This is a genomic window from Kitasatospora sp. NPDC038210 (assembly GCF_055600605.1).
The window spans coordinates 1-57,671 of sequence record NZ_JBVJYK010000027.1 but is presented as its reverse complement, the minus strand read 5'-3'; the positions used below and the strand labels follow the sequence as shown (position 1 = coordinate 57,671).

The 57,671-nt window shown below is 74.8% G+C and carries 38 protein-coding genes (1 of these 38 running past the window's edge); 32 read left to right on the top strand and 6 right to left on the bottom strand.

All coding sequences use genetic code 11. The features are described from left to right. From ACZ7KX_RS35440 to ACZ7KX_RS35360, 17 genes are all read left to right on the top strand, one after another. On the top strand, nt 1-1,396 hold the 3' portion of the coding sequence (locus tag ACZ7KX_RS35440; protein ID WP_470330104.1) for an ABC transporter ATP-binding protein. Its footprint begins 428 nt before the window's first position; only the last 1,396 of its 1,824 coding nucleotides appear in the window; its start codon lies beyond the left edge, outside the window; its stop codon occupies nt 1,394-1,396. Beyond that, on the top strand, nt 1,380-2,936 hold the full coding sequence (locus ACZ7KX_RS35435) for a class I adenylate-forming enzyme family protein (RefSeq protein ID WP_470330103.1): 1,557 nt from the start codon (nt 1,380-1,382) through the stop codon (nt 2,934-2,936). Before ACZ7KX_RS35440 ends, ACZ7KX_RS35435 begins: the two co-directional genes overlap by 17 nt. Then, nucleotides 2,933-6,685 carry a condensation domain-containing protein gene (locus ACZ7KX_RS35430; RefSeq protein WP_470330102.1) on the top strand — a complete coding sequence of 1,251 codons (3,753 nt, stop codon included), beginning with the start codon at nt 2,933-2,935 and terminating at the stop codon, nt 6,683-6,685. Before ACZ7KX_RS35435 ends, ACZ7KX_RS35430 begins: the two co-directional genes overlap by 4 nt. Further along, the gene (locus tag ACZ7KX_RS35425; protein WP_470330101.1) at nt 6,682-9,183 is read left to right on the top strand and encodes a lantibiotic dehydratase; all 2,502 of its coding nucleotides are present in this window, start codon (nt 6,682-6,684) and stop codon (nt 9,181-9,183) included. The genes ACZ7KX_RS35430 and ACZ7KX_RS35425 overlap by 4 nt, the downstream gene beginning before the upstream one ends. A 15-nt stretch (nt 9,184-9,198) precedes the next feature. Further along, nucleotides 9,199-12,666 carry an amino acid adenylation domain-containing protein gene (locus tag ACZ7KX_RS35420; protein ID WP_470330100.1) on the top strand — a complete coding sequence of 1,156 codons (3,468 nt, stop codon included), beginning with the start codon at nt 9,199-9,201 and terminating at the stop codon, nt 12,664-12,666. Between the two features lie 4 nt (nt 12,667-12,670). Next, nucleotides 12,671-15,250: a condensation domain-containing protein gene (locus ACZ7KX_RS35415; protein ID WP_470330099.1), complete on the top strand. Its 2,580-nt coding sequence runs from the start codon at nt 12,671-12,673 to the stop codon at nt 15,248-15,250. A 28-nt stretch (nt 15,251-15,278) separates the two neighbouring features. Continuing rightward, complete coding sequence (gene uvrA, locus ACZ7KX_RS35410; RefSeq protein WP_470330098.1) at nt 15,279-18,077, top strand: excinuclease ABC subunit UvrA; 2,799 nt, start codon at nt 15,279-15,281, stop codon at nt 18,075-18,077. Then, on the top strand, nt 18,058-19,599 hold the full coding sequence (locus ACZ7KX_RS35405) for an amino acid adenylation domain-containing protein (RefSeq protein ID WP_470330097.1): 1,542 nt from the start codon (nt 18,058-18,060) through the stop codon (nt 19,597-19,599). The genes uvrA and ACZ7KX_RS35405 overlap by 20 nt, the downstream gene beginning before the upstream one ends. A 140-nt stretch (nt 19,600-19,739) precedes the next feature. After that, complete coding sequence (locus tag ACZ7KX_RS35400; RefSeq protein WP_350523429.1) at nt 19,740-20,900, top strand: hypothetical protein; 1,161 nt, start codon at nt 19,740-19,742, stop codon at nt 20,898-20,900. 42 nt (nt 20,901-20,942) lie between these two features. Beyond that, nucleotides 20,943-22,232, top strand: coding sequence for a nucleotide sugar dehydrogenase (locus tag ACZ7KX_RS35395; RefSeq protein ID WP_470330096.1), 1,290 nt, complete (start codon nt 20,943-20,945; stop codon nt 22,230-22,232). Further along, the gene (locus ACZ7KX_RS35390; protein WP_350523427.1) at nt 22,225-23,205 is read left to right on the top strand and encodes an NAD-dependent epimerase/dehydratase family protein; all 981 of its coding nucleotides are present in this window, start codon (nt 22,225-22,227) and stop codon (nt 23,203-23,205) included. Before ACZ7KX_RS35395 ends, ACZ7KX_RS35390 begins: the two co-directional genes overlap by 8 nt. Then, nucleotides 23,202-24,281, top strand: coding sequence for a glycosyltransferase family 4 protein (locus tag ACZ7KX_RS35385; protein ID WP_396552275.1), 1,080 nt, complete (start codon nt 23,202-23,204; stop codon nt 24,279-24,281). Before ACZ7KX_RS35390 ends, ACZ7KX_RS35385 begins: the two co-directional genes overlap by 4 nt. A 167-nt stretch (nt 24,282-24,448) precedes the next feature. Further along, nucleotides 24,449-25,612 (top strand): DegT/DnrJ/EryC1/StrS family aminotransferase, encoded by a 1,164-nt coding sequence (locus ACZ7KX_RS35380; RefSeq protein ID WP_470330095.1) that lies wholly within the window; start codon nt 24,449-24,451, stop codon nt 25,610-25,612. Continuing rightward, nucleotides 25,609-27,495 carry a beta-galactosidase trimerization domain-containing protein gene (locus ACZ7KX_RS35375; RefSeq protein ID WP_470330094.1) on the top strand — a complete coding sequence of 629 codons (1,887 nt, stop codon included), beginning with the start codon at nt 25,609-25,611 and terminating at the stop codon, nt 27,493-27,495. Before ACZ7KX_RS35380 ends, ACZ7KX_RS35375 begins: the two co-directional genes overlap by 4 nt. Further along, complete coding sequence (locus ACZ7KX_RS35370) at nt 27,492-28,370, top strand: amidohydrolase family protein (RefSeq protein ID WP_350523423.1); 879 nt, start codon at nt 27,492-27,494, stop codon at nt 28,368-28,370. Before ACZ7KX_RS35375 ends, ACZ7KX_RS35370 begins: the two co-directional genes overlap by 4 nt. Continuing rightward, nucleotides 28,367-29,410, top strand: a complete 1,044-nt coding sequence (locus tag ACZ7KX_RS35365) for an alcohol dehydrogenase family protein (protein ID WP_350523422.1) — start codon at nt 28,367-28,369, stop codon at nt 29,408-29,410. Before ACZ7KX_RS35370 ends, ACZ7KX_RS35365 begins: the two co-directional genes overlap by 4 nt. Next, on the top strand, nt 29,407-32,571 hold the full coding sequence (locus ACZ7KX_RS35360; protein ID WP_470330093.1) for an amino acid adenylation domain-containing protein: 3,165 nt from the start codon (nt 29,407-29,409) through the stop codon (nt 32,569-32,571). Before ACZ7KX_RS35365 ends, ACZ7KX_RS35360 begins: the two co-directional genes overlap by 4 nt. Nucleotides 32,572-32,588: 17 nt before the next feature. On the opposite strand, the gene ACZ7KX_RS35355 is transcribed toward ACZ7KX_RS35360, so the two are convergent. Then, nucleotides 32,589-33,374 carry a thioesterase II family protein gene (locus tag ACZ7KX_RS35355; RefSeq protein WP_470330092.1) on the bottom strand — a complete coding sequence of 262 codons (786 nt, stop codon included), beginning with the start codon at nt 33,372-33,374 and terminating at the stop codon, nt 32,589-32,591. 140 nt (nt 33,375-33,514) lie between these two features. On the opposite strand from ACZ7KX_RS35355, the gene ACZ7KX_RS35350 reads away from it, so the two are divergent. Then, nucleotides 33,515-34,375: an iron-containing redox enzyme family protein gene (locus ACZ7KX_RS35350; RefSeq protein ID WP_350523419.1), complete on the top strand. Its 861-nt coding sequence runs from the start codon at nt 33,515-33,517 to the stop codon at nt 34,373-34,375. Further along, entirely contained in the window at nt 34,372-34,773 is a 402-nt protein-coding gene (locus ACZ7KX_RS35345; protein WP_470330091.1) for a Rieske (2Fe-2S) protein, read from the top strand. Before ACZ7KX_RS35350 ends, ACZ7KX_RS35345 begins: the two co-directional genes overlap by 4 nt. Nucleotides 34,774-34,831: 58 nt before the next feature. Here the strand turns inward: ACZ7KX_RS35345 and ACZ7KX_RS35340 are convergent, their stop codons facing one another. Then, on the bottom strand, nt 34,832-35,806 hold the full coding sequence (locus ACZ7KX_RS35340) for a hypothetical protein (RefSeq protein ID WP_470330132.1): 975 nt from the start codon (nt 35,804-35,806) through the stop codon (nt 34,832-34,834). A 112-nt stretch (nt 35,807-35,918) separates the two neighbouring features. On the opposite strand from ACZ7KX_RS35340, the gene ACZ7KX_RS35335 reads away from it, so the two are divergent. The 8 genes from ACZ7KX_RS35335 (at nt 35,919) to ACZ7KX_RS35300 (ending at nt 47,226) form a co-directional block, all read left to right on the top strand. Further along, nucleotides 35,919-36,632 carry a sugar phosphate nucleotidyltransferase gene (locus tag ACZ7KX_RS35335; protein ID WP_350526549.1) on the top strand — a complete coding sequence of 238 codons (714 nt, stop codon included), beginning with the start codon at nt 35,919-35,921 and terminating at the stop codon, nt 36,630-36,632. Between the two features lie 315 nt (nt 36,633-36,947). Then, nucleotides 36,948-37,793: a hypothetical protein gene (locus ACZ7KX_RS35330; RefSeq protein ID WP_470330090.1), complete on the top strand. Its 846-nt coding sequence runs from the start codon at nt 36,948-36,950 to the stop codon at nt 37,791-37,793. 105 nt (nt 37,794-37,898) lie between these two features. After that, complete coding sequence (locus tag ACZ7KX_RS35325; protein ID WP_470330089.1) at nt 37,899-38,882, top strand: ATP-binding cassette domain-containing protein; 984 nt, start codon at nt 37,899-37,901, stop codon at nt 38,880-38,882. Nucleotides 38,883-39,040: 158 nt separating this feature from the next. Continuing rightward, nucleotides 39,041-40,111 (top strand): cysteine synthase family protein, encoded by a 1,071-nt coding sequence (locus ACZ7KX_RS35320; RefSeq protein ID WP_470330088.1) that lies wholly within the window; start codon nt 39,041-39,043, stop codon nt 40,109-40,111. Next, the gene (argH, locus tag ACZ7KX_RS35315; protein WP_470330087.1) at nt 40,108-41,643 is read left to right on the top strand and encodes an argininosuccinate lyase; all 1,536 of its coding nucleotides are present in this window, start codon (nt 40,108-40,110) and stop codon (nt 41,641-41,643) included. The genes ACZ7KX_RS35320 and argH overlap by 4 nt, the downstream gene beginning before the upstream one ends. After that, a complete protein-coding gene (locus ACZ7KX_RS35310) occupies nt 41,640-42,932 on the top strand; it encodes an ATP-grasp domain-containing protein (RefSeq protein ID WP_470330086.1) in 1,293 nt (430 codons plus the stop codon). Before argH ends, ACZ7KX_RS35310 begins: the two co-directional genes overlap by 4 nt. Next, nucleotides 42,929-46,264: a non-ribosomal peptide synthetase family protein gene (locus ACZ7KX_RS35305; protein ID WP_470330085.1), complete on the top strand. Its 3,336-nt coding sequence runs from the start codon at nt 42,929-42,931 to the stop codon at nt 46,262-46,264. Before ACZ7KX_RS35310 ends, ACZ7KX_RS35305 begins: the two co-directional genes overlap by 4 nt. Beyond that, nucleotides 46,261-47,226: a GHMP family kinase ATP-binding protein gene (locus ACZ7KX_RS35300; protein WP_470330084.1), complete on the top strand. Its 966-nt coding sequence runs from the start codon at nt 46,261-46,263 to the stop codon at nt 47,224-47,226. The genes ACZ7KX_RS35305 and ACZ7KX_RS35300 overlap by 4 nt, the downstream gene beginning before the upstream one ends. Before the next feature lie 84 nt (nt 47,227-47,310). Here ACZ7KX_RS35300 and ACZ7KX_RS35295 read toward each other — a convergent pair whose 3' ends face one another. The 4 genes from ACZ7KX_RS35295 to ACZ7KX_RS35280 form a co-directional block, all read right to left on the bottom strand. Then, on the bottom strand, nt 47,311-48,258 hold the full coding sequence (locus ACZ7KX_RS35295; protein ID WP_470330083.1) for a TauD/TfdA family dioxygenase: 948 nt from the start codon (nt 48,256-48,258) through the stop codon (nt 47,311-47,313). 79 nt (nt 48,259-48,337) lie between these two features. Then, nucleotides 48,338-49,165: an ABC transporter permease gene (locus tag ACZ7KX_RS35290; RefSeq protein WP_470330082.1), complete on the bottom strand. Its 828-nt coding sequence runs from the start codon at nt 49,163-49,165 to the stop codon at nt 48,338-48,340. Further along, nucleotides 49,162-50,418, bottom strand: coding sequence for a methylaspartate mutase (locus tag ACZ7KX_RS35285; RefSeq protein WP_470330081.1), 1,257 nt, complete (start codon nt 50,416-50,418; stop codon nt 49,162-49,164). The genes ACZ7KX_RS35290 and ACZ7KX_RS35285 overlap by 4 nt, the downstream gene beginning before the upstream one ends. Beyond that, entirely contained in the window at nt 50,415-50,819 is a 405-nt protein-coding gene (locus tag ACZ7KX_RS35280) for a cobalamin B12-binding domain-containing protein (protein WP_470330080.1), read from the bottom strand. The genes ACZ7KX_RS35285 and ACZ7KX_RS35280 overlap by 4 nt, the downstream gene beginning before the upstream one ends. A 435-nt stretch (nt 50,820-51,254) precedes the next feature. Here ACZ7KX_RS35280 and ACZ7KX_RS35275 point away from each other — a divergent pair, with 435 nt between their 5' ends. From ACZ7KX_RS35275 to ACZ7KX_RS35255, 5 genes are all read left to right on the top strand, one after another. Continuing rightward, nucleotides 51,255-53,054 (top strand): fatty acyl-AMP ligase, encoded by a 1,800-nt coding sequence (locus ACZ7KX_RS35275; protein WP_470330079.1) that lies wholly within the window; start codon nt 51,255-51,257, stop codon nt 53,052-53,054. Continuing rightward, a complete protein-coding gene (locus tag ACZ7KX_RS35270; protein WP_470330078.1) occupies nt 53,051-54,943 on the top strand; it encodes an acyl-CoA dehydrogenase family protein in 1,893 nt (630 codons plus the stop codon). Before ACZ7KX_RS35275 ends, ACZ7KX_RS35270 begins: the two co-directional genes overlap by 4 nt. After that, complete coding sequence (locus ACZ7KX_RS35265; RefSeq protein WP_470330077.1) at nt 54,940-55,821, top strand: hypothetical protein; 882 nt, start codon at nt 54,940-54,942, stop codon at nt 55,819-55,821. Before ACZ7KX_RS35270 ends, ACZ7KX_RS35265 begins: the two co-directional genes overlap by 4 nt. Nucleotides 55,822-55,879: 58 nt before the next feature. Then, on the top strand, nt 55,880-56,152 hold the full coding sequence (locus ACZ7KX_RS35260; RefSeq protein WP_470330076.1) for an acyl carrier protein: 273 nt from the start codon (nt 55,880-55,882) through the stop codon (nt 56,150-56,152). Between the two features lie 95 nt (nt 56,153-56,247). Beyond that, nucleotides 56,248-57,671, top strand: a 1,424-nt coding sequence (locus tag ACZ7KX_RS35255) for a condensation domain-containing protein (protein ID WP_470330075.1), incomplete at its 3' end; no start/stop codon positions are given.

Below are 57,671 nucleotides of genomic sequence, written 5' to 3'. Positions count from 1 at the left end.
GGCGTTCGCCACCCTCGCCACGCTCACCCTCGGGCTGGTCGGCCAGGTCCTGATGATCGGGCTGCTGCTGGTCGCCATGTTCGTCATCAACGTCCCGCTGGCCCTGGTCACCGCGGTGACCGCCGCCCTGATCGTGCTGGTCAGCCTGGGCTTCCGGTGGGTGTCGCGGCGCGCGTCCCAGCAGCAGCAGCGTTCCCTGGCGCAGATCAACGCCTACGTGCAGGAGACCCTGCGCGGCATCGCGGTGGCCCGCAACTTCCAGCGGGAGGAGTCCACCCACGCCGGGCTGGTCGAGGTCAACCAGCGCTGGTTCCGGGCCACCGTCAAGCTGAACCGGCTGTTCAGCGGGATCTTCCCGCTGCTGCTGACGCTCACCGGCCTCGGCACCGTCGGCGTGGTGGTGCTCGGCGGGAACCTGCTGACCGACGGCTCCGTCACGGCGGGCGAGTGGTCGCTGTTCCTGGAAGCCCTGATGCTGTTCTGGTTCCCGCTGACCAGCATCGCCTCCTTCTGGAACCAGTTCCAGCAGGGCCTGGCCGCCTCCGAGCGGATCTTCGCCCTGGTGGACCTGGAGCCCGCCGTGCAGCAGAGCGACGCGCGCCCGGTGCCCCGGCTGGACGGCACCGTCGAGTTCCGCGGGGTCGACTTCGGCTACCGCGCCGACAAGCCGGTCCTGACCGGGCTCGACCTGAAGATCGACAGCGGTGAGACGGTCGCCCTGGTCGGGCACACCGGCGCCGGCAAGTCCAGCATCATCCGGCTGATCACCCGGGCCTACGAGTTCGGCGGCGGTGAACTGCTCGTCGACGGCCAGGACATCCGCACCCTGGACCTGGACGCCTACAAGGGTCACCTCGGCATCGTCCCGCAGGCGCCGTTCCTCTTCACCGGCACCGTCGGGGAGAACATCGGCTTCGGCCGGGCCGGCGCGACCCCGGAGGAGATCCTGGCCGCCGCCCGCTCGGTGGCCGGCGGCGACTGGCTCGACGTCCTCCCCGAGGGCATCGACACCCCGGTCAACGAAGGCGGCGGCACCCTCTCCGCGGGCCAGCGGCAGCTGATCGTGCTGGCCCGGGTGATGCTCGGCAACCCGTCGCTGCTGATCCTGGACGAGGCCACGGCGAGCGTGGACCCGCTGACCGAGGCCCAGGTGCAGGAGGGGCTGGACGCGGTCTCCGCCGGCCGGACCACCGTCGTGGTCGCGCACCGCCTGCCCACCGTCCGCAAGGCCGACCGCATCCTCGTCGTCGACGGCGGCCGGATCGTCGAACAGGGCACCCACGACGCCCTGCTGGCGGCCGGCGGCCGGTACGCGGAGCTGTACGACCACTACTTCCGCCACCAGGCGCTCGACTTCCAGGCCGCCGAGGAGGACGCCGATGCTGTCCGCCGCTGACACCCCGCGCACCCTGGGCGGCCTGCTGGCCGCCGCCGCGGACCGGTGGCCCGGCCGCACCGCCGTCGAACTGCAGGGCACCGCGCTCGACTTCGCCACCCTGCACCGGCAGACGGAGCGGGCCGCCGCCCGGCTCGCCGCGGCCGGGGCGGGCACCGGCCGCACCGCCGTCCTGCTGTTCGACAACACCCCGGACTGCGTCATCGCCTTCCTGGCCGCCGCGCGCACCGGTGTCCGGCTGGTGCCCGCCGAGCCCGGCGCCGCGCCGGCCCAGCTCGCCGCTCTGGCGTCCGGCGCCGCCGACGCCGTGCTGATCGGCCGGGCCGAGCGGCTCGCCGCGGTGGCCGCCGCCGACGGCTGGGCGGGCCCGGTCGTGGAGACCGACGGACTGCTGCACGCCGACGCGACGGACCGGCCGGCCCCGGCCGAGCCGGACGGGGACGCCCCGTTCCTGCACCAGTTCAGCTCCGGCTCCACCGGCGAGCCCAAGGCGGCTGTGCACACCCAGCACAACCTGGTGCAGGGCGGCCTGATCTACCGGGCCTCCTTCGGCTACGGCCCCGAGGACACCGTGCTGACGGCCGTCCCGCTGCTGCACTCCTTCGGGATGGTCGCCGGCCTGGTCACCTCGCTGCTGACCGGCGCCCGGCTGGTGCTGCTCGGCCGGTTCACCCCCGGCCGGCTCCTCGGCGAACTGCAGCGCACCGGCGCCACCGTGCTCGTCGCCACCCCGCTGGCCTGCGACCTGCTGGCCCGCTCGGCCGGCGCGAGCGCCCCCGGCGGCCCGCTGCCGCTGCGGCTGTGCCTGTCCTCCGGGGCGGCCCTGCACCCGGACACCGCGGACCGCTTCGCCGAGCGCTTCGGCGTCCGGGTCAGCGAGGTCTACGGCTGCACGGAGGCCGGGATCATCGCCTGCCGGCGGCCCGAGCCCGACACGGCGCCCGGCCCGGACGCGGCGCCGGCCGACGCCGACGGGGTCGGCCGGCCGGTTCCCGGCGTGGAACTGCGGCTGGTCGACGACGCCGACCGGGACGTCGCCCCCGGCGCGGAAGGACTGCTGCTGGTCCGCACCCCCGCCATGTTCCTGGGCTACCTGGACCGGCCGGAGACCACCGCCGAGGTCCTGCGGGGCGGCTGGTACCGCACGGGCGACCTGGCCCGGCTCGACGCCGCCGGCCGACTGCACCTGATCGGCCGCAAGGACACCTTCGTCAACGTGGGCGGCAAGAAGGTCAACCCGGTCGAGGTCGAACGGGTCCTGCTCGGCCACCCGCTGCTCGCCGAGGCCGCCGTGTGGGGCGAGACCCTGGCGGACGGCGGCCAGCGGGTCCGCGCCACCGTCGTGGCGACCGGACCGCTCACCGCGGCCGAGCTCAGCGCCTGGTGCCGGGAACGGCTCCAGCCGCACCAGGTGCCCGGCGGCGTCGAGTTCGCCGCCGCGCTCCCGAAGACCTCGTCCGGCAAGATCCGGCGCGCCGAGGTGGCCGCGGCCGCCGGCGCCCCGGGCCGGACCACCGACCAGGGGGGAACCCGCTCATGACCTCGACCCTCGTCGGGCTGCTGCGCGGCCGGGCCGAAGCGGCCCCGGAGCGCACCGCCTACCGCTTCCTCGGCGACGGCGACGCCGCCGAGACCATCAGCTACGCCGAACTGGACCGGGACGCCCGCACGGTGGCCGGCCTCCTGCGGGAGCAGGGCGCCGCCGCCACCGACCGCGCCCTGCTGCTCTACCCGCCCGGCCTGGACTACATCAGGGCCTTCTTCGGCGCCCTCTACGCCGGGGTCGTGCCCGTGCCCGTCTACCCGCCGCGCTCCCTGCGCAACGCCTCCCGGCTCGGCTCCATCGCCGCCGACGCCCGGGCCGGCTTCGCCCTCACCGTCTCCCCGGTGCTCGACCTGCTCGGCCGGGACGGCGCCGGGCTCGGCCTGGACGGACTGCGCACGGCGGCCACCGACGGGCTCGACACCGCCCTCGCCGGGCAGTGGAGCGGGCACCTCCCCGACGCCGACAGCCCCGCCTTCCTGCAGTACACCTCGGGATCGACGGCGGCGCCCAAGGGCGTGATGCTCAGCCACGGCAACCTGCTGCACAACCTCGGCATGATCAGCGAGGCGTTCGACTGCCACCAGGACACCAGCGCCGTCGTCTGGCTCCCGCCGTACCACGACATGGGCCTGATCGGCGGCATCCTCACCCCGCTGTACGCCGGCTTCCCGGTCACCCTGATGTCCCCCATGAGCTTCCTGCGCCGCCCGATGCAGTGGCTGCGGGCCATCTCCGCCGAGGGCGCCGAACTCAGCGGCGGCCCCAACTTCGCGTACGAGATGTGCGCCCGGCTGGCCACCGACGCGGACCGCGCCGAGCTCGACCTCAGCAACTGGCGGGTCGCCTTCAACGGCGCCGAGCCGATCCGCGCCTCCACCCTGGACGCCTTCGAGGCGGCCTTCGGGGACTGCGGCTTCCGCCGCAGCGCCTTCCTGCCCTGCTACGGCATGGCCGAGGCGACCCTGTTCGTCACCGGAACCGCGGCGGCCGCCGAGCCGACCGTGCTGGAGGTGGACGCCGCCGGCCTGGAGGCCGGCCGGGCCGACGCGCCCGGCCCGGACGGCGTGGCCCGCGCCCTGGTCGGCACCGGCCGGCCCGCCGCCGACCAGCAGCTGCTCATCGTCGACCCCGCCTCCCGGGAACCGCTGCCCGAGCGCCGGGTCGGCGAGATCTGGGTGCACGGGCCGAGCGTCGCCCGGGGCTACTGGGACAACCCGGACACCACCGCCGAGGTCTTCGCCGCCCGCCCCGCCGGCCAGGACGACGCGGACCCGCGCACCTGGCTGCGCACCGGCGACCTCGGCTTCCTCGCCGACGACGAGCTGTACGTGACGGGCCGCCACAAGGACCTGATCATCGTCCGCGGCCGCAACTTCTACCCCACCGACGTCGAACTCGCCGCCGAGGGCGCCCACCCCGCCTTCCGCTCCGGCTGCGGCGCCGCCGTCGCCGCCGAGCACGACGGCGAGCAGGTGCTCGTCGTCCTCCAGGAGGTCGAGGGCCGCGCGCTGGCCACGATCGACGTCGCCGAGGCCACCGCGGCCGTGCGCGCGGCGGTGATGGACCGGTGCGACGTCGCCGTCCACGAGGTGCTGCTGCTCAAGCCCGGCACCGTGCCCAAGACCACCAGCGGCAAGATCCAGCGCTCGCTGAGCCGCCTGCGGTACGCCGCCGGGGAGTTCGAGGCGCTCGGCGACGGCCCGGCCGAGGTGGCCGCGGAGACCGTGCCCGGCCCGGCCGAGGTGGCCGCCCTGGCCCCGGCCGAGCGCACGGCGCTGGTCCACCGGGTGCTGCGGCAGCGGATCGCCGACGCGCTGGGCGGCGCCGCCGACCAGGTCGCCACCACCGGCGTGCCGCTGACCAGCCTGGGCATCGACTCGCTGGCCGCCGTACTGCTCGCCAACCGGATCCGCGAGGACCTCGGCGTCGAGCTGCCGCTCAGCCTGATGCTCGGCGGCGCCGACCTCGACGCCCTCGCCGCGGCGGCCACCCTCGTCGCCGACCCGCAGCACGGCCCCGCCGACGACGCACCGGCCGCCGGCGGCAGCCCGGCCGACGAGCCCGGCATGACCCTCGGCCAGCGCTCGATCTGGCACGTGCAGCAGCAGGACCCGGGCTCCACCGCCTACAACATCCCGGTCGCCCTCGACCTGGCCGGCCCGCTGGACACCGACGCGCTGCGCACCGCCCTGCGGCAGGTCGCCGACCGGCACGAGATGCTGCGCACCCGCTACCGGGTGACCGGCGGCGAGACCGTCCCCGTCCCGACCGGGAACGAGATCGAGCTGCGGGTGACCGACGCCGCCGGGGACGACCCGGACCGGCTCGCCGAGCGGCTCTCCGCCCTCGCCCACCGCCCGTTCGACCTGGCACACGACCCGGTGCTCCGGGCCGACCTGCTGGTCCGCGCCGAGGACTCCCACGTCCTGCTGCTGACCGTCCACCACATCGCCGCCGACCTGTGGTCGATGGTGAACCTGACCGCCGAACTCGGCCGCCGCTACACGGCCCTGGCCGCCGGCACCGCGCCGGAGCAGACCGCCCCGGCCGGCCGCTACGCCGACCAGGTCCGCCGCGAGCGCCGGCTGCTGGCCGGGCCCGCGGGCGAGGCCCTCAAGGCGTACTGGCGCGAGGAGCTCGCCGGACCGCTGCCGCTGCTCGACCTCCCGCTGGACGCACCGCACCCGGCGGCGCCCAGCTACCGCGGCGCGCGGATCCCGTTCCGGCTCGACGCGGACCGCACCGCCCGCGTCCGCGCGCTCGCCCAGCAGACCGGCACCACGCTCTACACGGTGCTGCTGTCCGCCTTCCAGATCGCCCTGCACCACGCGAGCGGCCGGCCGGAGCTGGTGATCGGCACCGCCGCCGCGAACCGGGGCGCCCGGGACGCCGAGGACGTCGTCGGCTACTTCACCAACATGGTCGCCGTCCGCGGCAGGTTCGAGGACGGCGTGACGCCCCGGGCCTTCACCGAGCGGCTGCACCGCACGGTGCTGTCCGCCCTGGACCACCAGGCGTACCCGATGTCCCTCGTCCTGGAGACTGTGCAGCCGCGCCGCGAGCCCGGCCGCAACCCGCTCTTCCAGGCGGTCTTCGTCCTGCAGCGGCCGCACGCCCACGCCGAGACCGCCGGGTTCGTCCTCGGCACCGCCGACGGGGCCGCCGCCACCTGGGGGCAGCTGCGCCTCACCCCGTACCCGCTGCCGCACCGCACCGCCCAGTACGAGCTGATGCTCACCGTCGTGGACGCCGGGCCGGAGCTGCACGCGGCCCTGGAGTACAGCACCGACATCTTCACCGCAGCCACCGCGGAGCAGCTGGCGGCGCACTACCGGACCGTCCTGGACGACCTCCTGGACCGCCCCGACACCCCCGTCGCCGAGCTCTGCCCGGCCGACCTGCTGACCCGGCGCGCGGCCCGCGACGCCGCAACCGAGGAGGAAGCCCTGACCGGCTACGTGGCACCCCGCACCGACACCGAGCGCGCCCTGGCGAAGATCTGGTCCGACGTGCTCGGGGTCGAACCCATCGGCGTGGAGGACGACTTCTACGACCTGGGCGGGCACTCGCTGCTCGCGGTCCAGCTCATCTCCGGCGTCCGGGACGCCCTCGGCGTCGACGTCCCGGTGCGCAGCGTCATGCAGACCCGCACCGTCGCCCAGGGCGCGGCGATCATCGACGCGCTGCTGTGGGCCAAGGAGGGCGCCTCCGCCGACGGTTCCCGAGAGGACGGCGAGCTGTGACCGACCCCGGCGGCCACCTGCTGCCCCTGCCGTCCGGCGACTGGCGGGTGTGGCGGACCATGGGCCTGCGCGGCACCGGCTTCCCGGCCGGCCAGGTGCTCGACCTGGCCGCGCCCGGCGCGGCGGACGCCGCCGACCGGCTGCTGCAGGTCCGCGACCGGGCCGCGGACGCCCGGGCCGGGGCGCTCGACGCGCTCCGCGCCGCCCTCGACGACCTGCGCGCCGCCGGCCAGTGGGACGACACCGCCCTGCGCCGCCCGCTGCTGAAGGCGATCAGCCGCCTCAACAAGGGCGGCCTGCCGGGGCCCGAGTTCGCCGCACTGCCCGAGGTGTCCGCGCTCGTCGAGGCCGAGGAACTGGTCGCCGGCGCGGAGCGCGACCTGGACAAGGTCTTCGCCGAGGACCTCGCCCAGCTCTCCGCCGTCCTCGACCGGACCGCCGCCGACCCGCGCTTCCGCGAGGCCGTGATCTGGCAGAACCGCAAGGCCTACGCCGACGGCGTGCGCAAGGTCGGCGGCGACGGCCGGCGCAACTCCCGCCGCCGCGAGCACGAGGCACTGGTCGCGGGCTACCTCCAGCGCTACACCGTCAAGAACGACTCCATCGGGTTCTTCGGCCCGGTCGGCTGGGCCGAGGCCGTCCCCGCCGGGCCGGCGCTGGCCGTCACCCCCGGCGAGGGCCTGGTCGCCCGCCGCGAGGTGTACTTCGAGCAGTGGTGCCTGGACGCCCTGGTGCGCTCCCTCGGCACCGGCCCCGAGCTGCGCCGCTGGTTCCCGCCCCGCCGGCTGCCCTCCGCCGCCCTGGAGGGCGCCACCCTGCGGCTGCCCGGCCGCACCGTCGACCTGCCGCAGGGCAAGGCCGCCGTGCTGCGCTCCGTCCTCGCGCTGTGCGACGGCGCCCGCACCGGCGTCGAGGTGTCCGCCGCCCTGGGCCTCGGCGAGGCGGAGGGGCTCGCCCTGCTGGAGTCGCTGCGCGCCACCGGGCTCATCGCCTGGGACCTCGAACTCCCGGTGCAGCCGCGCCCGGAGCTGGTGCTGCGCGAGCAGCTGGAGCGGATCGGCGACCCCGCGCTGCGCGCGGACGCCCTGGAGCGGCTCGGCCGGCTCACCGCGGCCCGCGACCGGGTCGCGGCCGCGGCCGGCCAGCCCGACGAGCTCGACCGGGCCCTGGCCGACCTGGAGACCGTCTTCACCGAGCTGACCGGCACCGCCGCCACCCGGGCGCACGGGGAGACGTACGGCGCCCGCACCCTCGTCTACGAGGACTGCCGGCGCGACGGCCGGGTCGAGGTCGGCCCCGAACTGCTCGCCGAACTGGGCGGCCCGCTCTCCCTGATGCTGGACTCCGCCCGCTGGCTGACCACGCGGGTGGCACAGTCCTACCGGGAGGAGTTCCGGCGGTCCTACGACCGGCTGGTCGCCGAGCGCCCGGACGCCGAACCCCGGCTGACCGACATCTGGACCCGCGTCCAGACCGCCCTCCTGGGGCCGGACCAGCGGATCATCGACCAGGCCGTCACCGAGCTGCAGGAACGCTGGAACGACGTGCTCGGCCCGCTGGAGGGGCGCCGCGTCGAGTTCACCACGGAGCAGCTGCGCCCGCGCGTGGACCGGGCCTTCGCGGCCGAGGCCCCCGGCTGGCCGGGCGCCCGCTACCAGGCGCCCGACGTGATGATCGCGGCCACCGGCCCGGAGGCGGTCGCCGCCGGCGACTACCAGCTGGTCATGGGCGAGCTGCACGTCGGCGTGAACACCCTGCGCAACCTGCTCTTCGTCGACCAGCACCCCGACCCGGAGGCGCTGGAGCGGGCGACCCTCGCCGACATGACGGTGCCCCGGGTCCAGCCGATCCTGCCCAAGGAGTGGTTCTACTCCACCCGCACCACCACCCGCCTGTTCACCGACCGGGACTACCGCCTGCTGCTGGGCGACGAGGGCTCCTGGCTGACCGGCCACCCGCGCGCGCTGAACGCCTCCGAGGTCCGGATCGGACTGCGCGACGGCCGGGTGGTGGCCCGGACCGGCGTGGACGGCACGGAGCTCGACCTGGTCGAACTCCTCGCCGAGGCCATCGGGTTCAAGGTGACCAGCCGGTTCCAGCCGATGCCCGCCCGCCGGCACACCCCCCGGGTGACCGTCGACCGGCTGGTGGTCAGCCGCGAGTCCTGGCGCTTCAACCCCGCCGAACTCGCCTTCGCCCGGGAGAAGGACGAGGCGGCCCGGTTCACCGCCGCCCGCGCCTGGGCCCGCGAGCACGGCATCCCCCGGTTCGTCTTCGTCAAGGCCGCCCACGAGAGCAAGCCGTTCTACGTCGACCTGGACAGCCCGCTGTTCGTCAACGCCTTCGCGCACGTCGTCCGCGGCGCCCCCGAGCAGCCGGACGGCCGGCTGACCATCTCGGTCGGCGAGATGCTCCCGACCAGCGAGCAGACGTGGCTGAAGGATCGTCAGGGAAGCAGCTACACCAGCGAGTTCCGCGTCATCGCGGTGGACAAGTAAGGAGTGCGACGCACCATGTCGCTGATCGATCTGCTGGCCCGCCTGCGCGAGCAGGACATCCACCTGCGGGTGGAGGACGGAAAACTGCGGTACAGCGCCCCCGCCGAGGGACTCCCCGACGGGCTGCGCGCCGAGATCACCGCGCACAAGGGTGAGCTGATCGCCTTCCTGGCCGCGGGGACCGCCACCGACGGGCCGCGGCCGGTGCCGCGCCGCGCCGACGGCACCCACCCGGCCTCGCCGGTCCAGGAGCGGCTGTGGCTGCTCGACCGGATGGAGCCCGGCAACCCCTCGTACCACATGCCGGCGGCGGTCCGGCTGACCGGCACGCTCGACGCCGGGCTGCTGGAGCAGGCCGTCAACCGGATCGTGGCCCGGCACGAGGTGCTGCGCACCTCCTTCGAGGACCACGGCGGCCGTCCCCGCCAGCGGGTCGACGCCGAGCGGCACGTCCCGCTGGTCCGGCACGACCTGCGTGACCTGCCCGAGCCGGAGCGCACCGCCGAGGTCGCCCGCCGCTCGGAGGCCGAGGCGGCCGCCCCGTTCGACCTCGCCGCGGACCCGCTGATGCGCACCACCCTGCTGCGGACCGGCGACGACGAGCACGTCCTGCTGCTCACCCTGCACCACATCGTCGCCGACGGCTGGTCGGTGTCCGTCCTCGCCGACGAACTCGCCGCCCACTACCGGGCACTGACCGAGGGCCACCCCGCGGACCTGCCGGCCCTGCCGGTCCAGTACGGCGACTACGCCGCCTGGCACGCCGAGTGGCTGGAGAGCGACGCCTGCGCCGCCCAGCTGGACCGCTGGCGGACCCGCCTCGGCGGCGAACTGCCCGACCTCAACCTGCCGTTGGACGTGCCCCGGCCCGCCGTGCGGACCTTCCGGGCCGGCCGCGCCGAGCGCACCGTCCCGGCCGCGACGGCCGACGCGCTGAACCGTGTCGCCCAGCAGTCCGGGGCCACCCGCTTCACCGTCATGCTGGCCGCCTTCAAGGTGCTGCTGCACCGCCTCAGTGGCCAGGACGACCTGATCGTGGGCATCCCCGAGGCCGGCCGCACCCGCTCCGAGATCGAGCCCCTGGTCGGCTTCTTCGTCAACACCCTGGCGCTGCGCACCGACCTCTCCGGCGCCCCCACCTTCCGCGACCTGCTCGCCCAGGTGCGGGACACCGCGTACGACGCCTACGCCGACCGCGACCTGCCGTTCGAGCGGATCCTGATCGACCTCCAGCCCAAGCGGCGGCTCGACCGCACCCCGGTCTTCCAGGTCTTCTTCAACATGGTCCCGTTCGCCGAGCAGCGCCTGGAGCTGCCCGGCCTGAGCGCGAGCTTCCTGCACGTCCCGGACGCCGGCGCCAAGTTCGACCTGACGCTGTACGCGGGCCTCGACGGCCGCGACCTCACGCTCGTCCACAACGCCGACCTCTTCACCGAGGAGCGGGCCGGGCAGCTGCTGGACCAGTACGTCGCCCTCGTCGAGCAGATCGCGGCCGACCCGGACCGTCCCGTCCCGTCGTACAGCCTGGTCACCGACCGGTCCCGCGAGGTACTGCCGGACCCGGCCCGGCCGCTCGCGGCCGGCTGGTCGGGCGGCATCGCCGAGGCGTTCGCCGAGCAGGCGCGCACCGCGCCGGACCGGATCGCCGTCGAGGAGCCGGCCGGACACTGGACGTACGGACAGCTGGCCGAGCGCGCCCACCGGCTGGCCCACCGGCTGCGCGCCGACGGGGTCGCCCCCGGCGACGTCGTCGCCCTGTACGGGCCGCGCGGAGCCGCACTGGCCTGCGCCATGCTCGGCACCCTCGCCGCCGGGGCCGCCTTCCTGGTCCTGGACACCGCCGAGCCCGCCACCCGGCTCGCCGAGCAGACGGCCCTCGCCGCCCCGCGCGGCTTCGTACGCACGGACGGCGCCGAGGCCCCGGCCGAACTCCTCGACCGGGCCCGGGAGACCGCCGTCTCCACGCCGGTGCTGCCCTGCTGGGACGAGCTCGCCGAGCTGCCCGCCGACCCGCCGCCGCTCGACCTCGGCCCCGGCTCGCCCGCCTACCTGGCCTTCACCTCCGGCTCCACCGGCCGCCCCAAGGCGGTGCTCGGCACCCACGGGCCGCTGGCGCACTTCACCACCTGGTACCGGGACGAGTACGCGCTCACCGCCGAGGACCGCTTCGCCCTGCTGTCGGCCCCCGGTCACGACCCGATGCTGCGGGACGTCCTCGTCCCGCTCGCGCTCGGTGCCACCGTCTGCGTGCCCGACCACGCCGCGCTGCCCGGCCGGTTCGCCGACTGGGCCGCCGCGCAGCGGATCACCGTGGCCAACCTGACCCCGGCGACCCTGGAGTACCTTCTCGGCGGCCGGGCCGCCGAGCGCACCGCCCCGGCCCTGCGCCACCTGTTCTTCGGCGGCGACCGGCTGCGCGGACACCACGTCACCCTGGCCCGGTCCCTCAACCCGGACGTGGTGTGCGTCAACTTCTACGGCGCGACCGAGACGCCGCAGGCGATGAGCGCCCACCGGGTGCCGGCCGGCGAGCCCGCGGCCGAGATCCCGCTCGGCCCCGGCACCCCCGGCTCCCAGCTGGTCCTGCTCAACGCGGCCGGCGTCCCGGCCGGCGTGGGCGAGCTCGCCGAGATCCACGTCCGCTCGCCCCACCTGTCCGCGGGCTACCCGGCGGACCCGGAGCTGACCGCGGCCCGCTTCCTCACCAGCCCGGTCACCGGCGACCCGGCGGACCGCTGGTTCCGAACCGGCGACCTCGGCCGCTACCTGCCCGACGGCACCGTCCGGTTCTGCGGCCGCGCCGACCGCCAGATCCAGATCCGCGGCTTCCGGGTGGAGCCCGCCGAGGTGGAGGCCCGGCTGCGCGAGCACCCCGGCGTCGCGGACTGCGTGGTCGGCGTGCCGCGGGCGGAGGACACCGACGGCGCGGACCCGCGCCTGGTCGCCCACTGGACGCCGGCCGGCGCCACGGCGCCGACCGTCCGGGAACTGCGCGAGCACATGGGCGCCGTCCTGCCCGACCACCTGGTGCCCGCCGCCTTCGTGCGGCTCGACGCCCTCCCGCTGCTGCCCACCGGCAAGGTCGACGTGTCGGCGCTGCCCGCGGCGCCCGCCGCCGAGCGGGACGCGGACGAGCCGTACGCGGCCCCCGCCACCGAGGTGGAGAAGGCCCTCGCCGCCATCTGGGAGGACGTCCTCGGGGTGGAGCGGGTCGGTCTGAACGACGACTTCTTCGCGCTCGGCGGCCACTCGCTGCTGGCCACCGTGGTCACCCACCGGGTGCGCGAGGCGCTCGGCGCGGAGATCGCCGTCCGGGCCCTGTTCGAGGACCGCACCGTCGCCGGGCTGGCCAAGCTCGTCGAGCAGCAGGGCGACGCGGAGAGCGCCGGGGCGCCCGGCCCCATCCGGTCGGTGGCCCGCACCGACGCCGGCCTGGACGACCTGCTGGCCCGGCTGGGGGCCCTGACGGACGGGGAGGGCTGACCGGATGCGCTGGACCGAGAAGCTCGCCGCCCTCGCCCCGGCGGACCGCAACCGGCTGGGCCGGCTGGTGGAGCAGGAGGGGAGCGTCATGAACCTCTTCCCGCTCTCCTACACCCAGGAATGGGTGTGGTGGAACAGCCGGCTGCAGCCCGCCTCGCCGATGTACAACGTCGCCGCCACGCTCCGGCTCGACGGCCCGCTCGACAGCGCCCTGCTGGACCGGGTGCTGCGCGAGATCGTCACCCGGCACGAGATCCTGCGCACCGGCTTCCACGTCCTCGGCCGCACCGCCGTCCAGGCCGCCGAGGAGCCCCCGGCCGGCCCGCTGATCACCGAGCACGACCTGCGCGGGGTGCCGCAGGAGCGGCGGGAGGCCGAGACCCTCGCGCTGGTCGGGCAGGAGCGGGCCCGGCCGTTCGTCCTCGCCGAGGGCCGGCTGCTGCGGGCGCTGCTGCTGCGCACCTCCGACGACACCGCGCTGCTCGCCCTGACGACCCATCAGATCGCTTTCGACGACTGGTCGATCGGCGTCCTGGTGCGCGAGGTGGGGGAGCTGTACGCGGCCTTCCGGGACGATAAGCCCTCCCCGCTCGCGCCGCTGCCGGTGCAGTACTCCGACTTCTCGCTGTGGCAGCGGCAGTGGATGGACGAGGCCCGGATGGAGACCGAGTTCGGCTACTGGGAGTCCCGGCTGGGCGGCCTGCCCGCCCTGCTGGACCTCCCGGCCGACCTGCCCCGGCCCGCCGTCCGCTCCTTCCGCGGGCGGGTCCTCGACCTCCCCCTGGACGAGGCCGTCACCGAACGGCTGCGCGCGCTGTGCCGCGCGGCCGGCGCGACCACGTACATGGCCCTCACCGCGGTCTTCCACCTGCTGCTGCGCCGGGCCACCGGGCAGCCCGCGTTCGCCACCAGCACGCTCACCGCCTACCGGACCCGTCCGGAGGTGGAGCACGTGATCGGCGACTTCGGCAACATGATCGCCGTCGTCGCCGCACCGGACGGGCCGGGCACCACCTTCGCCGACCTGCTGGCGGCCACCCGCGGTGCGGTCCTGGAGGCCCAGGAGCACGCGGACATGCCCGCGCACCGGATCACCGGCCGGCTGCGGCCCCGGCGCGAGGAGAGCCACAACCCCCTCACCCAGGCGATGTTCCTGAGCGTGCACGCGATGAACTCCGTCGCCGGCGCGGACCTCGGGGACCTCCGGGTGGGCTTCGCCCGGATCGGCGAACCCACCGCGTCCAGCGCCTTCGACGTCGAGGTCCGGCTGGTGGAGAAGCCGGACACCCTCACCGTGCAGTTCGTGCTCGCCGAGGACCTGTTCACCGCGGCCGGCGCCGCCCGGCTGGTGGCCCAGTACGAGGACCTGCTCGCCGCCGTCCTGGACGACCCGCAGGCCGCGACCGACGCGCCGGCCGCGCCCGCCCCCGTCCTCACCGCGGCCCCGGTCGCCGACGGCGGCGCGGCCGAGGGCGTGGCCGAGGCGGTCCGCCGCACCGCCGGACTGCGGCCGCAGGACCCGGCGCTGGAGACCCCCGGCGGCCCGGTCGGCTACCGGGAGCTGTGGCAGCTGGTCGCCGAGGTGCCCCAGGGCTCCCCAGCGGACGGCCCGCTGCCGCTCGCCGACGTCGCGCCCACCCCGGCGTCCGCCGCCCGGCTGCTCGCCGCTCTCCGCGACGGCCGGGGCGTCGACACCGGCGCCGGCGTGCTGCTGGAGCCCGCCGTGCTGGCCGCGCTGGCCCGGCTGTGGGCCGACCGGTGCCAGGCCGGGCCGGGCGCCCGCTGGCTGGCCGCAGCCCCCGCGGGCACCGCGACCGCCCTGCTGGAGCTGCTGGTGCCGCTCTGCGCCGGGGCGACGGTGGTCCCGTCGGACACCCCGGAGGGCCTCCCGGCGCAGGGCGGCGTGGACATCGCCGTCCTGCCGGCCGAAGCCCTGCACCGGGTGGCCCCCGGGGCCGCGGCCGGGCTGCGCACCCTGGTCCTCACCGGCCGGCACGGCCGGCTCCCGGAGGCCCCGGCCGGCGCCGCGGGGCCGGCGGTGCTGCGCGCGGTCGGCCCGGCGTGCCTGGAGCTGTGGCCGGTCCCGGCCGGAGCCGACCGCGGTCGCGGACCCGCCCTGGCCGCCCCGGCCGCCGACGCGGCGGACCCGCTGCACCGGTGGCCCGCGGACGCCGCCGGGCGCCGGGTGCTGCCCGGTGCCGTCGGCGAACTGCGGCTCGGCGGACCGGCGGTGCCCGGCGGCGAGCTCGCCACCGGACTGCTGGCCCGCGAGGCCGCGGACGGCGGCCTGGAACTCCTCGGCGCCGCCGCCGACCAGCGGGTCGACCCGACCGGCTACACCGTCCGGCCCGCCGAGAGCGCCTGGGTGCTCAGCTCGCTGCCCGAAGTCGCCGACGCCCTCGTCGAGTTCGACGCCGACGGCGTGCTGATCGCCCGGATCGCCCTGCGGCCGGCGGGCGGCCCCGGCCCGGCCCCCGACGCGGCGGCGCTCGCCAAGCGCCTGCGCACCCTCCTGCCCGGATACCTGCGCCCCGCCCGGCTGGTCGTCGACCCGCCGGCCGACGGGCCGCACCCGCACCACTGAACGAGTCAAGGAAGAACCGGAGAACGCATTGAGCAAGGCCGACCACAGCGGCGGGACGACCCCCGCCGCACCCGATCCGCGCGACTGGATCGTGCTCCGGGGAGTCCGGGAGCACAATCTGCGGATCGAGGAGCTGGCGGTGCCGCGGCACGGGGTGACGGTTTTCACCGGCGTCTCGGGCAGCGGCAAGTCCTCGCTGGCCTTCGACACGATCTATGCCGAGGGCTACCGGCAGTACCTGGACAGCCTGTCCGCCTACGTCCGCCGCAAGCTGCCCAAGGTCCCCAAGCCGGCGGTGGAGTGGATCAGCGGCCTCAGTCCCACCGTGGCCATCGAGCAGCGGACCATCAGCCGCAACCCCCGCTCCAACGTCGGCACCATCACCGAGATCTCGGACCGGCTGCGGCTGCTGTTCGCGCGGGCCGGCCGGCACGAGTGCCGCGGCTGCGGGCAGCACATCCACCCGCGCGACGTCGGCGAGCACCTCGGGGCGCTCGCGCAGGCCGCCGCCACCGGGCCGCTGGAGCTCTACCGGCCCGCCGTCGGGGACGAGCCCGGCGGGCGCGTCCTGCTGCTGCCGGCCGCCCCCGGCGAGGAGGACCTGGCCCGGGCCCGGCAGGCCGTCGAGGCGGCGCACCGCGACGGCGGCCCGCTGGTCGCCCGCCGCGACGGCAGCACCGTCCGCCACCTGACGGCCGGCTGGATCTGCCCCGACTGCGGCACCGAGGCCCGCGCCACCTCCTCGCACTGGTTCACGCCCAACTCCCCGGCCGGGATGTGCGAGGAGTGCCAGGGCCTCGGCTTCACCTACCAGGTGGACCCGGCGCTGCTCGTCGGCGACCCGGAGGCCTCCGTCCGCTCCGGCGCGCTGACCTTCTTCGGGGACCGCACCCGCAGCAAGAAGACCTGGTGGCCGCTGCGCGAACTGCCCGCGGTGCTCGAACTCGCCGGTGCCGGACTGGACACGCCCTGGCGCCTGCTCCCCGAGGGCGTGCGGGAGCTGGTCCTCACCGGCACCACCGCGCGGCCGCTGCCGGAGCCGCTCGCCCGGGAGCTGGAGCGCAAGCCCTTCGACGGGCTGGCCCAGCACCTGGAGCGGCTGTTCCGCGAGGCGGACTCGCCCGAGCGCAAGTCCTTCTACCAGGTGTTCATGGCGGCCCGCGGCTGCACCGACTGCGGCGGCACCCGCCACCACGCCGAGGCGCTCGCGGTGCGCCTGGCCGACCTCAACATCGCCGAGGTGAACGCGCTGCCGGTGGCCCGGCTGGCCGAATGGCTGGAGGCCGTCCGCGCCGAGCTCGCCACGACCTTCCTCGCCGAGCTCGCCGAGGAGCTGCTGGTCCAGATCGGCACCCGGCTGACGTTCATGCTCGACGTCGGCCTGGGCTACCTCTCGCTGGACCGCTCCGCGCCCACCCTGTCGGCGGGGGAGGGCCAGCGGCTCCGGCTGGCCCGGCAGCTCGGCTGCGGGCTGGTCGGCGTCACCTACGTGCTCGACGAGCCGTCCATCGGCCTGCACGCCAAGGACAACTCCCGGCTGATTGCCCTGCTGCGGCAGCTGGCCGACGCGGGCAACACCGTGCTGGTCGTCGAGCACGACCAGGAGACCATGGAGACCGCCGACCACCTGGTCGACCTGGGCCCGGGCGCGGGCACCCGGGGCGGCCTGGTGATCGCGGCCGGCCCCACGGCGGAGGTCGTCGCCCACCCGGACTCGCGAACCGCCGCCTACCTGCGCGGCGAGCTGGTCGTCGGTTCGCCCCGGGCCGGCCGGCGCCGCCCCGGGGACGACTGGCTGACCGTCCGCGGCGCCCGGCTGCACAACCTGCGCGGGGTGGACGCCGCCATTCCGGTGGGCCTGCTGACCTGCGTGACCGGGGTGAGCGGCAGCGGCAAGAGCTCGCTGATCACCCGGACCCTGCAGCCCGCCCTGGAACAGGCCCTGACCCACCGGCGGGCCCCCACCGGGCCGTTCACCGAGCTGGCCGGCTGGGAGCGGTTCAGCCGGGTGGTCACCGTCACCCAGGAGTCCATCGGTGCCTCCTCCCGGTCCACGCCGGCCACCTACGTGGGCATCTTCGACGAGATCCGCAAGCTCTTCGCGAAGACCGAGGAGGCGGTCCGCCGCCGCTGGTCCACGGCGATGTTCAGCTTCAACACCGAGAAGGGCGGGCGCTGCGACCGCTGCGCGGGCAAGGGCACCATCCGGATCGAGATGCTCTTCCTGGCGGACTTCTCGGTGCGCTGCCCCTCCTGCGACGGGCGTCGCTACCACCCGCGGGTGCTCGAAGTCGCCTACCGGGGGCGGGACATCGCGCAGACCCTGGACCTGGAGGTCGCCGAGGCGCTGGAGGCGTTCGGGGACATCCCGGCCGTCGCCAACCCGCTGCGGATGCTCTGCCAGGTGGGCCTCGGCTACCTCAGGCTCGGCCAGGACACCACCACCCTCAGCGGCGGCGAGGCCCAACGCCTGAAGCTGTCGCGCGAGTTGATGCGCCGCGACGACGGCCGGACGCTCTACCTGATCGACGAGCCGACCACCGGACTGCACTTCTCCGACGTGGAGGTGCTGCTCGGGGTCGTCCACGACCTGGTGGACCTGGGCAACACCGCGGTGGTCATCGAGCACAGCGTCGAGTTCGCGGCGGCCTGCGACTGGATCGTCGACCTGGGCCCGGGCGGCGGCGAGAACGGCGGCGAACTGGTCGCCGCCGGGCCGCCGGAGCAGGTGGCCGCCCACCCGAAGAGCGCGCTGGCGCCCTATCTGGCCCGCCAGCTTCACGTCATGTCGAGCAGAGGAGGACACAGTGCCGGCACCGAGCGCTGAACCGGTCATCGACGTCGTCGCCGCGTTCGAGCGGTGGGTGGTCCGCGAGCCGGGGCGGCCCGCCGTCACCGGCGAGGGGCGGACCTGGACGTACGGCGAACTGGGGGCCGCGGCCGACCGGGTCGCCGGGCAGCTGCGGGCCCTCGGCATCGGGGCGGAGAGCCGGGTCGCCGTGCTCGCCGGCCGCACGCCCGAGATGCTCGCCGGCCTGGTGGGCGTGCTCAAGGCGGGCGCCGCCTACGTCCCGCTGGACCCGGCCTACCCGCAGGACCGGATCGGCTACATGCTCGACGACTCGGGCGCCGCTGCGGTGCTGGCCGAGCGCCGGCACGCCGGCACGTTGGCGTACGGCGGCCCCGAACTCGTCCTGGAGGAGCTGGTGCGGGGCGGCCCGGACGGACCGGACGCCCCGCCGGTCGACGCCCCGCCGCTGATCGGCGACCAACTCGCCTACGTGATCTACACCTCGGGCTCCACCGGCCGCCCCAAGGGCGTGCTGGTGCCCCGGGCGGCGATGAGCGAGTTCGTCGCCGCCGCGGTGGCCCTGCTGGGGCCGGTCGCCGAGGTCACCATGGTGGCGACCTGCCCCACGTCCTTCGACTTCTCGGTGTGCGACATCTTCGCCCCGCTCCACGCGGGCGGCCACGTGATGCTGGCCCAGGACGTGTTCTCGCTGGTCGAGCCGGACGGCTGGGTGGCCGGGGACGCGGTCTGCGCGGTGCCGTCCGCGCTCGCCCAGATGGTCGCCCTGGGCGGCCCGCCACCGCGCGTCAAGGCCGTCCTCACCGGCGGCGAGGCGATGCCCAGGGCCCTGCTCGCCGAGCTGCGGGCGCGCGGGGTGACCCAGGTGTTCAACATCTACGGGCCCACCGAGGCCACCGTGTCGGCCGCCGCCACCCTGCTGGACTGGGACGACGAACTGGTCTCCATCGGCACGCCGTTGCCGGCCGTGCACGCCTACGTGCTGGACGAGGACCTGCGGCCGGTGCCCGACGGGACCTCCGGCGAGCTGTTCGTCGGCGGCGCCCAGGTCACCCGCGGCTACCAGGGCCGTCCCGGGCTGACGGCCGAACGGTTCCTTCCGGACCCGTTCTCCGGCGAGCCGGGCGCCCGGATGTACCGAACCGGGGACAGCGTGCGCCGGCGTCCGGAGAGCGGCCTGCTGGACTACTTCGGGCGGCTCGACGCGCAGGTCAAGGTGCGTGGCTTCCGGGTCGAACTCGGTGAGATCGAAGAGGCGTTGACATCGTGCCCCGGTGTCGTACAGGCTGCGGTAGTACTCCGTGACGATCTTCCCGGCGGCCCCCGCCTGGTGGCGTACACGGCCCCGGCGGACGCCTCCGCGCCGACCGGGGAGCAGCTGCGGGACCACCTCAGGCACAGCCTGCCGGAGCACATGGTGCCCGGTCAGTTCGTCACCCTGGACGCACTGCCGCTCACCCCCATCGGCAAGCTCGACCGCAAGGCGCTTCCCGCGCCGGCCCTGCGCCGCTCCCGGGCCGAGGTGCTGCCCGGCCGGTGACCGCGCGGAGCGGAAATTCCGCGGAACATCCGGAATTCCAATTCCCATCTTTCTTGCACGAGCCGGACACGATAAGCTCGCCGCATACTGACCAGGGCTTCTGGGAATTCATTTCAGAGCCTTTTGGAGGTTGAATACCTGTGCGCCTTCTCGCGATCGAACGGGACCAGTTCGAGGACCGTCTGAGGGAGATTTTCGGGCCGCGGATCACCCCGGTCGAGGAATCCTTCGACATCATCCAGAAGTACAAGGACGGATCGTTCGCCATGGGCCACATCGGCCTCATGCTCTACGCGAACGGATACAATCTCCGCGGCGCCAGCAGCAAGTACCCGAACGGGCTCGTCTACCACGACGGGACCAACATCTTCGGGGTCGGGTACTTCAGCAAGGAGGGGCACGTCGCCAAGCACCTCCACATCGTCGCCCCGAAGGGCCCGACCCGGATCGAGGCGGTCCGGGAGTTCATCGCCACCGTCCGCGCGGCCGGCCTGGCCCGGGAGTCGGTGTACGTCCGGCACCTGTCGGCCGAGGACCGCGACGCCTTCCTGGGCGCCGGGTTCACCGGGATCGACACCGACCCCTGGCACCTCGGGGCCCCGGAGGAGGACGAGACCTACCCGAACCGGGTCTACTACCTGGACGAGGTCTTCGACCAGGCCGAGGACGGGACGCTCCAGGTCGCCAAGCTGGCCGGCGAGGAGCGGCGGAAGTACAAGAACAAGAACAAGATGGCCTACCGGCGCTTCGAGAACTTCCTGGAGCGCAACCCGCACCTCTCCTTCCAGATCGAGCCCTACCACTACTCCGGGCCCGAGAAGGAGAGCGCCCGCGGCGTCGTCGAGAGCTATTTCCAGGCGCGCCGCGAACAGGGCACCGTCGTCGGTTCCACCCCCGAGGACTACCTCGCCATCGTCCGCGTGAAGCCGGGCGGCGACAACGAGCGGGACTACTTCTCGTACCTCGGCAACATCGTCACCGAGGACGGCGAGAAATTCCCCGCGATGTTCTTCGCGGGGGAGCGGATCGGCGAGCAGCGGGCCGCCCTCTACTGCACCATGACCATGCGTTTCCGGGAGCGGCTGACCGGGCTCTTCAAGGACAGCACCGGATTCACCGCCATTCCCCAGTACGTCTGGCTGACCGTGTTCCGGCTCATGTGGGCGCAGGGCATCCGCGAGGTGGACGCCGGCGGTTCCGAGGTCAAGGGCCTCGACGACCAGAAGCGCCAGCTGGGCGGAAAGCCGGAGAAGACCTTCTGGGTCGTCGGGGCCGCCGCCGGCGACCCGTCGGCCGCGTGATGTGACCCGTTCCAACTCGAAGGGGAAGTGATGGAGTCAACCATGTCCAACGCCGACTACGACGTCTGCGTCGTCGGTCTGGGATACGTCGGTGTCACGCTCACCGCGGCCCTCCTGAAGACCGGCAAGAGCGTCCTGGGCTACGAGTACAACAAGAAGGTCGCCGAGGACCTCGACGCGGGCGTGCTCCAGCTCGCGGAGCCCGGCGTCGAGGAGGTCTTCCGGGACGCCGTCGGCACCCGGCTGAAGGTCACCTCCGAACTGGGGGCCGGCGCCCTCCCGCCGGTGGTCATCATCTGCGTGGGCACCCCGATCGAGGTCGACGGCACCGAGCCCAACCTGCGCCACCTGCAGGCGGCGGTGGAGACCATCGCCGACGGGATCGACGAGAACACCCTGGTGATCGTCCGCAGCACCGTGCCGGTCGGCACCACCCGCAACCTGGTGCTGCCCGTGCTGCAGCGCAAGGTGGCGCAGCCGCTGGTCGCCTTCTGCCCCGAACGGACCATCCAGGGCAAGGCGTTGGACGAGCTGCTGTCGCTGCCGCAGATCGTCGGCGGCATCAACGACGAGGCCGTGCGCCGCGCCACCGAGCTGTTCGCCTCGCAGACGCCCACCGTGGTGCCGGTCTCCTCGGTCGAGGCCGCCGAGATGATCAAGCTGATCTGCAACTGCCACACCGACCTGATCTACGGGTACGGCAACGAGGTGGCGCTGATGGCCGAGAAGCTCGGCCTGGACGCGATGGAGCTGATCAAGAGCGCCAACTTCGGCTACCCGCGGCCCGACCTGAGCCTGCCCGGCTTCGTCGGTGGCAGCTGCCTCACCAAGGACCCGTACCTGCTGATGCACGCGCTCAAGCCGCACGGCCACACCCCCGGCATGATCGCCGCGGCCCGGCAGCTCAACGAGTCCCTGCCGCGCCGGATCGGCGAGCGCGTGCTGGCCGCGCTGTGGGAGCAGGGCTGCGACCCGGCCACCGCCCGGGTGCTGGTCTCCGGCTTCGCCTACAAGGGCCAGCCCGAGACCGACGACCTGCGCGGCTCCGCCTACGAGGGCCTGCTCGACGTGCTGCGCGGCCGCGTCGGCGAGATCGTCGGGCACGATTTCGCCGTCCCGGACGAGCGCATCGCCGCACTCGGCGTGCGTCCGGTGGACCTCGCCGAGGGCTTCGAGGGCACCCACGCCGTCGTCATCCTGAACAACCACCTCTCCTACCGCGACCAGGACATCGACGCGCTGGTGGCCACCATGGCGCCGCCCGCGGTGGTCTACGACACCTGGCGCATCCTCCCCGCCACGTCCAACGTTATGAGGCTCGGCCATGCGTAAGAAGATCCTGATCACGGGCGGTGCCGGATTCATCGGCATGCACCTGGCCCGCCGGCTGGCCGACGAGCACGACGTCACCGTCGTCGACGACTTCAGCCGCGGCCGCCAGGACGACGAGCTCGACGAACTCCGCTCCAAGGTCACGGTGTTCACCCACGACCTGACCCTCCCGCTGCCCGCGGACCTGCCCCGCGACTTCGACGAGGTGTACCACCTCGCCGCCGTCGTCGGCGTCGTCTACTCCAACCAGGAGCCGCAGCGCGTGCTGCGCACCAACCTGCTCTCCACCATCCACGTGCTGGACTGGTTCAAGGAGCTGGACGGTGCCACCCTCTGCTTCGCCTCCTCCAGCGAGGCGTACGCGGGCAGCGTCACCGCCGGCGTGGCACCGGTGCCGACCCCCGAGGACGTGCAGCTCGTCGTCTCGGACCCGACGGTGGCCCGCTCCTCGTACGGCTTCAGCAAGATCGCCGGCGAGCTGCTGTGCCGCAACTACGCCCAGGCGTACGGCTTCCCGCTGCGCATGGTGCGCTTCCACAACGTGTACGGGCCGCGCATGGGGTACGAGCACGTCATCCCGCAGTTCATCGAGCGGCTGCTCGGCGGCGCCGACCCGTTCGAGATCTACGGCGCCGACCAGTTCCGGGCGTTCTGCTACGTCGAGGACGCCGTCGAGGCCATCGCCGCGCTGACCGCCCTGCCCACCGGGGACACCCTCCTGGTCAACGTCGGCAACGACCGCGAGGAGATCCGCATCGACGACCTCGCCAAGGTGGTCTTCGACGTCGTCGACCGGCACCCGGCCCTCGACGTCCACCCCGCCCCGCCGCTCTCGCCGGAGCGCCGCGTCCCGGACATCTCGCTGCTGCGCTCGCTCACCGGCTACGAGCCGAAGACCGACCTGCGCGAGGGCGTCCGCCGCACCTACGAGTGGTACGCCCGCGACCGGGCCGCTCGGAAGCAGCAGTCATGACCCACGTGCGCATCGTCCACCGCGGTTACTTCCCGGCCCGCGCCGGCGCCGAGGCGATGGCCCAGAACCTCGCCGAGTCGCTGGCCCGGCGCGGCCACCGGGTCGGGCTGTACTGCAGCAGCATGGACGAGGAGTCGGCCCGGTGGATGACCGGCGCCGGAGTCGAGGTCGGTGTGCTGCCGGCCTCGGCCCCGCCCGCCGAGCGGCCCGACGTGGTGCACGCCTTCGACAGCGTCTGGCCGGACTACCCGCAGGCCGCGCTGCGCCTCGCCCGCGACTGGGACGTCCCGTTCGTGTTCACCCCGGCCTCGGCCGCCGGCGTGTGGCAGGACCGGGAGGCCGTCCTGGACGTCGCCCGGCAGGCGGACGCCGTCTTCGTGCTCACCGAGGCGGAGCGCCGGCTGTTCGTCGAGGCCGGCGTCGACCCGACGGCCCTGCACCTCAACGGCCAGGGCCCGCAGTTGAGCGCCGCCGAGCCCGACGGCGCGGCCTTCCGGGCCCGCCACGGCATCGACGGGCCGATGGTCCTCTTCCTCGGCCGCAAGATGCGCAGCAAGGGCTACCACCTGCTGCTCCAGGCCGCCCGCAAGGTGTGGGCGGACCACCCCGGGGCCCGGTTCGTCTTCGCCGGCCCCGACTGGGACGAGGACTGCGCGGAGGTCTTCGCCGCCCACCGCGACCCGCGGATCCTCGACCTCGGCATGGTCGAGGAGGACGAGAAGGCCGACGCCCTCGCCGCCTGCGACGTGTTCTGCCTGCCGTCCACCGTGGACGTCTTCCCGCTGGTCTTCGTCGAGGCCTGGGTCAACGGGAAGCCGGTCGTCTCCGTCACCTTCGACGGCGGCGAGGAGGTCGTCCGGCACGGCGTGGACGGACTGCTGTGCGAGCCCGACCCGGACGCCGTCGCGGCGGCCGTGGTCCGACTGCTCGCCGACCCCGCCGAGGCGGCGGCCCTCGGGGCGGCCGGCCGGACCCGCACCGAGCGCGAACTCAGCTGGGACGCGGTGACCGACCGGTACCAGGCCGTCTACGACCGGCTCACCGCACGCACCGCCGGCCCGGCCGGCACCCCTTAGGCCGTCCCCTCCGGATCCCGCCGGAACGGCGGGGGCCCCGGGGGACGACCCGCGCGTGCTGCCGAGCGGCCCACCGCCGGCACCACCGCACCGTGCCCGATGCACACGCACGCGGCACCCGAACGAACACCGCGCACCACCGGCGCGCGGGGGGATGGTGGATAGAGATGTCCGACTGGAAGGTAAACCTGTACCGGCCCCGGCTCGGCGACGCCGAGTTCGACGCCGTGGCCGCGGTGATGCGCTCCGGCTGGCTGTCCAACGGGCCCGTGACCCGTGAGTTCGAGGAGGCCTTCGCCCGGACGGCGGGCATCGAGGACGCGGTCGCGGTCAGCAACGGCACGGCCGCCCTGCACCTGGCCTTCCTCGCCCTGGACCTGGGCCCCGGCGACGAGGTCGTCCTCCCGTCGCTGAGCTTCGTCTCCGCGGCCGCCGTGGTCACCCTGTGCGGTGCCACCCCGGTCTTCGCCGACATCACCGGCCCGGACGACCTGTGCGTCGACCCCGCCGACGTCGCCGCCCGCATCACCCCCCGGACCAAGGCGATCGTCGCCATGCACTACGGCGGACACGCGGCCGACCTGCCCGCGCTCGCCGCCCTGGCCCGCAAGCACGGCGTGGCCCTCGTCGAGGACTCCGCGCACGCCCCCGCGACCCGCTCCGCGCACGGCGTGCTGGGCACCGTCGGCGACATCGGCTGCTACAGCTTCTTCGCCACCAAGAACCTCGCCACCGGCGAGGGCGGCATGGTGGTCGCCCGCGACCCCGAGGTGCGCGAACGGATCCGCCGGCTGCGCTCGCACGCGCTCACCGTCAGCGCCCAGGACCGCCACCGCGGCGGCCCCTCGCTGTACGACGTCGACTCCTTCGGCCTCAACTACCGCCCCACCGAGCTCGGCAGCGCGATCGGACTCGTCCAGCTGGCCGACCTGCCGCAGCGCCAGGTCCGCCGCCAGGAGATCGTCACCCGCTACCTCAAGGGCCTCGCCGGCACCGAGGGCCTCGGCCTGCCCTTCCACGACCGGCCCGCCGAGCTGGCCGCGCACCACCTCTTCGCGGTGCTGCTGCCGGACGGCGACGCCCGCGGCGCGATCCAGGACGCGCTGCGCGGGGCCGGCGTCCAGAGCGGGGTGCACTACCCGCCCACCCACCTCTTCACCGCCTACCGGGAGCGCTTCGGCCACCGCGAGGGCGACCTCCCGGTCACCGAGGAGGTGATGGACCGTCAACTGTCGCTGCCGCTGCACGTCGACATGACCGACGACGACACCGACCTGGTGGTCCAGGCCCTCCGGGACGCCCTCGCCGACGCCCCCGGGGCCGGCGCGTGACCCCGAACCCCGCCCACCGCTACACCCTCGTCGACGGGGGGTTCCGGCGGGACGGCGCGCCGTACTTCAGCGTCGGCTTCAACTACCACCCCTCGCCCGCCGGTTGCGACTACTGGCGGGACTGGGACCCGGAGCGCCTCGACGCCGACTTCGCCCGGATGGCCGAACTCGGCTTCAACACCGTCCGCTTCTTCGTGTTCTGGGCCGACTTCGAGCCGGAGCCCGGCGTCTACGACCCGGTGGCCACCGAGCGGCTGCGCACCTTCGGCTCCCTCGCCGCCCGGCACGGCCTGCAGTGCCTGCCCTCGCTGCTCACCATCTGGATGAACGGGCAGCGCTTCGACCCGCCCTGGCGGGCCGGCCGGGACCTCTGGCACGACCCGGAGATGACCGCGCGCCAGCTCGGCTTCGTCCGGCACGTCGTGACGGCCCTGGGCGGGTCCGCCGACGTCCTCGCGTACGACCTCGGCGACGAGGTCATCCACGTCGACCAGGCCGCCTCCGGCGCGCTCGGCCCCGAGGGGGTCCGCCGCTGGTGGGGCCTGCTCGCCGACGCCGTCCGCGAGGCCCACCCCGGCGCGCTGGTCCTGCAGGCCAACGAGGCGTCCGCGGTCACCGGCACCCACGCCTTCCGGCCCGAACACGCCGAGCCGCTCGACCTGGTGGGCCTGCACGGCTTCCCGGTGTGGAGCCCGTTCCACGTGGAGTCCGTCGCCGCCCCCAAGGCCGGCGCCCTGGTGCCCTACCTGGTCCGCCGCGGCCGGGAGCACCGGCCGGTGCTGGTCGACGAACTCGGCAGCTACGGCTGCGACGAGGAGACCGCCCGGGACTACCTGCGGGTCGCCGCCCACGCCGCGCTGGCCGCCGGGGCCTGCGGGGTCATCGTCTGGTGCTGGCAGGACTTCACCACCGAGGCCAAGCCGTACGCGCTGCGCCCCAACGAGCGGTTCGTCGGCCTGCTGCGCGCCGACGGCACGCCCAAGCCGGCCATGGCGGCCTTCCGGGAGTTCGCCGGCCGGGCGACCGGCGAACTGGCCGGCTTCCGGCCGCTGCCGGCGCCCGTCGGCGTCCACCTGCCCGAGCACCGGGAGGAGGGCGACGCCGGCTACCTCGCCTCCGGCGGCTCCGACGCGGCGGCCGGCTTCTACGCCGCCCAGCTGCTGCAACGCGCCCACCTGCCCTACGAGTTCACCGCAGGCCCGCCGGTCGCGCCCGGCACCCCCGGTGGCCACCGGCTGCTGATCTGCCCCTCCGTCCGCCACATCACCCTCGACGGCCAGCGGGCGCTGGCCGACTACGTCGAGGCGGGCGGCGTCCTGCTCTACACCGGCGGCGACCTGCTGCACGGCTTCGGCGGGGAGGAGCTGTTCGGCATCCGCATCACCGACTTCACCCTGCGGGCCGAGGACGCCGACTCCTTCACCTGGCAGGGCACCCGCTACCCGCTGGTGCGGGAGGCCGGCCAGCTCCCGGTGCTCGCCGCGACGACCGCCACCGTGCTCGCCGCCTTCCCCGACGGCTCGCCCGCGCTCACCCGCCACCGCTACGGCCGGGGCGTCGCGTACCACCTCAACGCCCCGTTCGAGCAGCAGCTCAACGCCCCGCACCGGCTGGACGAGGCGCCCTGGCACCGGCTCTACGCCGACGTCGCCGCAGCCGAGGGCCTCACCGACGAGCTCGTCACCGGGCCCACCGTCGACAGCCCCGAGGTCGAGGTCGGCGTCCTGGGCCGCGGGGACGAGCGGTGCGCGCTGGTGATCAACCACGCCCCCCGCCCGGTCCGCACCACCCTGCACCACGACGGCCGGGCCGAACTGCTGGACCTCGGCCCCAAGGCCGTGCACCTGGCCACCTGGACGGAAGGACGGAGGGCCGGCGCGTGATCATCGACGCCCATGTCCACGCCGGCGAGTACTACCGGCACTACACCGCCTCCTTCGCCGAGGAGATGATGGCCACCACCGGCATGCCGCCGGAGGCCCTGACCGCGCCCGAGACCGCGCTGCTCGCCCACATGGACGAGGCCGGTGTGGACCGGGCCTTCCTCCTCGCCTTCGACGTCCGTCGGATCGAGGGGTTCAAGGTCCCCAACGAGTTCGTCGCCGACATCTGCGCCCGCCACCCCGACCGGTTCACCGGCTTCGCCTCGGTCGACGCCGGCACGCCCGGCGCCGCCGCCGAACTCCGGCACGCCGTCACCGAGCTGGGGCTGTCCGGGCTCAAGACCGCCCCCTGCTACCTGCGGATGTCACCCGCGGACCCGCTCTGGAACGACGTCTACGAGGTCGCCCAGGAACTGGACGTCCCGGTCCTCGTGCACACCGGCTACACCCCGGCGAAGAAGGCCGACCCGCGGTACTTCTCCCCGCGGCTGCTCGACCGGGTCGCCACCGACTTCCCGGGCCTGCGGCTGATCCTCGCCCACCTCGGCACCCCCTGGACCGACACCGCGCTGGACCTGATGTCCCGCCACCCCCGGGTGTACGCGGACCTGTCCATCTTCAGCTGGTACCGGCCCGCCGCCACGGTCGCCGCCGCCCTGGCCAAGGCCCGCGCCCTCGGCGTCCTGGACCGCCTGCTGTGGGGGACCGACCACCCCTTCTGCACCATGACCGACTCGGTGTCCCGGATGCGCGAACTCGCCACCGACGACTCGCTGTGGCCCGACGGCACCGCACTCACCCCGGCCGAACACGCCTCCCTGATGGGCGGCGCGGCGGCCGGGCTCCTCGCCGAGACCAAGAGGGGGCTCCTGTGAAGACCCTGCAATGGCACGCCCCCTACGACGTACGGGTCGTCGACGCCCCCGTCCCCACCCTGACCGCCCCGGGCGACGCCCTCGTCCGGGTGGTCCGGTCCGCCGTCTGCGGCACCGACCTGCACCCCTACCGCGGCGAGATCCCCGGCTTCACCCCCGGCACCGTCACCGGCCACGAGTTCACCGGCGTGGTCGAGGAGACCGGCCCCGCGGTGCGCGGCTTCCGCCCGGGCGACCGCGTGGTGGCCTCCGACGTGATCGCCTGCGGCGGCTGCTGGTACTGCCTGCGCGGCTGGCACTACCAGTGCGCCGAGGTCGGCCTGTTCGGCTACGACACCGTGGTCGGCAGCACCGCGGTGGCCGGCGGCCACGCCGAGTACGTCCGGGTCCCGTTCGCCGACACCGTGCTGTCCGCGATCCCCGACGAGGTCTCCGACGAACAGGCCCTGTTCGTCGGGGACATCCTGGCCACCGGCTACGCCGCCGCCGACCGCGCCGGGATCCGGCCCGGCGACGTGGTCGCCGTGGTCGGCTGCGGCCCGGTCGGTTTGATGGCCCTCAAGGCCGCCCAACTGATGGGCGCGGCACAGGTCCTGGCGATCGACCCGGCCGAGAGCCGGCGGGCGGCCGCCGCGGCCCAGGGCGCGGTGCCGCTGGACACCGGCGACGACCTCGCCGAGCGGGTCCGCGCGCTGACCGAGGGGCGCGGAGCCGACGTCGCCCTGGAGGCCGTCGGCGTGGACGCCTCCCTGCGCAGCGCGCTGGAGATCGTCCGGCCGCTGGGCACCGTGTGCGCCGTGGGCGCGCACGCCTCGGAGGCCATGCCGATGCCCACCGGCCTCGCCTTCGGCAAGGAACTCACCCTCCGGTTCGCCGTCGGGGACCCGATCAGCTCCCGCGACGGGCTGATGCGGCTGATCCGCACCGGACGCATCGACCCGACGTTCCTGATCTCCCACCGGCTCCCGCTCGCCGAGGCCGTGGAGGGCTTCAAGCTGTTCGACGCCGGCCACGCCACGAAGGTGGTCCTCGTCCCGTGAACCCCCTCCACCTCCCCGCGGACGGGCCGGCGACCCTCCCCGCCCTGCTGGCGGAACGGGTCCGCCGCACGCCCGACGCCCCCGCCCTCGACTGTGGCGGCGCCCGGCTCAGCTACCGCGAACTGGACCGGCGGGCCGGGCTGCTGGCCCGCCGGCTGCGCGGCGCGGGCGTCGGTCCGGACGTCCCGGTCGGCATCCACCTGCACCGCTCGGTGGAGCTCGCCGTCGCCCTGCTCGCCGTCCTGAAGGCCGGCGGCGCGTGCGTGCCGCTGGACCCGGGGTACCCGGCCGAGCGGCTCGCCTTCGTCCTCGGCGACGTCGGCGCCCCGGTCCTGCTCACCACCGCGGGCCTCGCCGACCGGCTCCCCGGGCACACCGCCCGCGTCCTGCTGGTCGACGGGCCCGCCGAGGACCCGGCCGACGAGGCCGGCCGGGGCCCGGCCGAGTCCGGACTCCACCCCGAGCACCTGGGCTGGATCGCGTACACCTCCGGCTCCACCGGCCGCCCCAAGGGCGTCCCGCTGGGCCAGGCCGCGCTGGCCGCGCTGGCCCTCGGCATCGCCGACCGGCTGGAGCTGACCCCGGCCGACCGGGTCCTGCAGTTCGCCTCCATCGGCTTCTCGGTGGCCGCCGAGGAGGTCCTGTCCACCTGGGCCGCCGGCGCCTGCCTGGTCATGGACCCGGCCGAGGAACTCGCCGACAGCGCCCGGCTGCTCGCCCTGATCGAGCGCGAACGCGTCTCGGTGCTCCAGCTGACGCCGTCCTACTGGTACGAGTGGCTGCGCGAGCTCGACCGCGGGCAGGGGCCGGTCGCCCCGCCCTCGCTGCGGCTGCTCGTCGTCGGCAGCGAACCCGTCGCCGTCGACCGGGTCGCCGACTGGTGCGCCACCGGGGTCCGTCTGGTCCAGGAGTACGGCGCCACCGAGGCCACCGTCTCCCAGCTGCTGCACGAGACCGCGGCCGGCCCGCAGGAGATCCGCGGCTGGGACCGGCTGCCCGTCGGCACCCCGCTGCCCGGGGTCCACGCCCACGTCCTCGACGACCGGATGCGGCCGGTGCCCGACGGCGACCCGGGGGAGCTGTACCTCGGCGGCCCCGGGGTGTCCCGGGGCTACCTCGGCCTGCCCGCCCTGACCGCCGACCGGTTCCTGCCCGACCCCTTCACCGACCGGCCCGGCGGCCGGATGTACCGCACCCGCGACCTGGCCCGCCGACTGCCCGGCGGCGCCCTGGAGTTCCTCGGCCGGATCGACTACCAGCTCAACATCCGCGGCATCCGGATCGAGCCCGGCGAGGTCGAGAACGCCATCGGCCAGTTCCCCGGCGTCCTGGAGAGCGCCGTGCTCGCCCGGCCCGACGACACCGGCGCCGAGCAGCTCGTCGCCTGCGTGGTGTGGGCGGGGGCCCCGCAGGTCCGGGCCCTGCGCGCCCGGCTGCGCGAGGTGCTGCCGCCGGCCCTGGTGCCGGCCCGGTTCGCCGCCCTGGACGGACTGCCGCTGAACGCCAACGGCAAGGTGGACCGGCGCGCGCTGCGCACCCTGGAGCTCGACCTCGCCACCGGCCGGTCGGACGCCGGCGCGACCGCGCCGCGGACCCCGCTGGAGGCCGAGCTCACCGAGGTCTGGGAGGAGGTCCTGGGCACGGCGCCGATCGCCGTCGACGACGACTTCTTCGAACTCGGCGGCGACTCGCTGACCGCCGTGCGGCTGGCCGCGGCCTGCCGCGCCCGGCTCGGCGCGGACGTCCGCCAGCGCACCCTGTTCCAGGCGCCCACGGTGGCCGCGCTCGCGGCGGAACTCGAACGCGCCGTCCCGCCGGCCGGGACGGCAGCCGCACCGGGGGCGGCCGGCGCAGAACCGGCCGGGCCCGCCCCGACCTCCTACGCCCAGCAGCAGATGTGGCTGCTGCACAAGCTCGCCCCCGGCTCACCCCGGTTCAACGAGCCGGTGGTGCTGCGGATCGCCGGACCGCTGGACCGGGCGGCGCTGCACACGGCGCTCGGCGGCCTGGTCGCCCGGCACGGCGCCCTGCGCACCGTGTTCGCCACCGAGGACGGCCTGCCCGTGCAGATCCTGCGGGAGCCGTACCGGCCGGACCTCCCGCTGCTGGACCTGACCGGCCGCGGCGAGGAGGCGGTGGCCGGGGCCGTGGCCGGGCTGGTCCGCGAGCCGTTCGACCTGACCCGGGGCCCGCTGCTGCGGGCCACCCTGGTCCGGCGCGCGGCCGAGGACCACCTGCTGGTCCTGGTCCTGCACCACATCGTCTTCGACGGCCGCTCGATGGAGGTCCTGTTCGACGAGCTCGGCCCGCTGCACGCGGCCGCGGCGGCCGGCACCGACGCCGACCTGCCGGCCACCGCCCCGGAGTACCGGGACTGGGCCCGCGAGCAGCGCCGGCAGGCCGCCGAGCAGGGCTACGATGCGCAGCTGGCGTACTGGCGCAAGCAGCTCGCCGGCGCCCCGGAGACCACCCGGCTGCCGGTGGCCGCGGACGCGTCGGCGCCCGCCCCCGGCCGCGGCGCGGTGCACACCTTCGCGGTGCCCGCACCGCTCACCGCCCGGCTGCGGGAGCTCGCCGGCGCCGAGCGGGCCACCCTGTTCATGGTCCTGCTGAGCGCCTTCCAGGAGCAGGTCCACCGCGCCTCGGGCGCCCGCGACCTGGTCGTCGGCACCCTCACCTCGGGCCGGGACCGGCCCGAACTGGACGGCGTCGTCGGGATGTTCGTCAACACCCTGTGCCTGCGGACCGAGCTGGAGCCGCAGCGCTCCTTCCGCGACCTGCTCGCCCGGGTGCGCCGGACCGTGGGCGAGGCGCTGGCCCACCAGGACGTGCCCTTCGAGCGGGTCGTGGAGGAGCTGCGGCCCGCCCGCGGCCGCGGGCACAGCCTGTTCTTCCAGCTGATGTTCACCTTCGGCAGCACCCCCGCCCGGGGGCCCGAACTGCCGGGGACGGTCACCACGGTGGTGCCCTGCGACACCGGCACCGCGAAGTTCGACCTCAGCCTCGCGCTGGACGAGGACGGTGCGGGCGGCCTCACCGGCCGGCTGGAGCACGACCTCCACCGGCTCGGCCCGGACGCCGCCCGGGACTTCGCGCACGGCTACCTCGCCCTGCTGGAGCGGGTCGTGGCCGACCCCGGCCACCGGGTGGGTGCCGGATGAGCCGCACCGCGCCGCCGTCAGGCCTGCGCGCCGTCCGCGCCGGGCAGCCGGCGGGCCACCTCGGCCAGCAGCGCCCGCTCGTGCTCGCGCAGGTAGAAGTGGCCGCCGGGGTACGTCAGCACCTCGTGCCCGGCGTTCGTGACCTCGGCCCAGCTGTCCAGCTCGGCCACCGGGCAGGCCGGGTCCTGCTGCCCGCCGAACACGGTGACCGGCACGTCCAGCAGCTCGGTGGGCGCGGCCGGCTGGTAGCGGTCCAGCATCGTGTAGTCGGCGCGCAGCGACGGCATCAGCAGGTCCCGCATGTCCGGGTGCTCGTAGACGTCGGCGTCGCTGCCGGACAGCGCCCGGACCACGGCGATCAGCGAGGCGTCGTCCAGGCCGGGCCGGCGCCGGCCGCCGTAGCCCACGTGCGGTGCGCCGCGGCCCGACACCAGCAGCCGCGCCACCCGCTGCCCGCCGTCCCGCTGCAGGTTGCGGGCGACCTCGTAGGCGACCGCCGAGCCCATGCTGTGCCCGAACAGCACCAGCGGCAGGCCGGTGTGGGCCTTGAGGGCCCGTGTCGCGGCGTCGGCCAGCTCCGGCAGGGACTCGAAGCAGGGCTCGGCTATCCGGTTCTGCCGCCCCGGGTACTGCACGGCCAGCACCTCGACGCCGTCCGGCAGTTGCCGCGGCCAGTCCAGGTAGCTGGTCGCGGAGCCGCCCGCGTGCGGGAAGCACACCAGCCGCACCCGGGCGCCCTCGACCGGATAGCGCCGCAGCCAGGGATCGGAGTTGTCCACCTTCGGACGCCGTGCCACGACCATGACCGCCCCGTTCCGGCCCGCGTCCCGCAGCCCCCGGTGGGCGGGAGGACGGCCGGCCACTTGATCAACGGCGTCACCCTACCAACCGGCGACGTCCCGCCGACCGGTGACCTTCGCCCCGAGCCGACCTGGAGCACCGCATGACCACGGCCCCGACCGACAACCCGACACCCTGCACGGTGATCGACCAGAAGCGCCTGTACGACCTCTACACGAGCGTCCCGACGGCGGCCGAGTACCAGGAGATGGTCGGGATGGAGGAGCGCTGGATCGGGGCGATCGCCGAGGGCCACCGCCGCACCGCCCCCGGGTTCGCCTCGCACACCGAACTCCTGCGGGAGCTGTCCGGCTTCCTGGCCCGGGAGGGCGCGGTGGCCTCCGACAGCCACCGCTTCCTCGCCGAGGAGGCGACGATCGACCAGTTCCGGGTGGTGGTCTCGGAGTTCGCGATGGACGGGCTCACCGAGTCGCTCAACCTGCTGCCGGTGGTCCCGCGGCTGCCCTACAAGGCCGGCATGGCCGTCTTCCGCGTGATGGTGGACGAACTCGGCTGCGGCAACGACGACCAGGCGCACTCGGAGCTGTACCGCGAGCTGCTGCGCGAACTGGACCTGCCCACCGAGGTGGAGGCGTACCGGGCCGGCTCCAGCCCGCAGAGCCACGCCTACGTCAACATGTTCCACTGGCTGGCCTCGCGGGCGGACACCCCGGAGTACTTCCTCGGCGGCTACGCCTACTTCGAGGCCAGCGTGCTGTACGGCTTCCGCAGCTTCGCGCAGGCCGCCCGGCGGCTCGGCCTGAAGTCGGGGAAGTACTACACCGAGCACCTCTACATCGACACCTACCACAGCAAGCAGATGCGGGTGGCGATCCGGGAGACGCAGACGGCGCAGGGCCTGGACCTCGCCAAGGTGTGGGCCGGCGTCGAGCTGACCAGCGCCGTCGTCGGCGACGCGACCGAGACGGCGATCGCCCTGGCCCGGGAGGCGGGACGCGCATGACCGTGACCGTCACCGACGACACCCCGGACACCCCGGACACGCCGATCACCGCGGACGCGGTGGCGGACCTGCCGGACCGGGAGGCCGCGCAGGACCCCCGGGTCCAGCAGGTCAGCGAGCGGCTGATCCTCGTCGAGGCGGGCGGCCGGCGGCTGATCACCGACGCCGCCTGCCCGCACCGCAAGGGCCTGATGCGCTACGGCCACCTGGACGCCGACCGGATGCTGATCCGCTGCCCGCTCCACCACTCCGCCTTCGACCTCCGGGACGGCGGGCGCCGGGTCGCCGGCCCGGCCTGCGCCGCGCTGCGGATCCTCGCGGAACTGCCCGAGGGCGCACCGGTGCCCCCGGAGTCCGAGCTGCGCCGCCTGGAGGGCCGGCTCGATGCGGCGGACTGACCCCGGCCGCGCGGCGGCGGACCGGCCACCGGCCGGTCCGCCGGGCCGGGCGGCCGGCTCAGCCCGCGGCGACCGCGGCGGCGGGGCGGCCGTCCTGCCCGGCCAGTTCCGCGACCAGGGCGGCCCGCAGCTCCTCGTAGGTCGGTGCCAGCGCGCGCAGGCCCGCGATCACGGCGGCGTCGTCCTGGACGACCAGCGGGTACTGGAGCCCGCCGAGGATCCGGGCCTGCCGGCCCAGCACCTCGGCCGCGGTGCGGAAGCCGATCCCCGCCAGGGCGGTGGAGGCGTCCGACAGCCGACGGGCGCCGGCCCGGACCGAGAACTTCTCCATCACCTGGCGGATGTCCGGGTCCAGGCCCTCGGCCACCTGCTCGGCCAGCCGCTCCAGTCCGGCGGCGGTGCCGAGCGAACCCGGCGGCATGTCGGCGGCGCCGGTGCTGCGGCCCCGCAGCAGCTCCACGGCGTGCGGCAGCGAGGCCCGCAGGGCCTCGGCCACGGTGGTCTCCCGGACCCGGGTGAAGCCGGTGCGCAGCACGAACGGCCGCTCCACGTAGTCGATCTTCTCCGCCTGCCAGGCGGCCAGGAAGGCCGGCACCGGCAGGGTCGCCCAGGGGTGGCCGTGCGGGTCGTGGAAGACCACGGTGTCCCCGTCGACCGCCATCACCAGCACGTAGTGGTCGGCGCCGATCGCCTCGCCGGAGCCGGGCTGCTGGAGCAGCAGGCCCATGTCCAGCGGACCGGCCAGCGCCGGGCCCTCGGCGACGGCCGCGCGCAGCCGCGCCTCGGCCTCCTCGGGGTCGTCGCCGTCACTGCGCCGGCACTCCCAGCCGAGCAGGCCGATCGCCGCGTCCAGGCCCTGCTCGGGGTCCCAGCCGAAGGGATCGAAGAACGGCAGCACCCCGTCGATCAGCTGGAAGCCGAACGGTGACCCGGTCAGCACCTCCAGCACCGGCGTGCCGGGCGCGCCCGGACCCAGCGCCATGGCGAGCGAGTTGGAGAAGCAGTACGGGCCGGAGCCGATGTAGGGGAACAACACGACCTCATCACATGGAACTTGACAGCACGTTCCCGCTCACCTTAGGCACCCGCGGCTGACCTCCACCACTCGGCACGAAGCACACCACCCCAGCGGAAGGGACTCGATCATGCACGCTTTCATCATGGCCGGCGGCAAGGGCGTCCGGCTGCGGCCCTACACCACCGCGCTGCCGAAGCCCCTGGTCCCGATCGGCGACCAGCACGCGATCCTGGAGATCGTGATGCGTCAGCTCTCGGCGGCCGGCTTCACCCGGGTCACCCTCGCGATCGGACACCTCGGCCACATCATCCGCGCCTACGTCGGCGACGGCACCCAGTGGGGCCTGGAGGTCGAGTACGCGGTGGAGGACAGCCCGCTGGGCACCCTCGGTCCGCTGGTCATGATGCGGGACCGGCTCCCCGAGCACTTCCTGGTGATGAACGGCGACATCCTCACCTCGCTGGACTACGCGGCGGTCCTGGAGCGGCACCGGACGTCCGGCGCCCCGCTGACCGTCGCCACCCACAACCGCCAGGTGAACATCGACTTCGGCGTGCTCACCACGGACGACGGCCGGATCACCGGCTTCCGGGAGAAGCCGAGCCTGGCCTACCAGGTGTCCATGGGCGTGTACGGCCTGAGCCGCGCGACGCTGGAGGGCTACACGCCCGGTCTGCCGCTCGGCTTCGACGAACTCGTCCTGGACCTGCTGGAGCGCGACACCCGCCCGGCCACCTACGAGTTCGACGGCTACTGGATGGACATCGGCCGCCCCGAGGACTACGACCGGGCGAACACCGAGTTCACCACCCACCGCGACCTGCTGCTCGGCAGCCGCTGACCCGCCCGTCCCCGGACCGCAATCCTCCCCGAACCGCACGCCGCGCCGCCCGACGGATCCACGGGCGGCGCGGCGTTCCCGTTCGCGCCGGCCGGGCGCGCGGAATTCGCCGAAGCGCCCGCGAGGTGGTGCATTTGCTTTGGCGTGCAACTGTTTGACCGGCTCGAACAGCGGCTCCTAGGGTGAAGTCCATGGAGAGAACGGGGGCTCTCGGCGGTTGCCGTGCCTCGAAGGCGGCCGCGTTGCGTTTGCCATGACCGGCCGGGCCTCATGCCCTCCTGAACGGACGTTGCGAGTCAAGCATCAGGGGGAAATGTGACGAGTACGCCTGTCAATGATCCGTCCGCCGTCATCACCGTGCCCGCCGGGCCGATTCCGCCGTCCGAGCAGGCGGCGAGAAAACCGTCCAGCGGGGAAATCGAGAGCATGCTGCTGGAGGCCCGCCGGCTCGTCGAGTTCGCGGTCGACCGGCACCGCAGCGAAGGACGGCTGCTGACCGCGCTGGGGCCGGAGGAGGGCACGGAGACCGCCGAGCACCTGGTCGCTTCGGCCACCCGCTCGCTCGCCGTGGTGCTCTCGGGGCACCACGACGAGGAGATCACCCGGCTCGTCTCCTGCCTGGGCCGGGCCGCGGCGCGCGGGGTGGACGTCCGGCTGCTCGCCGGGGTCGGCCTGCTGGAGAACCGGCTGCTCCTCGAACGGCTGGACAAGTACGCCGCGGGCGTCGAAGTCCGCCTGGTGGGCGCGGCGTTGCAGGACATGGTGCTCGCCGACGGCCTGGTGAGCGTCGTCTGGTCGCGCACCGCCGGGCCGTCCCGGGAGGCGGTCCTGATGCGGGCCCCGGCCGTCCTGCGCAACCTGCGCACCCTGTTCATGACCTCCTGGAACGGCAGCGCCCCGCTCGCCGACCACCGGCGGCTGAGCGACCGCACCCGCAGCGCCATGGCCCGGCGGATCCTGCTCGCACTCAGCTCCGGACGCACCGACGAGGTCGCCGCCCGGGAACTCGGCATGTCCGTGCGCACCTACCGGAGGAACGTCGCCGAGATCACCCGCGAACTCGGCGCGAACTCGCGATTCCAGGCCGGCGCCCGCGCGATGGAACTCGGCCTGCTGCCGCCGGCGACCGCCGAACACCACCCCACCCGGGCCGCCGGATGAATGGCAGCTTGCTGTAGCGCTCCTTGCCGCGGAAAGGCCGAGGAATGTACGAATTCTGGTGCCCCCGATCCGTACCCGCCCGCTCTCTGCGAGGAATGACATCCGGTGAACAGCGTGATGATCGAAGCGATAGACGTGAGCCGGTCCTTCGGCAGCACACAGGCGCTCGGCGGAGTCAGTTTCGGGATAGCGAAAGGGCAGGTGCTCTGCCTGCTCGGGCACAACGGAGCCGGCAAGAGCACGCTCGTCAGCATTCTGTCCACGGCGCTGCCCCCCAGTTCGGGCACGGCCAGGGTCGCCGGGTACGACGTGGTCCGGGAGGCCCGTGAGGTCCGCCGCCGGATCGGGCTGACCGGTCAGTTCGCCGCCGTCGACGAGAGCCTGTCCGGCCGGGAGAACCTGGTGCTCGTCGCCCGGCTGCTCGGCGCGAGCCGGGCCGAGGCCCGGGCCCGCGCGGACGAACTGCTGGAGACCTTCAGCCTCACCGGCGCGGCGGACCGGACGGCGGGGACGTACTCGGGCGGGATGCGCCGCCGCCTCGACCTCGCCAGCAGCTTCGTCGGCCACCCGCAGGTGCTCTTCCTCGACGAGCCCACCACCGGGCTCGACCCGGTCAGCCGCGGCGGCCTGTGGGACCTGGTGCGCGCCTGCGTCGCCGAGGGCACCACCGTGCTGCTGACCACCCAGTACCTCGAAGAGGCCGAGCAGCTGGCCGACCGGGTCATCGTGCTCGGCCAGGGCCGGACCATCGCCGACGGCACCGTCGCCGAACTCAAGGGCCGGCTGGGCGGCAGCACCGTCCGGGCGCAGCTCGCCGAACCGGCCCGGGCGGCCGCCGCGCTCGACGCGCTGCGCCGGGCCGGTCTGGAGGCCCGCGCGGGCGAGGCGGACGGCGCGGTCGTCGTGCCCGTCGGCGAGTCCACCGCACTGGCCGTGGTCGTCCGCGCCCTGGACGAGGCCGACCTGGGCATCACCGGGATCTCGCTGACCGAGCCGACCCTCGACGACGTCTACCTGGCCCTGGCCGAAGGCGCCGCGCCGCTGCCCGACCGGGCCGACCCCCGGACCGGCGTCCCGGTCCCCTCCTGATGGCGGGCTCCCGGCCGCGGGCCGCGCCGACCGGGAGGCCGCACCCGTGAACCTGTGGATCCTCTACCGGCTCGCACACCCAACCCCTGTCCTCGTCGGCCCGCCCCGGGATGCCGGACCGGGCACGCCGGTCCCCACCGAATCCCCTGGGAGCTCCCATGACGGTGACCACCGCGCCGTACCACTCGATCACCGAAGCACAGATGATCCCGCGCCTCGTACGGCTCGGCCCCAACCTGTACGGTGCCGTCTTCACCCTGATGAAGCTGCTGCCGGCCCACTACATCCTCCAGCGGGCCGAACAGCGCGGTGAACTCGGCGACGGCCCCGTCGTCGAGACCACCTCGGGCACCTTCGGCCTCGCCCTGGCGATGCAGTGCGCCCTGATGGAGCGTGAGCTGATCCTGGTCAGCGACCCGGCGATCGACCCCAACCTGTACCGCAGGCTGACCGACCTCGGCGCCCGGGTCGAGATCTGCCGGGACCCTGCACCCGTCGGCGGCTACCAGGAGGCCCGGCTGCGCCGCCTGGCCGAGATCCGCGCCGAACTGCCCGAGTCCTTCTGCCCCGAGCAGTACAGCAACCCCGACAACCCCCGCTCGTACGGGGTGGTCGCCGAGATGCTGCACCGCACCCTGGGGGACGTCGACTGCGTCGTCGGACCGGTCGGCTCCGGCGGTTCGATGTGCGGCACCGTCCGCGGCCTGCGCGAGCACACCCCGCAGACCCTGGCGATCGGCGTCGACAGCCACCGCAGCGTGCTCTTCGGCCAGCCCGACGGGCCGCGCGGCCTGCGCGGACTGGGCAACAGCCTGTGGCCGGCCAACCTCGACCACAGCGTCTTCGACGAGATCCACTGGTGCGACGCGGCCGAGGCGTACGCCCAGACCAGGGCCCTGCACGCCCGGCACGCGCTCTTCCAGGGCCCGACGAGCGGCGCCGCCCACCTCGTCGCCCGGTGGTGGGCCGAGCGCCACCCGGACCGGCTGTGCGTGGTGATGCTGCCCGACGAGGGGTACCGCTACCAGGCGACCGTGTACGACGACAGCTGGCTCGCCGACAACGGCCTGCTCCTGGACGCCCCGCCGGTCGAGCCGGTCACCGTCGCCTCCCCCGGCGAGGCCGGGCCGGGCTGGAGCCGCTTCGACTGGGCCCGCCGCGCCTACGACGAGGTGCCCGGGACCGTCGCCCGCACCGACCGCCCGCTGCCCGAGCGGGCCCTGTCGTGACCGTCACCGGACGCCTCACCCGGACCCTCGGCGCACGGACCCGGCGCGTGGTGTACGGCGAGTCGGGGCCGGCGGACATCCGCCAGGAACTGGGCGCCACCAGCACCGTGGACCTGGCGCACGTGGTGATGCTCACCGAGAGCGGACTGCTGCCGCGCGACGCGGCGGCCGCCCTGCTGCGCCGGATCACCGCGCTGCGCGCCGACGGCTTCCGCGAGCTGTACGACCTGCCGGCCCCGCGCGGCCTCTACCTGATGTACGAGGGCCACCTGGTGGCCGAACTCGGCTCGGAGGTGGGCGGGAAGCTGCACACCGGCCGCTCGCGCAACGACATCAAGGCCACCATCACCGCGCTGCGGCTGCGCGCCGAACTGACCGCGCTGATCGGCGAGTTGCTGCGGCTCCAGGCGGTCCTGCTGGCCCGGGCCCGCGCCCACCGCGGCGTGGTCATGCCGGTCTACACCCACTTCCAGCCCGCGATGCCGGTCAGCTACGGCTACTACCTGGCGGGGATCGCGACCGCGCTCGACCGGGACGTCGAGTCCCTGCAGCAGGTCCTCGACCAGCTGGACCGGTGCCCGCTGGGCGCCGGGGCGGTGGCCGGCACCGACCTGCCCATCGACCCGGCCCGCACCGCCGAGCTGCTGGGCTTCGCGGACGGCCCGCTGCACGCCACCGACGCCGTGGCCGCCCGCGACACCATGCTGCGCGCGGTCGCGGCGGCCGCCTCGGCCGCGCTGACGCTCAGCCGGCTGGCCACCGACCTCCAGCTGTGGAGCACCCAGGAGTTCGGCTTCGTCGAGTTCCCGGAGCGGCTGGTCGGCGGCAGCTCCGCGATGCCGCAGAAGCGCAACGCCTTCCTGCTGGAGCACGTCAAGGCCAAGGCCGCGCTGGCGGTCGGCGCGTGGACGGCGGCGGCCTCCGCGATGAAGTCGACGCCCTTCACCAACTCCATCGAGGTGGGCACCGAGGCGGTCGCCGCGGGGTGGCCCGCGCTCGCCGCGGTCCTGGACTCGGTGCTGCTCGGCCAGGCCCTGGTGAGCGGCGCCCGGCCGGTCCCGGCGCGGATGGCGGAGCGGGCCCGGGAGGGCTTCGTCACCGCGACCGTGATCGCCAACCGGCTGGTGGCCCGGGGCGTGCCCTTCCGCACCGCGCACCACGTCGTCGGCGAGGCGGTGCGGGAGGCCGTCGAGGCCGGGGCCACCGAGCTGGCCGCGATCCGCCTGCCCGACGGCACGGGCGCCGACTCGGCCGAACTCCCCACGCTGCGCGAGGTGGTGGACGACCACGACCGCGGCGGCGGCCCGGGCGAGTGCGACCGGACGGTGCGGGTGCTGCGGGAGCGGCTGGCCGGGCACTGCGACCGGCTCGCCGCCCGGCGGGCCCGGACCGCGCGGGGCGAGCTGCGGCTGGCGGAGGCGGTGGCGGCACTGACCGGCCCGCCGGCCCCCGCGACCCGCGCCGCAGCAGCGGACACGGACGCGGGCGCAGACGCAAACGCTGACGGAGACGGAACGGAGAGTGCGCCGTGAGCGCGACGGCAGGACAGCACGACGGCGCGGACGAACGGCGGCCGTGGCTCGCGCTCCTGGAGAGCAACACCACAGGGACCGGACGCGAGTTCTGCGCGGCGGCCCGGGCCAGGGGGCTGCGCCCGGTCCTGCTGACCCGGGACCCGGACCGGTACCCCTACGCGGCCGAGGACCGGATCCCCACCCGGGCGCTGGACACCGGGGACCCTGACGCCGTCCTCGCCTGCTGCGCCGAACTCGCCGAGGAAGCCGCCGGGTTGGCGGGGATCGCGTCCAGCTCCGAGTACTTCGTCGCGCCCGCCGCGCGCACCGCCCGCAAGCTCGGGCTGCCCGCGGCCGACGGCGACGCCATCGCCCGCTGCCGCGACAAGGAGCACCAGCGGACCGCGCTCGCGGCCGCCGGCGTGCCGGTGCCCGCCTTCGCCGCCGTGACCGAGGTGTCCGAGGCGGTACGGGCGGCCGACGCGATCGGCCACCCCGTCGTCCTCAAGCCGGTCAGCGGCTCCGGTTCGGTCGGGGTCCGGCTCTGCCGGGACGGCGCCGAGGTCCGGGCCTGGGCCGAGGAGCTGCTGGCCCGGGCCACCGACGAGCGCGGCGCGCCCGTCGCGGCCCGGATCCTGGTCGAGGCGGCCGTGCGCGGGCCGGAGTTCTCCGTCGAGACCTTCGACGACACCGTGGTGACCGTCGTCGCCAAGCACACCGGCGCCGAGCCGTACTTCGTGGAGACCGGGCACGACGTGCCCGCGCCGGTGCCCGACGCGACCGCCGCCGCACTCGGCGACACCGCGCTGCGGGCCCTCGCCGCGCTCGGCCTCGGCTGGGGCGCGGCCCACACCGAACTGCGGCTGACCGACGCCGGACCGGTGGTGATCGAGGTCAACCCGCGGCTGGCCGGCGGGATGATCCCGGTCGCCGTGCGGGCCGCACTCGGCACCGACCTGGTGGACGCGGTGATCGCCCGGGTGGCCGGGCTGCCCGCCGGCCCCTCCGCCGGCGGCGCCGGACACGCGGCGATCCGCTTCCTGCCCGCCGACCGCGAGGGCGTGGTCGCCCGGGTCGGCGGACTCCCGGACGCCGTGGCGGCGCCCGGCGTGGTGGCGGTGACGTCCGGCACGGCCGAGGGCCGGACGGTACGGATCACGCACTCGTTCCAGGACCGGCTGGCCTGCGTGGTCGCCACCGGAACGGACGCGGACGAGGCAGCACAGCGCGCGGTGACCGCCGCGCGGCTGATCAGGATCGAGCTGGCGGAGCCGGCGACGCTTGGACGAGGAGTCGGGGGCCGATGACGGAGCACGCGGACAACCAGGCGTTCACCAGGGTTCCCCGGTGGACCGCGCCGACCGCCCGGGAGGAGGGCGGCGCGGTCCACGACACCCGGATCGCCGAGGACCTCACCCGCACCCTGGAACGCCGGGCCGCCGAGCTGGGGGCCGATCTGCCCGCCCTGCTGACCGCCGCCCACGCCCGGGTGCTCGCGACCGTGGCGGCCGAGCGCGCGCTGCTCGTCGGCTACCTGCCGCCGGGCGGCGCGGGAACGGTCCGGCCGCTGCGCCTGGCCGTCGAGAACTCCACCTGGGCGGAGCTGGTGGCGCGCACGGCCGCCGCCCCGGCCGGGCCCGCGGCCGACGCGCCGGCCGACGCCGGGGGCCGCCCGGAGGTGCTCCTGGACCTGTCGGGCCTCGCCGCCGACGGCACCGCACCCGCCCCGGCCGCCGCCGACGGCACCGCACCCGGGCAGGCCGACACCCCGGCCGCCACGCTCGCCGACGGCGCCGTGCTGGGCGTGGCCTGGTGCCGCGACGGGACGGGCCTCACCCTGCGCCTGCGGTACGACCGCGCCGCGCTCGACGCGGGCCACGCCCAGCGCCTGGCCGGCTACCACCTGGTGGCGCTGGCCAACCTGGCGGCCGGCCCCGGCGAGCGGCACGACCGGCAGAGCCTGCTCTCGGACCGCGAGGTCGAGAAGCAGCTGTACGGCCTGGCCGGGCCGCGCGCCGAGCTGCCCGACCGCACCTTCGTGGACCTCTTCGAGGAGCGGGTGCGGGCCGTGCCCGACGCCGTCGCGGCCGAGCACGCGGGGGAGCGCTGGACCTACCGGGAGCTGGACGGCCGGGCCAACCGCGTCGCGCACGCCCTGGTCGGGGCCGGCGCCGCCGCCGAGGACGTGGTCGCCGTCGTCATGGACCGCACCCTGGACTGGCTCGCCGCCGCCCTCGGCGTGTTCAAGGCCGGCGGTGTCTACCTGCCCGTCCGCCCCGACTTCCCGGTGGACCGGGTGGCGACCCAGTTCGAGCGCAGCGAGTGCCGGTTCGTCCTGACCGGGCCGGGCAGCGAGATCCTGGCCCGGGAGGCGTCCGCGGCCGTCGCACAGCCGCCCGTGGCCCTGTCGGTGCCGGAGATCCGCACCCGCCCCGACCTCTCCGACGCCCCGACCGGGGTCACGGTGGCACCCGGGCAGGCGGCGTACATCTACTTCACCTCCGGCTCGACGGGCGCCCCCAAGGGCGCGGTGTGCGAGCACGCGGGCATGCTGAACCACCTCTTCATGAAGATCGAGGACATGGGGCTGGCCGGCGGTGCCGACGAGGTCGTCACCCAGACCGCCTCGCAGTGCTTCGACATCTCCCTGTGGCAGTTCGCCGCCCCGCTCCTGGTCGGCGGCACCGTGCGGATCGTGGACACCGACACCCAGCTCGACGTCGCGGGCTTCCTCGACGAGATCGCCGACGGCCGCGTCACGGTGATCCAGATCGTGCCGTCCTACCTGGAGGTGCTGCTGACCCACCTGGCCCAGCACCCGCGCCCGCTCGGCCGGCTGCGCACCGTCTCGGTCACCGGGGAGGCGCTCAAGTACGAGCTCGTCCAGCGCTGGTTCGCCGCGTACCCGGGGATCAGCCTGGTCAACGCCTACGGCGCCACCGAGGTCTCCGACGACACCATGCACGAGGTGCTGCGGGGGCTGCCCGACCGGGACTTCGTGACGGTCGGCCGCTCGCTGCGCAACGTCAACACGTACGTGCTCGACGAGAACCTGGCGCTGGTGCCGCTCGGCTCGCCCGGCGAGATCGCCTTCTCCGGCGTGTGCGTCGGGCGCGGCTACATCAACGACGAGGAGCGCACCCGGCAGGCGTTCGTCCCCGACCCGTTCCGCCCCAACACCCGGATGTACCGGACCGGTGACTTCGGCCGCTGGCTGCCCGAGGGCCGGATCGAGTACCTGGGCCGACGGGACGAGCAGGTCAAGATCCGCGGCTTCCGGATCGAGATCGGCGAGATCGAGAACAAGCTGCTGGCCATGCCCGGCGTGCGGGAGGCCGCCGTCGTCATCGACGGGGGCGCCGGCGACCTGCGCAACCTCGTCGCGTTCTTCGCGGGCGAGGAGGACCTGCCGGCCGAGCGCGTCCGCGACTTCCTGGCCACCCTGCTGCCCGACTACATGGTGCCCACCTACTTCCACCAGGTGGAGCGGCTGCCGCTGACCGAGAACGGCAAGATCGACAAGAAGGGCCTGGTGCGGATCGCCGGGACCCTGGGCCACGGCGGCGCCCCCTACGCGGCCCCCAGCAGCCCCTCCGAGCAGCGCCTGGCCATGCTGTGGGCCGAGGTGCTCGGCGTGCCGCTGGAGCGGATCGGACGGGCCGACAGCTTCTTCGACCTCGGCGGCACGTCGCTGGCCGCGGTGCGGCTGCTGGTCCACCTGGACCGCGCGCTGTCCCTGAAGGACCTCGTCGGGCGTCCCGTCCTCGCCGACCTGGCCGCCGCCCTGGACGCCCGGGGCCGCGGCGACACCGCCCCGGCGGCGACCGGCCTGCTGCAGCCGCTGTCGGCCGCCCGTGCCCCGCACCACACCCTGGTCTGCTTCCCGTACGCGGGCGGCAACGCCGTCAACTTCCGTTCGCTGGCCGCGGAGCTGGAGCGGGACGGCTTCGCCGTCGAGGCGGTGGAGCTCCCCGGGCACGACTTCCCCGGCGGCCCCGACGCGGCCGGCGAGGGCACGGACGGGGAGCTGCCGGACGTCCCGGAGCTCGCCCGGCGGGTCCGGGACGAGATCATCGAGCGGATCACCACGCCGGTCCTGATCTGGGGGCACTGCGCGGGCGCCGCGGCGGCGCTGGAGACGGCCCGCCTCCTGGAGGAGGCCGGCCGGCCGGTCGAGCGGGTCTTCGTCGGCGCCCTCCTGCTGGCCGAGACCGAGGAGCTGCGCGCCGAGATGGCCGAGGTGTCCGCCGCCGACAACCAGGCCCTGCTGGCCCAACTGCGCGCCGACAACGCCTACGTGGAGCTGGACGCGCTCAAGCCGGAGCGGGCCGACGTGGTGGGCCGGGCCTACCGGCACGACGTCCTGACCGCCAACCGCCAGCTGATCCGGCTGCGGGAGGACGGCGCGCGGTACCGGCTGGACGCGCCGGTGGACGTCGTGGTCGCCCGGGACGACGCCTCCACGGCCGGCTTCGAGACCGCCCACGGCGACTGGAAGGCGGTCTCCGACCGGGTCGAGCTGCGCGAACTCGCCAGGGGCGGCCACTACTTCATCAGCACCCGACCGGGGGAGACCGCCGACGTGGTGCGGCGGGCCGGCCGACGGACCGGGCAGTGGGACGAGGAGGAGGCCAGGTGACGGCCGAGATCATCACCCCGGCGGCCGGTCGGGCGGTCACCGTCCGGCCGGGCGCCGGGATCGGCACCGGGGCGGGCAGCGGGACCGGAACCGGGGTGAGCACCGGGGTGAGCACCGCCTTCGGCACCTTCGGCGAGCTGCTCCAGGGCGTCCTGCCCGAGGAGGACGGGGACTTCCTGGTCACCCTGCCGGTCGCCCGCTGGGCGATGGCCAGGTTCGAGCCCGACCCGGACTCCGACGTCCTCCGGGTCTGGCCGCCGCACAAGAAGAAGGCCCTGTGCCTCACCGCGATGATCATGGAGGACGCCGGGCGGCCGGCCGGCGGGCTGCTGAAGATCCACAGCACCCTGCCCGAGGGCAAGGGCCTGGCCAGCTCCTCGGCGGACCTGGTGGCCACCGCCCGCGCCGTGGCCAACGCCCTGGACGAGGCCATGCCGCCGCGCCGCATCGAGTCCTACCTCGCCCGGATCGAACCGACCGACGGCGTGCTCTACCCCTCGATCGTGGCCTTCCACCACCGCACCGTGCGGCTGCGCGCCCGGCTGGGGTCGCTGCCGTCGATGGCGGTGGTCAGCGGCGACGAGGGCGGCGCGGTGGACACGGTCTCCTTCAACGCCATCCCCAAGCCGTTCACCGCGGCCGACAAACAGGAGTACGTGCGGCTGCTGGACCGGATCACCGGGGCCGTCGCCCGCCGGGACCTCGCCGAGGTCGGGCGGGTCGCGACCGCCAGCGCCCGGATGAACCAGGTGCTGCGCCACAAGTGGTCGCTGGAGGGGATGATCGGCATCTGCCGCGAGGTGGGCGGCCTGGGCGTGGTGGTCGGCCACAGCGGCACCACGCTCGGCATCCTGCTCGACACGGCCTCGCCGGACTGCCCGGCGCAGCTCGCCGCGGCCGCCCAGGCCTGCCAGGACCTGGTCGGCAACGTCACCGTGTACCGCACGCTGAGCTTCGACTGACCGCCGGCCCGCACGAAGGAGCGGGGCCGCACCCGGAACACCCGGGTGCGGCCCCGCTCCTTTCGTGCGGTCGGCGGTGGCGGCTCAGGGACGGAACGGCTCGCCCAGCCCGACGACGATCTCCCGCTCGCCCCGGTACGGCTCGCGGCTGTGCGCCGTACGGACGTTGTCGACCACCAGCAGGTCGCCCCGCTGCCAGGGCTCGCGCACCGTGTGGCGCTCGTAGACCTCGTTGATCGAGTCCACCGTGGCGGCGTCCAGCGGTGTCCCGTCGCCGTGGAAGGTGTTGAACGGCAGCCCCTCGGGGCCGAACTCGGCGACCAGGAACTCCCGGACCTCGGGGGCCATCGTCCACTCGTTGAGGAAGGCGATCTGGTTGAACCAGCAGCGCTCGCCGGTGTCGGGGTGGGCGAGGACCGCGGGCCGGGTCTGCACGGTGCGCAGGGCCCCGTCGGAGTCCCAGTGCGTCTCGATGCCGTTGGCCGCGCAGTAGCGGTCCACCTCGGCGCGGTCCGTGCTGCCGAACGCGTCCTGCCAGCCGATGCCGACGAACGGGTTGTAGTGCCGGGTCAGCCGCCAGCCGTGCCGTTCGAACCGCTCGACCAGGCCGGCCGGCAGGTCCTCCAGGACCAGCCGGGCGTCCGCGAGCGCCGTCACCCCGCCGCTCGTCGGCGGGGTGACGCAGGCGAAGGCCAGCAGCCGCGGCGCCCGGGCCGCGTAGCTCATCTCGTGGTGCATGCACATGGGCTGGTCGGCCGGCCAGTGCGAGGAGGAGTACACGCCGGGGGCCGGGTACGGATCGCGGGGGGCGAACCCCTCGCGTTCGACCAGGCCCTCGCCGAGGACCCCGGCCACGACGGCGGCGGCCCGGTCCCGGCCCGCCAGGTCCAGTCCGCGGACCAGGACGGCGCCGTGCTCGGCCGCCAGCCCGCGGATCTCCGCGCGGTGGCGCGCCGTCCAGGCCTCGGCGTCGGTGCCCGGGTCGGGCGCCGCGTCCAGGCGGACCAGCGGCCGTGATCGCAGTTCGGTCATGGGTGCTCCGTTTCGTGGAGGTCCGGGGACGTCCGGTACGGGAGGACGTCCGGTCCGAGGGGAGGGAGTCGTCGCGGGGTCAGGCCACCGGGCGGCGGAACGCCCGGACGGCGGCGGCCGACCCGACCACCGCGACGAGCACGCTGGTGCCCAGGGCGGCCCACACCCGGGTGCCCAGCGGCAGGTCGAGGGCGAGCGCCCGGCTCGCGTCCATCGCGTACGACAGCGGGTTGAGCCTCGCCAGCAGCTGGAGCCAGCCCGGCAGCCGGTCCGCCGGCACGAACGCGCTGGACGCGAACATCAGCGGGAACGTCACCAGGTAGCCCGCGCTCTGCATGGCCTCCGCGTTGCGCAGCCACGCGGCCAGGGCGAGGAAGATCCAGGTCATCGCCCACACCACCGCACAGGTCAGCAGCAGGGCGGCCAGCAGCCCGAGCGGACCGCCGGCCGGATCGGCGTCCAGCACCACGACGGCGACCACCAGCAGGATCACCAACTGCACGGCGGTGCGCAGCAGATCGGCGAGGCTGCGGGCGATCAGCAGCAGCGGCGCGTGGATCGGCAGCGTCCGCAGCCGGGCCACCGCGCCGTTGTCCATGTCCCGGACCAGTCCGATGCCCGAGGCCACCGCGGGGCCGATCCCGGTGGTCACCAGGAGCGCCGGCAGCAGGTAGTCCAGGTAGCCGACCCGCGCCGGCAGGTGGCCGCGGTCGACGATGCTGCCGAAGACCTGACTGAGCAGCAGCAGCATGAACACCGGCTGGAGCATGCTCAGGACCACCGCCCGGCGGTGCGCCAGGTGCGCCCGGATCGAACGGACGGTGAGGATCAGCAGCTGCGCGGGCACGCTGCTGCCCTGCCAGGGCGTCGCGGCGGGGCGCTCCGGCAGCGGGGTGGTGGCGGTCATCGGGTGCCTCCTGGGTCGTAGGTGCGCTGGACCCGGGTCAGCGCGGTCAGCAGGTCGGCGGAGGTCAGCTTCCGGGCACCGGCCACGGCCGTACGGGCCAGCGGCAGCCGCCCGGTGTCCGACCAGCGCAGCCGCCCGTCGGTGTCGATGAAGCTCCTGGTCCGCCCCGCGTTGTCGGGGTGCAGGCAGAACGGGATGTCGAGCAGGCCGCGCCGGAAGGCCAGCAGCAGCGCCTCGCCGATGTCGTCGTGCAGCGCCAGCACGGTGTGGACCAGCGCGCTGGCCTCCGCGTACACCTCGGAGTCCACGCCGGGCCCGGCCCCGGCCGCCGGCCGGACGGCGGTGCGCGCCGCCCGCGCGGCGGTCTCCAGCGCCTCCACGTTGTCGGCGATGGTGGGGATGCGGTGCGCCTCGGCGGCGGTCTTGACGATGAGCCGTGCCGCACCCGACTCGACCGCCAGCCGCGCTGCGGCCTCCAGCAGCCGCAGCGCGCCGGTCCGGGAGGCCGGGTACACCCCCATGTAGGCGTAGACGACCAGGTGCCGGTCGACGCCCGGCAGCAGCTCGCCGGCCAGTGCGTCCAGCGCGGCCACCGCCTCCCGGTCCTGCTCCGGACTGGTCTGCTGGGCGTAGCTCAGGGAGACGCTGCGCAGGCCGTGCCGGGCGAAGAACACGCCCTCCAGGACGCTCAGCGCCACCAGCACCGACGGCGGGCACAACTGCCCGAGCATGCAGCCGCCGAAGCTCTCCAGGTGCGGCACCCGGTCGTCGGTCCCCGCCCGGGCGAGCATGCCGCAGACGGTCCGCCAGGCGGCCACCGCCTCGCTCAGCGGGGTGCGGCTGTACGGCAGGCAGTACGAGACCGGGCCGCCCTCGGTGGCGTCGAGCCCCAGGGCGAGCAGGGCGGCCACGATGTGCTCCGGCCGCGCCGAGCCGTGCCGCACCTGCACCGGGAACCCGGCGCCGTGGATGCCGTCCAGCACCGTGCGCGACACGGCGGGGGCGTGGGTGCAGATCGGGTAGCCGTTGAGCGGGACGCCCTCGGCGACGGCCAGCCGGGCCGCCGCCAGGTCGTTGACCCGGGTGTAGCTGTCCAGGGTCAGGGTGCCGACCGTGACGGCCTCGGCCGCCCTGGTCCGCTCCAGCCCCTCGCGCATCAGCCGCGGATCGCTGAAGCCCATCCGCGGCTGCACCACGAGCTCGCCGCGCGCGTGCGCGCGGGCCACGAAGCCGCCGAACGACGGCGGGGTCACGACACGGCTCGGTACGGCGCCCGGGCGGCCAGGGCGCGGAACGCGGGCAGTTCCCCGTCGTCGAAGACCCGGTCGTAGCCGGCCGCCGTGAGCCGGCGGATCATGCCGACGTTGCGCAGGCCGTCGGTGACGAGCTTGCCGCCGATGACGACGGTGGTCGAGGCCAGTTCGGGCTGCGCCCGCAGCGCCCGGATCAGCCGCAGGCCGTCGTTGAAGCCGTGGCCGTTGACGCTGCTGACCACCACGAGCCCCGGCTGCAGCTCCAGGCAGGAGCGCACCACCAGGTCGTCCGGCGGGCATGGGCCCAGGTTCGCCACGGTGTGGCCGATTTCCTCCAGGACGAGCTGGAGGTAGACGAGATTCCAGGTGTGGGCGTCGGATGAGGTGCCGGTCAGCAGCACGGAAGGGGATTCGGTACCAGGTGAGGAATTCATGGGTCCAGGTGTCGAATTCATGGGAGATCCGGTCTCGGGAGAACCGGCGTATTCCGGCGCCAGGACCGGTACGCCGATCACTCGGCGGAATGGGAGGAGTCCGATGCCAGCGGTCGGGAAAGGCGGCCTCGCGCTGACGGCCGCGCGCTGACGGTGCCTCGACTCTACTGCCCGTCAGAGCCCCCGGACCGGGTCCCGACTGGCCGGTACCGGAGGGCCGGAGGCCCCCGACGGGGCCCGCGGTGCAGGAAAGGCCCCCGTCGCCGGGCACCTGCCCGTCCCGTCCTGCAGTTTGCTGTCAGCCGCCTTCCGCGGCCCGCCGGGGCGTCGCTAGAAAGAAGCTGCGGTGCCGGACCGGCGCGGCAGGAATTCCAGGAGCGAAGGCGAAGGGCAGGCATCCACATGGCGGAAATCGTCACCGCCCCCAGTGTCACCGCAGTGCTCATCGGGCATGCGGAGAACATTCCGGAGAAGGACGCGCTGACATTCGTGAGCGATCCGCTCCGGGAGGACGGGGCGATCCGGCTGACGTACGCGGAACTGGACCGGCAGGCCCGCGAGATCGCCGTGCGGCTGCGCGCCGCCGGCATCGTCCCGGGCGAGCGGGCCGTGCTGCTCTACCCCGCCGGGCCGGCCTTCCTGACCGCCTTCCTCGGCTGCCTCTACGCGGGCGCCGTCGCCGTCCCCGCCTCGCTGCCCGGCCGCTACCGCCACGAGCGCCACCGCGTCGTGCGGATCGCCGCCGACGCCGGGGCCGTGGCGGTCCTGACCGACACCGCCACCAGCGGCGACGTCGAGGACTGGATCACCGAGGAGGGGATCGACGACCTCGCCCTGCTGGTCACCGACGACGGCGCCGGACCGGGCCCGGACGGCTGGACGATGCCGCCCGCCACGCGCGACACCGTCGCCGTGCTGCAGTACACCTCCGGCTCCACCGGCGACCCCAAGGGCGTCGTCATCACCCACGGCAACCTGCTGCAGAACAGCTCCACCATCATCGACCGGTTCGGGCTCGACGAGCACACCCCGTTCGGCGGCTGGATCCCGCACTTCCACGACATGGGACTGATGGGCATCATCCTGCCGCCGCTGCTGCGCGGCGCCGGGACCGTCCTGATGAGCCCGTCCACCTTCCTCAAGCGGCCCCACCTCTGGCTGCACATGATCGACCGCTTCGGGATCCACACCAGCGCCGCACCCGACTTCGCGTACGAGCTGTGCGTCCGGCGGATCACCGACGCCCAGGCCGAGGGCCTGGACCTGTCCCGCTGGAAGTACGCCGTCGACGGCTCCGAGCCGGTCCGCCCCGCCGTCCTGGACGCCTTCCAGCAGCGCTTCGCCCCGTACGGGCTGCAGCCCACCACCCTGAGCCCCTGCTACGGCATGGCCGAAGCCACCCTCTTCGTCTCCGGCGCGCTCGACGGCCGCCCCGTCGTGCGCCACATCGACCCGGACCTGCTGGAGAACCACGAGTTCCGCCCGGTGGCCGACGGCGCGCCCGGCCGCGCCGTGGCCGGCTGCGGGCCCGTCACCGGCGCCGAGATCCGGATCGTCGACCCCGGCACCCACCGCGTCCTGCCCGAGGGCGGCGTCGGCGAGATCTGGCTCCGCGGCCCCGTCATCGGTCACGGCTACTGGAACCGCGAGGCCACCAACGCCGCCGAGTTCCGCGCGACCACCGACGACGGCGACACCGGCTACCTGCGCACCGGCGACCTCGGCACCCTGTACGACGGCGAGCTGTACGTCACCGGCCGGCTCAAGGACGTGCTCAACCTGCGCGGCCGCAACCTCTACCCGCAGGACATCGAGCAGGAACTCCGCGTCCAGCAGCCCGAACTGGGCAGCCTCGTCGGCGCCTGCTTCGCCGTTCCCGGCGACGGCCCGCAGCGCGAGGACGTCCTCGTCGTCACCCACGAGGTGCGCGGCATCAAGGAGGAGGAGCTGCTGCGCCGGCTCGCCGCCGAGATGCGGCTGACCGTCGCCCGCGAGTTCGGCGCGCCCGTCGGGGCCGTCCTGCTGCTGCGCCCCGGCGGGGTGCGCCGCACCACCAGCGGCAAGGTCCAGCGCTCGGCGATGCGCGAGCTGTTCCGGGCCGGCGCCCTCGAACCCACCTACGCGGACTACCAGGAGAACCTCCTCCGCCCGGTCGCCGCCGCCCCCGCGCCCGCCGTCGCCGCCGGGAAGGCCGGCGCATGACCGCCGCGGCGCCCCCCGCCCAGAGCCCCGCCGACACCGACCCGGTGGCGCGGCTCACCCGGCTGCTGCACGAACTCACCGGCCCCGGACAGCCCTTCGACACGGCCGGGCTGGCCGCCCTGGACGAGGCCGACGCCTTCCCGGCCGACGCCTGCCGGGCCCTCGACGAGGCCGGCCTGCCCCGCTACTACGTGCCCGTCGAACACGGCGGCGCCCTCGACGACTTCGGCGTCGTGATGCGGCTGCTGCGCGCCGTCTCACGGATCGACCTCACCGTCGCCGCCGCCCACGGCAAGACCTACCTCGGCGCCGTGCCCACCTGGATCGCCGACGACGCCGAACCCGCCCGGCGGCTCGGCCGGCGGATCACCGCCGCCGAGGTGGTCTCCTGCGCGCTGACCGAACGCCACCACGGCAGCGACCTGCTCGCCGGCGAGGTCGTCGCGCGCCCCGCGCCCGACGGCGGCTGGCTGCTGGACGGCGAGAAGTGGCTGATCAACAACGTCACCCGGGCCGGCCTGGTGACCGTGCTCGCCCGCACCGACGACGCCGGCGGCCCGCGCGGCTTCAGCCTCTTCCTGGTCGACAAGGCCCGGCTGGCACCCGGCGCGCACACCGCCCTGCCCAAGGTGCCCACCTACGGCATCCGCGGCGCCGACATCAGCGGGATCGCCTTCCACCGGGCCCTGCTGCCCGCGGACGCGCTGATCGGCGCGCCCGGCCAGGGCGTCGAGATCATCGTCAAGGCCCTGCACATCACCCGGACCTGCTGCGCCGCCATGTCGCTCGGCGCGGGGGACCACGCCCTGCGCCTGGCCGCGGACTTCGCCGCCGCGCACCGGCCCGGCGGCGCCCCGCTCGCCCCCGGGGAGCAGGACGCGGCGCTCGCGCGGCAGCCGCACGTCCGGCGCGAACTGGGCGAGGCCGCCGCCGGCCTGCTCCTCGCCGAGGCCACCGGCCTGGTCGCGGTGCGCTCCCTGCACTCCCTCACCGGCGAGATGAGCGTGATCTCCGCCGTCGCCAAGGCCCACGTCCCGGCCCGGACCGACGCGGTGATCGCCCGGCTGCTGCACCTCCTCGGCCCGCACGGGCTGCTCGGCGCCGGAGACCCGCACGCGCTGTTCGCCAAGGCGGAGCGGGACCACCGCATCATCGGGATCTTCGACGGCAGCAGTCTCGTCAACCGCAACGCGCTGATCGAGCAGTTCGTGCGCATCGCCCGCGGCTACCGCAAGGGCCGCGTGGACGCGGACGGCCTCGCCGAGGCCACCGACCCGCACACCCCGCCGAGGCCCTTCCGGCCGGCCTCGCTCAGCCTGCTGTCCACTGGCGGCTGCTCCGTCCTGGCCGGACTGCCGGGGGCCGTTGCGCAACTGCGCGAGCGGGCCGCGGCGGAGCCGGCGGGTGCGACGACCGCCGCGTCCGACACGTCGTCGGCGTCCGGCACGTCCGACGCGCTGCGCTCGGTGCTCGCGCTCGCCGAGCGGCTCCTCGATGCCACCGACCGCCTCCACGAGGCGATGGCGGCGGTCCGGTTCGCCCCCCGGGCCGTCCCGGCCGAGGCGTTCGACCTCGCCGAGCGCTACGAACTGTGCTTCGCGGCGGCGAGCGCCCTGCACCTCTGGCTGCGCGGGACCGGGACCGGCGTCGGAGCCGTCCCGGACACCTGGCTGCGCGGCTGCCTCGTCACGGCGCTGACCGACCTCGGAGAACCCGTCGAGGACGCCGAGGCCGAGGTGCTGGACCAGCTCGCCGACGACCTGCTGGCCTGCCCGCCCGGCACCTTCCTCTCCCTGCTGGAACAGCCCGGTACCCGGAACGCCTCGGGCCACCCGGACGCCCCGGAGCACCGCGCGCCCGTCGGACCCCGGAAGGCGGAGGCCTCGTGAACACCACCACCGCAACCCTCGCGGACGCCCTGGAACAGCGCCTCGGCGACCCCTTCGACCCCGCGAACCCGTACGGCTTCCAGGCCGTCCTCGCTGCCGCGGAGGCCGGCCGGCGCCCGGACGGGGACGTCTGGGAGGTGCCGGACGGCGACCCCGAATCGGTGCTGCACGCACTGCGGGCCGTCCACCGCCGGTCGCCCGCCCTGGCCGCGCTGCCGCCCGCGACGGCCGCCGGGGCCGGGGGCCTCGCCGAGGCCCTCGCCGTCGGTGCCGGCGTCGGCGCCCTCGACTCCGCCCTGCGGATCACCCTGCGGCACCTGCGGGCCCGCCGGCTCTACGGGGCCGCGGCGATCGACCTGCCGGCCCTGCGCTCGCTGCTCTCCGGGGCCTTCGTCGACCTCCTGCTCTGCGACGTGCTGGCCACGCTCGCCGTGCGTGAGGCGGCGGCCGGGCCCGCGCAGCGCGGCACCGCCGCGCACGCCCTGGCGGTGCTCGGTCCGCGCATCCTCCAGGGCGCGCTGGACCGCCTCTCGGTGGTGATGGGGTCGCGCTTCTACATCCGGGTGGGCGAGCACGCCGCGTTCCAGCTGCTGCTGGCCGAGACCCAGCGCGCGCTGTTCGAGGCGGGCCGGCGGACGCCGGAGGCCGACGCGGCCCCGATCCCGCTCACCGAGCTGCTCGCCGACCCCGCGGTCGCCGCCCTCTGCGACCCGCAGCTGCTCGCCGCGGCCCCGGGGCGCGCACTGACCGGCCGGGTCCGACGGGCCGCGCAGCCGGCCGGCCCGGTGCACGGGCAGCTGTACGCGGAGCTCGTGGACCGCTACGAGGGCGGCCGGTCCTTCGACCTGGCCCGGCGCGCCCTCCCCGACCGGCCCTGACCCGCCCTGGCGGGACCCGACCCACCGTCCCCCGACCACTGCCACCGAGGAGAGCCCGATGACCGACACCGGTACCGACACCCACACCGTCGAGAGCCTGCGCGCCTGGCTGGTCGACTGCGTGGCCGCCCACCTGGAGCGGCCCGCGGACACCGTCGACCCCGCCGCGAGGCTCTCCGACTACGGCCTCGACTCGCTGTACGTCCTCTCGGTCGCCGCCGAGCTGGAGGACCACCTCGACATCTCCCTCGACCCGACCGTCATGTGGGACAACCCCACCATCGACGCCCTCAGCGCGGCCCTCGTCGAGGAACTGGCCCGGGAGGCCTGACCCTCCGACGCCCACGCCGGCTCCCGTCCCGCCCCACGCGCCCCCGCCACGCCCGCAGTCCGCCCACCCCGCAGATCCGAGAGGACCGCTCGTCCATGTCCGACGACGCCCGTACGCTCCGTCGACCCGTCACCGCCGCCCAGCTGGGCATCTGGGTCGCCCAGCAACTGCAGCCGGACAGCCCCCTCTACAACTGCGGCGGCTACTACGAGATCGACGGTCCGGTCGACGTCGACGTGCTCGCGCAGGCCGTGCGCCGGGGCGTCGAGGAGACGGAGGCCCTGCGCTCCCACTTCGTCGAGGACGCCGGCCCGGACCACGAGCCGGACGGCGGACCGCGGCTCCACCAGCTGGTCACGCACGCCGAGGAGCGGCCGCTGCGAGTGCTCGACCTGCGGGACACCCCGGACCCGGAGGCCGAGGCCCACCGCTGGATGGCGGCGGAGATGGCCCGGCCGTTCGACCTCGGCCGCGGTCCGCTCAGCGTCCAGACCCTGCTCAGGCTCGCCGACGACCGCTCGTTCTACGTGCACCGCTACCACCACGCGGTGCTCGACGGCTTCGGCCAGTCGGTCTACACGGACCGCGTCGCGGCCCTCTACACCGCCCTGCTGGCCGGGCAGGAGCCCCCGGCGTCCCCCTTCGCGACGCTGGACCGGGTGGTCGCCGACGAGGCCTCCTACCCGGACTCGCGCCGGCGGCGGCAGGACCGCGCGTACTGGCTGGACCGCTTCACGGAGGTGCCGGACCCGATCACCCTCGCCGACCGTTCGGCCGGCAGCACCCACAGCAGCCTGCGCCGCGTCCGGACCCTGGACCCGGACCTGGTGGCCCGGCTCGCCGCCCTCGCCGAGCGGTCGGGAGTGCCGTGGCCCGCCCTGGCGATCGCCGCCACCGCGGTCCTCTACCAGCGGATGACGGGCCGGACGGACTTCACCTTCGCGCTTCCCCTCGCGGGCCGCACCGGCCGCACCGGGCTGACCACGCCGAGCGCGATGGTCAACGTCCTGCCCATCCGGCTGACCCCCGAGCCTGACCGCACCTTCGCCGACCTGACCGCCGACGTCGCCCGCTCACTGGCGGACGTGATCCGCCACCAGCGGTTCCGCGGTGAGGACCTCGTCCGGGAACTGGGCCTGTCCGGCGGCCGCCAGGCCCGGCTCGGCCCGACGGTCAACGTGATGGCCTTCGCCGGCGAGCCGGTCTTCGGCGACAGCCCCGCCACGGTCCACCCGCTGTCCACCGGGCCGGTGAACGACCTGAAGGTCAACTTCTACGGCAGCGCGACGTCGCGCGGCGGGATCCGCCTGGAGTTCGATGCGGACCCGGCCCTCTACCGGGAGGACGAACTGACCGCCCACCAGGACCGGCTGGTCCGCGTGCTGGAGCAGGTCGTCGCCGACCCGTCGGTCCTCGTGGACCGAGTGGATGTGTTCGTGGTGGGTGAGCGTGAGCGGGTGTTGGTGGGGTGGAACGGTGAGTCGCGGGTTGTTCGTGATGTGTCGTTGCCGGTGTTGTT

Coding starts and splice junctions, on each gene's coding strand:
- ACZ7KX_RS35390 (WP_350523427.1), top strand. CDS start 22,225: ATGCGTAAGAAGATCCTGATCACGGGCGGTGCCGGATTCATCGGCATG.
- ACZ7KX_RS35435 (WP_470330103.1), top strand. CDS start 1,380: ATGCTGTCCGCCGCTGACACCCCGCGCACCCTGGGCGGCCTGCTGGCC.
- ACZ7KX_RS35260 (WP_470330076.1), top strand. CDS start 55,880: ATGACCGACACCGGTACCGACACCCACACCGTCGAGAGCCTGCGCGCC.
- ACZ7KX_RS35275 (WP_470330079.1), top strand. CDS start 51,255: ATGGCGGAAATCGTCACCGCCCCCAGTGTCACCGCAGTGCTCATCGGG.
- ACZ7KX_RS35320 (WP_470330088.1), top strand. CDS start 39,041: ATGACGGTGACCACCGCGCCGTACCACTCGATCACCGAAGCACAGATG.
- ACZ7KX_RS35385 (WP_396552275.1), top strand. CDS start 23,202: ATGACCCACGTGCGCATCGTCCACCGCGGTTACTTCCCGGCCCGCGCC.
- ACZ7KX_RS35295 (WP_470330083.1), bottom strand. CDS start 48,258: ATGACCGAACTGCGATCACGGCCGCTGGTCCGCCTGGACGCGGCGCCC.
- ACZ7KX_RS35350 (WP_350523419.1), top strand. CDS start 33,515: ATGACCACGGCCCCGACCGACAACCCGACACCCTGCACGGTGATCGAC.
- ACZ7KX_RS35345 (WP_470330091.1), top strand. CDS start 34,372: ATGACCGTGACCGTCACCGACGACACCCCGGACACCCCGGACACGCCG.
- ACZ7KX_RS35270 (WP_470330078.1), top strand. CDS start 53,051: ATGACCGCCGCGGCGCCCCCCGCCCAGAGCCCCGCCGACACCGACCCG.
- ACZ7KX_RS35305 (WP_470330085.1), top strand. CDS start 42,929: ATGACGGAGCACGCGGACAACCAGGCGTTCACCAGGGTTCCCCGGTGG.
- ACZ7KX_RS35420 (WP_470330100.1), top strand. CDS start 9,199: ATGTCGCTGATCGATCTGCTGGCCCGCCTGCGCGAGCAGGACATCCAC.
- ACZ7KX_RS35355 (WP_470330092.1), bottom strand. CDS start 33,374: ATGGTCGTGGCACGGCGTCCGAAGGTGGACAACTCCGATCCCTGGCTG.
- ACZ7KX_RS35430 (WP_470330102.1), top strand. CDS start 2,933: ATGACCTCGACCCTCGTCGGGCTGCTGCGCGGCCGGGCCGAAGCGGCC.
- ACZ7KX_RS35380 (WP_470330095.1), top strand. CDS start 24,449: ATGTCCGACTGGAAGGTAAACCTGTACCGGCCCCGGCTCGGCGACGCC.
- ACZ7KX_RS35290 (WP_470330082.1), bottom strand. CDS start 49,165: ATGACCGCCACCACCCCGCTGCCGGAGCGCCCCGCCGCGACGCCCTGG.
- ACZ7KX_RS35395 (WP_470330096.1), top strand. CDS start 20,943: ATGTCCAACGCCGACTACGACGTCTGCGTCGTCGGTCTGGGATACGTC.
- ACZ7KX_RS35415 (WP_470330099.1), top strand. CDS start 12,671: ATGCGCTGGACCGAGAAGCTCGCCGCCCTCGCCCCGGCGGACCGCAAC.
- ACZ7KX_RS35335 (WP_350526549.1), top strand. CDS start 35,919: ATGCACGCTTTCATCATGGCCGGCGGCAAGGGCGTCCGGCTGCGGCCC.